Below are 57,104 nucleotides of genomic sequence, written 5' to 3' on the forward strand. Positions count from 1 at the left end.
GGGTGAGGAGACTTCCCTGGTCGCAGGCTGCTGTTTCTCTCCCGCCGCGCGATCATCGTTAACGCCGTCTTCTAGGGGCATAAAATTTGTCGGGTCTAATATGTAGACGCTGCTTAAATTCTGACTTGGAGCCTCGGTGTCATGCACACAAGGAGTATGCGCTGCTTTCTATCCGCTTTGACTTGATCTGAACCCGTCATCTTGGTTTCCATGCAGAACTGAGCCGGCGCGGAGTCAAATCTCAGTGGAAATCAACGTCTTGCCACTCTGTTGGGAGCATATAAATGCCTGATGGCTTCAGGTCCTGGTCTTTCTGGTCGTCTCCTGCGCGCCCTATTATGCTCACCGTTTGAACCGCACCGGGTTTGCCCGATGCTATTTCGTTTAAGTTATGCGGCCCAGGCTGGTGCGTCCAGCTTGGCGTAGTAGTTCGCCTCGGCTTCGACTGGCGGTATGTTGCCGTTGGGCTCCGGGAAAGCGACGGGTTGTTGAACCAGTCGATCCATTCGAGCGTGGCGAACTCCACGGCTTGGAAGTTCCGCCACGGTCCTCGCCGATGGGATCACCTCGGCCTTGTAAAGACCATTGATCATTTCGGCGAGAGCGTTGTCATAACCGTAGGCGACACTCCCGACAGACGGCTCGATGCCCGCCTCTGACAACCGCTCAGAATAGCGGATGGACACATATTGCGAGCCGCGGTCGCAATGGTGAACCAACCCGCCATAGTGAACTGGCCGCCGGTCACGAAGTGCCTGATCGAGGGCATCGAGCACGACGCCCGCTTGGGCAGTCCGGCTTGCCCGCAAACCGACGATGCGCGAGCGAAGGCATCGATCACGAACGCGACGTAAACGAAGCCCTGCCAAGTGGCCAAACACGTGAAATCAGAAGCCAGAGCATATTTGGCGCAGGCGCGAAGAGGTGGCGGCTCACCCGGTCGAGCGGGCAGGTGCGGCCTAGTCCGACACGGTAATTTTGACGGGTTTGCTATGGATGATGCTCTGTTGCTCCATTGCCCTCATAAGCGGTGCAGCGGGCGATGTCGTAGCCTTCTCGCTGCAACTGCCGCCAGACCTTGCGCACGCCATAGACCTGGAAGTTCTCATTGAACACCCGGCGTATCTCGCGGTTCTCCCGCTCAAGAGCCTTCATCTTCTCCGCTGCATCACTCGGCAAGCCAGCGCACTTGCCGCTGTCGACCTCGCTCTTCTTCACCCATTAGCTGAGCAGCCGATCTTGGCCGCGATAGACGAAACGGTAGCCCACCGCGATGGGTGTTCTGCCTCGTGATCCAGCACCATGCGGGTGGCACGTTAGCGGACTTCAGGTAAAAACTTGTTTTTTGTCTTGCTCATATCAGCTCCACTTTCTCAGAAGTTGAAGCCGCCCCAAACCCTGCGCGGTTCTAGTTAATACGGCAAAATGCTCTACCAACTGCGCCACAAAGCGAGAAACAATCTCTTCTGAATCTAATCAATGAGGCCTGAGCCTAGGCTCGTCCGCAGCAGGGAGCCCATGTTCGGATCGTAAATGTTCGGATGATTGCGGGTCTTCAACGGGGGGAAGGCCTGCAAGCCGAGCGCTTCGCCCACCCCGCGCAGCCTCCACGTAACAGGCGGCGTCCTCGTCATTTCAGCGGCTTTGCCTGCGGGTCGTCCTGTCGTTGAATGAATTCGGCGGGCAGCCGGAGCCGCCCGCCGCTCACGCGTTATCAGAAATCGAAGTTGGCAATATTGTCCTTGGTAAAGACGGTGCGTTCCGGTAGCAGGACGATGCCGTTGCCATCGGCTTCATAGTCGTAACCCTGCACCTTGTTGGCCGAAACCTCGACGGTGCCAACGCCGGGGATTTCCAGCTTGTCCCCGACCTTCATCGGGCCGTTCTTCAGGACATGATCGGCCACGAAGACCGAGATTTTTCCCTGCTGCGTCACATCCCACAAGCCGAAGCGCTGGATAGTGCCACGCTCGATATAGGGGCGCATGACGTTCGGCGTCGAGAAGCCGACGATGGTGACGCCATCGGCGCGCTTCAGATTTTCCGCAGCCTGCGCGGCGGCCGGCAGCGCGTTGGCGTCGGGTGCGATGATCGCATCGAGGTCCGGATAGGTCTGCAGGATGCTTTCGGCCGTCTGGAGCGACTTCTGTGCATCATTGTAGCCATATTGGGTGGTGACGATTTCCCAGCCCGGATGTTCCTTGGCGATCTTCGCCTTGGCGGCTTCCGCCCATGCGTTCTGGTCAGTCACCGTCGGGCTCGAATAGAAGAAGGCGACTTTGGCCTTTTCCTTAGTCACGCCTTCGGCCGCCATGTCGACCAGGAGGCCGCCGAGCTGTTCGGGTGTGCCTTGGTTGATATAGTAGCTGCGGCAATCCGGGTTGACGTCGCTATCCCAGGTCATGACAAGAACGCCGCGATCCATTGCGCGCTTCAGCGCCGGGCAAAGGCCGTCCGGCGAGACGGAGGAGACGATGATCGCGTTATAGCCCTGATTGACGAAGTTGTTGATGAATTGCACCTGCCCGGAAACGCTGGGCTCGGTGGGGCCGTCATAGGTGACCTTGACGCCCAGTTCCTCGCCAGCCTTCGTCGCGCCCGCGCCGCCTGACGTGAAGAAACCGACGCCCACCAGCTTGGGGATGAAGGCGATCTGGCTTTCAGCATTTGCCACGCCGGCGGCAAGTATAGTGCCGGCAAGAAGCGCGGCGGCGAGCACACGGGATTTCAATACGGTCTTGTTCATTCTCATTCTCCTCCTGAAGTGATTGTCGCCCGGGTTTGTTTCTTTTGCCGGGCGACGGCGATGAAATCGGCCAGTATTGCGCTTCCTTGACGCAATGCGACCGCGACAACCAGCAACCCTCCCGAAAGTGCGCTGGAAATCTGGCTGGGGACACCGGCCGCCTGCAGGCCCTGCTGCAGATAGCCGATGACGAAAGTGGCGATGAGCGTGCCAAGGATGGAGCCCTGGCCGCCATAGATGGAGGCGCCGCCGAGCACCGCCGCGGTAACGGCCGGCAGTAGCGTCGCCGAGCCGAGATCGACGCGCGCCGAGCCGAAATAAGCCGACATGACCAAACCAGCGATGGCGGCTGAGACGCCCGTAACGACATAGGTGATCGTCTGCACGCGGGCGACCTGGATACCGGCGAAGCGCGCTGCGTTTCCTGACTGGCCGCACAGGAAAACAGCACGACCAAATCGGGTGAAATGCAGTAGAACCACCAGCACCAATGCGAGGGCGAGGAACAGGGCGAGAGGTGCCGGCAGGCCGAGGAATTCGGCATAGCCGAAGGCATTGAAGGCCTCCGGGAAGTTGCCGATGCCTTCGTAACCGCCTGCGCCGACAAGACCGGAGGCGACCGTCGCCGTTCCCTGGAAGAGATACAGGCTGCCGAGTGTGACGACGAGCGGCTGAATTTTCGACAGATGTATGATGCTAGCGTTGAGAAGCCCGCAGAGCGCGCCGGAGGCCAGCGCAAGCGCGATAGCAAGCGGCAGCGGGACGCCGTAGAAGGTGGCGACGCCAAAGACGATGGCCGCAAGGCCGATCACCGAGGCAAAGGAGACATCGATGCCGCCGGCTATAATGACAAGTGTCAACGGCAGGGCGACGATGCCGATCTGCACAAAGTCCGATGTGCCGTAAATCAGGTTCGCGATGTTGAGAAAGCGCGGATTGACAAGCCCGAAGACGACGAGTTCGACGACGAGCATGGCGAGAAGGGCGGTCTCCCAGCGGAAGAACAGTTTTTTCATCGGCCTGCCTCCACGGTGAGTGCCGCCGTCGGCTCGCTGGATGGGGTGTGACTACGCTCGTGCACGGTATACCGGCGAGCACGGATGCGCCGGTCGATGATCTGGCGGATGCGACCGTCGAGCAGCAGCACCGACAGGAGGATTGCTCCGGCGATGAAGTCGTTCCAGTAAGCGGGGATTTTGAGGAAGACGAGTGCGCTGTCGATCGAGGTGATGAAGATGACGGCGGAGAAGACGCCCGCAACCGAACCGGTGCCGCCTAACAGGCTTACTCCGCCGAGCACGTTGACAGCGATGGCTTTCAGCTCGAGGCCGCTGCCGGCCTGGTTTGGAATGAAGCCGATCTGTGCGGCGAAGACGAGGCCGGCGAACGCGGCGCAGACGCCGATGGCGACAAAGGCCGTGAACTGCACAACCTTGACCGGCACACCAAGATGATGCGCGGCTGCCCTGTTGTCGCCAACGGCATAGAAGTACCGGCCGAAGCGTGTCTTGCGTAGTACGGCCCATGCGAGGACGACGAGAGCAAGCACGACCACCGTCAGTGCCGAGAAGCCAAAGCCGAGATTGGCGGCGAGTGCCTTCAAGCCTTGCGGCAAGTCCTCGATCCAACGTCCACCCGTCAGAACCAGCATGATACCGCGATAAAGGCCAAGTGTACCCAGCGTCGCGACAATAGAGGGAATGCCAAGATACGCGACCATGAGCCCATTGAAGGCGCCGGCGAGTGCTCCGGTCGCCAGGCAGAAGGCAACGGCGAGCGGTAAGCTGACGCCGGCATTTAGCGACAGGCCGAGCACGGCGGCACTGAGACCGAGGATCGAACCGCTCGAGACGTCAATGTTACGTGTCAGGATGACGATCATCGTGCCGAGCGATATGAGCATCAGCACGAGGCTGTTGGAGACGACGACGGAGGCTGTGGCGACGGAGAGATAGCCGGGCGCGGTGGCGCCGATGGCGGCATAGGCGACGGCGAGAACGGCGATGAGCGTTGCGACGCGGTTGCGCGCGATAAGGTCAAGCATGGCGGGCCTCCGAGGCGCCGAAGGCGAGGCGAGCGATGGCGTCGACCGAGATGTCATCCGTGAGTTCGCCGCCGGACTGGCCGAAGGCCATGACCTCGACGCGGTTGGCGAGTTGCTCGATCTCGTCGAAATCGGACGAGATGAGAATGATGGCGACGCCGTCGTCGGCGAGCTGGCGAATGATGTCGTAGATATCGTTGCGGGCTGCCACATCGACACCGCGTGTCGGTTCGTCGAGGATCAGCACCTTCGGCCGGGCGGACAGGCACTTCGCCAGCAACACCTTCTGCTGGTTGCCACCTGAAAGCCCGCGCGCCTCCTGGCCGGGGCCCGTGCACTTGATGCCCAGGCTGGTACGGAATGTGTCGAATACCTTTCGCTCCGCGCCGGGGCGCAGGAAGAAGGGTAGGCGGTGCACGAGATAGGACGAGACGTTCCAGAACAGCGGCGCTTCGAGGAAGAGACCGTGTTGCTGACGATCCTCCGGCAGGTAGACCAGCCCACGGTCGATGCACCGTCGCGGAGAGCGTTTCGTCAGTTCCGTACCGTCAAAGACGACGCTGCCCGCGATCTGGGGGCGAAGGCCGAAAAGCGTTTCGGCAAATTCCGTGCGTCCCGCACCAACGACGCCGGCTAGGCCGAGGATTTCGCCGGCCCTGACGTCTAGGCTGATGTTGCGGAAGCCTTCGCCGCTGAGACCCTTAACGCTGAGGCGGGGCTTGCCGATCTGCGAGATTTTGCGGCCGGTCCCGTCCCTGCCGGACGTTTCCGTGATCTGCACGCGGCTCATAGCCTCGATAACGTCGGCGTCGCTGTAGTCGTCGAGCAGGCCGGAGAGTACGATCACGCCGTCGCGCAGCACGCTGATCGTGCCGCAGATTTCGCGAATTTCACGCAGCTTATGGGAGATGAAGAAGATGCCGACGCCCTGTGCCTGCAATTTACGCACGCGCTGGAAAAGTGCGTTCGTCTCAAAGGGGGTGAGGGCGGAGGTGGGCTCGTCAAGGATCAGCACGCGCGCATCGCGCACCAGGCCGCGTAGGATCTCGACGATCTGCCGCTCGGCGATTTCGAGGCCGGCGGCCTGGGCGTCCAGGTCAAGAGACACCGAGAGTTCGGCGATAAGCTGCTCGACACGCGGACGCAGCGCCCTGGGCGAGGCGGTAAGGCCGAGGCAGATGTTTTCGAGGACACTCTGGTTGGGTAGGATATGCGCTTCCTGCGGCACCAGATAAAGGCCGAGCTCCTGGGCATAAGCCGGCGAGGCATGGGCCAGCGCCCGGCCGTTGATCTCGACCGCGCCGGAATTGGCTGGGATGACGCCGGACATGATCTTCATGAGGCTGGACTTGCCGGCGCCGTTGCCGCCGAGAAGGGCATGCACCTCTCCCGCCTTGAGGGTGAGCGAAACGCCCTTCAACACCGGTACGACGCCGTAGGACTTCCAGATGTCGGTCAGCTTCGCGACCCTCCCGGTCGCCGGGCTATACGCCATTCTGCACCTGTTCATATGTAACTTATATCAATCATGTGATCATAGCGATGCGAGGTCGTCAATATGCGCAGAACAGGCGTCAAGGTGGAAATTGCATAATATTGCGCTGCAAAATATGATTTATCCGCAAAAATCAAGGAATTGCGACGGTCAAGAATTTTTTGCCGCCCGGATGCGTTGACGTATCAAAAGTTTTTTTGCTATTCAAATGATCACAAATCGACCGAGAGGGCCGCTTGCATGGCGTCGGATAACGGGGAATGGAGCTACGCCGATACGGACGAGGAGATCCTCACCCGCATCGCCTGGTATTATTACAACGACGGGCTCACGCAGAATGAGATCGGCGAAAAGCTCAACATGTCGCGCATCAAGGTGTCGCGCCTACTCGAAAGTGGTCGCCGCTCGGGCATCATCCAGGTGCGCATCAACTCGCGCTATCAGGGCTGTCTTGCGCTGGAGCGTCAGATCAAGGAGCGCTATGGTCTTCTGGAAGCCTATGTCGTGCCGCAACTTCCTGATCAGGACCCGAGCGACCGACTCGGCCAAGCAGCCGCGCAGTTCCTTATGCAACGGTTGCAGACGGACGACCTTCTAGCGGTCGGCTGGGGTGCGACGGTCTCGAACACCATCCAACGGCTCGGCCATCTGGCCAACGAACGCAATATAGGCCTCGTCAGTCTCACCGGCGGCGTCGGCACCTATGTCGATGGCATGCGCACGGCCAATTGGGGCAGCGGCGTGCACCTGGTGCCCGCGCCGCTTGTCGTGCGCGACCCGAGTGTGGCGCGCAACCTTTCATCCGAACCTGCCGTCTCCAACCTGCTCGACATGGCGCTTAACGCTACCTATCAGCTTGTGGGTATTGGTGAGCTTTCTGCGGCCTCGACGGTGGTCCGCGCCGGCTACGTCAGTCCCGACGAGGTGGAACCGCTACGCCGCAAGGGCGCGGTCGGCGATATCCTCTGCCAGTTTTACAACGAGCGCGGCGAGCCGCTCGACCTACCTTTGCATGATCGGGTGATCGGCGTGAAGCTCGCGGCTTTGTCGCGCGCCGAAAAGGTCGTCGCGGCTGCCGGTGGGCTTCAGAAGGTGCAGGCCATACACGCGGCGCTACGGGGAAAATTCGTCGGCATCCTCATTACCGACGAGACGACGGCTGCTGGTCTCATCGAACTCAAGGACTGAATTATGAAGACTTCCTATCTGCTGGCCGTCGATGCCGGCACAGGCAGCGGCCGGGCCGTGATCTTCGATGAGAGCGGCAACCAGATCGCCAGCGCCCAGCATGAATGGTGGCACAAGACCGACCCGCGTTTCCCGGGCTCGATGGATTTCGACGTGGAGGGTAACTGGTCCTTGCTCTCGCGCGCCATCCGGCAGGCGATATCCGAAGCCGGCATTGCAAGAAGCGATATACGGGCCGTTAGCGCAACCAGCATGCGCGAAGCCTTCGTTGCCTATGATCGTGGCGGGCGGGAAATCTGGGCTTGCGCCAATGTCGATAGCCGTGCGGTCAGCGAAGTGCGGGATCTGAAACGCGACTATCCCGGGTTGGAGCACGATCTCTATGCGGAGACTGGCCAAACCTTCGCACTCGGCGCCTTGCCGCGCCTTCTTTGGTTGAAGCGCAACCTGCCGGATGTCTATGCCAACATTGATCGCATCAGCATGCTGTCGGATTGGGTCCTGGCCCGCCTTTCCGGCATCATTGCAAGCGACCCCTCAAATGCCGGAACGACCGGCCTCTACAGCCTTTCCAAGCGCGATTGGGTGCCGGAAGCGATGGCGAAGACCGGCATGCGCGGGGATATCTTTCCCGAGAGCGTCGAGCCAGGCACAGTCATCGGCCGCGTCACGGACAGGGCTGCAGAGGAAACGGGGCTTGCTCCCGGCACATGTGTCGTCATGGGTGGCGGTGACTGCCAGAGTGGCGCGGCAGCGATCGGCGTCGTCAATGAAGGCGACTGCGCAGTGCTTGGCGGTACCTTCTGGCAGCAGGTGGTAAATGTCGGCCCCGCCGTATCCGATCCGTCGATGAACCTGCGCATCAATCCGCATGTCGTCACCGGTCTCAACCAGGCAGAGGCGATCAGCTTTTTCGTCGGCATCGTCATGCGCTGGTTCCGCGACAGTTTTGGCGCGGAGGAAGTCGCTGCGGCGGGTCCGGGCGGTGATGCCTATAGGCTGCTTGAGGAGAAGTCGGCCGGGGTGCCGGTCGGCGCCTACGGTATCATCCCGGTCTTCTCCGACGTCATGCGTTATGGCAATTGGTATCACGCCGCGCCGTCGTTACTGAACCTTTCCATCGATCCGGAGAAGTCCGGCAAGGCCGCGATCTTCCGCGCATTGCAGGAAAATGCCGCTATCGTGGCAGCACGAAACCTCTCGGCGATCTTCAAGCTCTCCGGTAAAACGCCCGACAAGATTGTCTTCGCCGCGGGCGCATCGAAATCCGCCCACTGGTCACAGATCCTGTCGGACGCGACCGGGCTTCCGGTTGTCACGCCCGTCGTCAAGGAAGCGACCGCGCTTGGCTGCGCGGCGGCGGCGGCGATCGGCATCGGCCTGCGCCGGGATTTCGTCGAGGCGGCGGAAGGTTGGGTGCGCTGGGACAAGAGATTCGAGCCGAACTTCGAACACAAAGCCATCTACGACGACGCCGGCGAGCGCTGGGCACGGGCCTATGCGCTGCAGCGCCAGCTCGTCGACGAGGGCGTCACCACGGCCATGTGGAAGGCGCCGGGCCTTTGACCCCTTCAGCCGAGATTTCAACATAACAGGGATTTAGACATGCTCATCCAGATGGTCAGCATCAATGTCAAGCAGGGCCATGCCGCAGAATTTTTGGAGGCATTCCGCATAAATTACGAAGGCACCCGACAGGAGCCGGGAAACCTGAGATTTGATGTGTTGCGCGACCCGCAGGACGATCACAGTTTCACGATCTACGAGGTCTTCAAGTCCGCGGAGGCACTCGACGAGCACCGGAAGACCGCGCATTATCAGGAATGTGTGCGTCGGATCGATCCAATCCTCTCCGGCCCCCGCACGAAGACGTTCTACCATGTCGAGATGGCGGATTTTACGGACGCTTGACCACGGTCTGGCGTGACTCACGGGTTGGCCGCACGATACGGTTTGCACCGCCAGGATTTGCGGGGTGCCGTATGGTTTAAGGTTATGCGGCCCTGGTTTGTTCGTCCATTATGGCGTGGTACCGTTCTTCGGCCTTGCGGAATGTTGGCGATGGCTCGGAAGGCGTCGGTGGTTGAACGGTCGCCCCACTACAGGACGGCGAATTACACCGCTTGGAAATTCCTCACTGGCCCGCGCCGATGGGTGATCTCGGCCAGAGCGTTGTCGTAACTGTCGCCGACGCTTCCGACAGACGGCTCGATGCAAGCTTCTGCCAGTCGCTCGGAATACCTAATGGACACATATTGGATGCTACGATGCAAGTGATGCACGAGGCCGCCGCCATGAGCGGGACGCTGATCATGAATAAGTGCGCTCAACGACGAAGCTCCACTTCCTAGGAAATTGGAGCCTCCGCCAAAAACGGCCGGTTTAGTTTCTTGCATATTCGCGGGCTGCTTGAAGGAAAGCAGTGAAGGCAGCCGGAGGGTTCTTCCTTCCGGGGTAGTATAGCGCCAGCGGCGCCAGTGAGGGAGTCCAGTCCTCCAGGACACGCACAAGCCGTCCGGCTGCGATGTCTTCGCGCACGTCCGCTTCCATGACATATCCGAGGCCGACACCGTTCTGCGCGGCTATTTTGACCAGGCTGGGCTCGTCCAAGGTAATTGAACCTTGAACGTCGATCTGCATGGCTTCCCCGTCTTTCTCGAATTTCCAGCGGAGCAGCGCGTTATTGGGAAGACGCGCGCGGATGCATCGAAACCGGTAGAGGTCCGTCGGTATAGCCGGTCTTCCATGCGTTTGCAGGAATTGTGGCGACGCGACCACGGCATTGCTGCGCCTGAGGCCCAGAGGTAAGGCGATCATATCGGCAGGAACGAGATCGGCCGGCCTCAGGCCGAGGTCGAAACCGGCCGCGACGATATCGATGATCCGTCCTTCGGTGACCAGGTCGACATGCACTTGGGGATGGCGCTGCAGGAACGAAAGGATGAGCGGCTCCATCACTTCCCGAGCCGCCGTGGCGAACGCATTGATGCGCAAAGTCCCTGTCGGCACCTCCTGAAGGGACTGAGCTGCCAGCATCGCATCGTGGATGTCTGTCACCGCAGGGCCTACCCGTTCTACGAAAGTCTTTCCCGCCTCGGTTAGCGAGACGCTTCGCGTGGTCCTGTTGAACAGCCGTATGCCGAGACGTTGTTCGAGCTTGGCAATGGCGTTGCTCAAGGCCGTCGTGGATATGCCGAGATCAAGTGCGGCAGCCCTGAACGATCCGAGGCGGGCAATGCTGAGAACGGCATCAAGGTCGGCAAGAACAGAGCGCGTCATTGTCCCTCTTTTCGCAATGTCTCATCCTCATTCATCCCGCTTATCCGGTCAATAGCATTATTCTACCTTCTCGTCAGTCGATTTCAAACGGAAGCCACCAAGGCTCAGACAGGACTGGAGACACTGAATGACGATCCAACTACCCAAAGCCATCCAAACCTATTTTGAGGCGGACCGGACAGGCAGCCCAGATGCGGTCGCAGCCGCTTTCGTTGAAAGCGGTGTCGTGAAGGATAAAGGCAAGACTTATCGTGGGCGCGGGGCTATCCGTGAGTGGATGGTGGAGGCTGGTCAGCTCTACACCTACACGGTCGAACCCTTCTTTATGGGCATTGAGGGCGGCAAGACCCAGGTGACCGCCCACGTCGCCGGCACCTTTCCCGGCAGCCCGATCGATCTGCGTTTCCTTTTCGTGCTTGCGGACGACAAGGTCGCCGAACTGGAGGTCACCGTATGAGCGCGTTTCTTACCCTGGAGGGTCGGCGGGCTCTCATTACTGGCGGCACCTCTGGCGCGGGCGCTGCAACGGTCGCGCTATTCAAGGAGCTCGGTGCCCGTGTGCTCACCACTGCTCGCAATAAGCCTGCGGACGTCTCCGAAGCGGCGTTCGTTGAAGCTGACCTCACAACGGTAGAGGGCGTCCAAACAGTCGTCGCCGCCGTTCACCGGGAGCTGGGCGGATTGGATATTCTCGTAAACGTTTTGGGCGGTTCCTCGGCGCCATCGGGCGGCTTCGCGGCATTGACCGAAGAGGAGTGGGAGAAAGAGCTCAATCTCAATTTCTTTCCGGCGGTCAGGCTGGATCGCGCTCTTATTCCCGGCATGATTGCCCAAGGAAGCGGGGTTGTCATTCACGTGACATCGATCCAAAGGATTCTTCCGCTATACCAGGCGACGACAGGCTACGCGTCGGCGAAGGCGGCGCTCAACACCTACAGCAAGAGCATCTCCAAGGAGGTCTCCCCCAAGGGCGTGAGGGTGGTGCGGGTTTCTCCCGGTTGGATAGCCGACCCTGGCTCCAATGGTCTTGCCCTGCGTATCGCGGAGGAAGCCGGCATCGGCTACGACGAGGCCGTCCAGATGATCATGAACTCGCTTGGCGGCATCCCGCTGGGACGGCCGGCCAAGCCGGCAGAGGTCGCCGACCTGATTGCCTTCCTGGCCTCGGACCGGGCCTCGTCGATTACCGGAACCGAGCACGTAATCGATGGCGGGACGGTTCCAACTGCGTGACGAGATGACGGCGGTTGCAGATTATGGTTTCGGTAAAGCAGGCCACCGTAACTCAGGCGGGCGCATTCCGCCCGCCAATCTGTGAATTGATCGCGCCAGGCAGATGGCGCACGTCTGGAGTCAAGGCCTCGGCTCTCATTTACGAGATCGCCGTTTGAATCGCTTAACTCCGCATGAAGCGGCAGATGAACTGGTGGAGACGTGCGCTGGCACCGCGTCCGAACAATTGCTGTGGTAGACCTTCAGCATGGATGCGTCCCTGTTCCAGGAAGGCGATCCGGCTTTAGACATTCCCGAGCAAATGCTATCACCACGCGTCACGATCAGCATTCTCCGCCGTTCGTGAGGTAGCGTATTCTTATCCGTTGGGATCGCCTAACCGCTGTGGGATTGGCGAGAGTCGGCGGCTATAGGCATGATGGTGGTGCTGGGGGTCAACCTCATCAACAATCTCCCGGCGGGAACTGGTTTCCAGTAGTTTGGTTCAGGCGGTGGATGTGTCCGACGAAATCGCTGGCGCATTGCTGATCACCGCCGATTTCGGCGCAGTCTCTCGATCAATGGAACTTGCTACGATACCGTGGCCTAACGCGATGCGTCGCGAAAGACTGGGCTCGGCGCTAGGAGCTTTCTGAGGATCGGCGTCGTCGTGATGACCCCGGTCTTGATCCTGTCCCTTGCTGTCCTCTTCAAGCAAGGTCCAGTAGCCTGTTCAGCATCGCTTCGATATCGTCGAGGAATTCGGCCCAGGCTCCATCCTCGTCGATCCCGACAATACGCAGGAGAAACAACCCTTCGACGGCAAGAAACGCCACGCGTGCTGCCTGCGCCTCCGCGGACGCCGTTCCGATCCGGTCGAAGACGCCCTGATACCATTGTCGCGTCTCCAGCATGTTTGCCGGGTTTTGAAGATAGGTGCTCATCAGCGCCGCCATCTTGGCATTCATAGCCGGCTGCGAGGCGCGCATCGAACGGATGTAGCTGCGGATCAGATCGACGGCGCTCAATGTCTCGTCCGTATTGAGGATCGCGTCGAATTGGCTGGTCCACCGCTCGATCAGCGCGCGTACCAGTTCATCCTTCGATGCGAAGGAATATTGTACTCCGCCCTTCGATATGCCAGCGGCACGGGCCAGCGCTTCCACCGTCAGCGCCTTGGCGCCCTCGGTGCGAACGATTTCTTCAGCGATGTCCAGGAGTTGTCCGCGGGTGATTGTCGGTTTTCGGCCCATTCTTTATCCGATCTCTGGGTTTTTATATTGAAATCCATATGTATGTATTTATATCGATCGGGCAATATATTTCCGGTGAACCATGTCCGTTACCCCGCCGACCCGAGACGCTGGCTGATCCTCCTGGCAGTCATGCTCGCCTTCCTGCCGGTTGTTCTCGATATGACGATCCTGCATATCGCCGTGCCGACACTAACCCGAGCGTTGGGCGCGTCCAGCACACAGGTTCTGTGGATAATTGATATCTATCCGTTGTTGATGGCGGGCCTGCTCGTGCCGATGGGCACGCTGGCCGACCGCATCGGCCAGCGGCGGATCCTGCTCATTGGCCTGACGATTTTCGGGGTAGCATCCGTGCTTGCCGCCTTTGCGCCGAGCGCGACGATCCTGATCGCGGCACGCATGTTGTTGGCTCTCGGGGGATCGATGATTATGCCCTGCGTTCTCGGCACTATCCGCCGCGCCTTTGAGAACGAGAATGAACGGGCTATGGCCTTGGGCCTATGGGGTACGGTCGGCGCGGCCGGTGCGGCCGTCGGCCCGCTGATCGGCGGTGCGTTGCTCGAGCATTTCTGGTGGGGCTCGGTCTTCCTGATCAACGCGCCGGTGATGCTGGTTGTCGCTCCTGCGTGTTATCTGCTCCTGCCGCGCGCTGAGCTCACGAGCCCGGGAAAATGGGCGATCGGTCAGGCACTTTTGCTGATTGCCGGCATGATCTCCGTCGTCTACAGCCTCAAGGCCGGAGTCGGCGCCAAGCAGCCGCTTGCCATCGTGTTTTTGACACTGGCCCTGGGGCTGGCGATGTTGGTGCTCTTCGCGCGCAAACAGTTGCATGCGCACGAGCCGATGCTCGATCTGGCGTTGTTCTCACATCCGGCCATCGCTGCGGGAATGATTATTGCCGTGGTCGCGAGCGGCGCGTTGGCTGGCGTCGAGCTAACATTGGCGCAGGAACTGCAATATGTTCTGAGCAAGACACCATTTCAGGCAGGTGTCTTCATGATTCCGATCATGGCGGCGGCCGCAATTGGCGGACCGGTCGCGGGCTATCTGTCCAATCTCTTCGGATTGCGACTGGTGGCTAGCCTGTCATTGTTCGTTTCGGCCATTGCGCTCGGATTTCTCGCGGCAAGCGATTTTAATGAGCCAGGGCTGGCCGTACCGGTGCTGCTCGCGGTACTAGGATCAATGCTCAGCATCGGTCTGACCGCATCCTCCATCGCGATCATGGGATCCGTCGAAGCAAGCAAGGGTGGTGCTGCGGGCTCGCTTGAGGCAACGAGCTACGAACTTGGCACCGGGTTGGGCATCTCCCTGTTCGGCGTCTTCATTTCCGCAGCATACCAGCACGCTATTGCAATCCCGGAGGGTCTCGGCTCCGACGACGCGGAGCAGGCCGTTCTGTCGATCGGGGACACGTATCTGGTAAGCCATCGACTTGCTGCCGAACAAGGCGCAGCGTTGATCGACGCCGGAAAAACGGCTTTCACCGCAACCCATTCGATCTTGCTGTCTATCGCGGCTGGCTTGATCGGTGTTCTCGCCGTTGTGGTGTTCTTCATGCTGGCGAGCTATCGCGAGAGGGCGACGGTTCGCCACTAGAAGATCAGCGAAAACACCATCACGAACTTTTCAGGCATTTCGCAGAACGCGATATCATGTTGCCGGGTCATGTACCCAATGCTCATTTTCGGGCGTACCGAGCTTGTCCTTAAAGTTCGGCATTGTAACGTGTCGAGGCGGTCGCCACGATGCGTGACTTCGCCATTGCCGCCCGGTCAGGGAGCCGGCGATGGAGGCCGGCTCGGGAAGTCGATGATCTCGCCAGCGGCGCCTCGTTCAAGCCATTCCAGCACCAGCTCGTTTCAGCCGAGCAGATCAAGACGACATTTGCCGAGCTACCGCCTAGCGCCCTTCTCGCAACGTCTTGCGGAAAGCACAGGAGAGGCTGGCGACAAAACGTGGATTTCAGGAAGGCTTTCCTCATCAAAGCGATGCGACCATGTTCTTGAGACGGCCGCCCAAAGTACCTGCGGGATCTGCGAGGTCCAGCACGACACTCATATGGTTCAGGCTCGGCACCGAGAGGAGTTCCGAGGCGCTGTCCTCACTATGGAGCTGCGTGCTCAGAGCTGCAGCCTGCTTGTGGAAGGGACGTGTTTCGTCTGCGCCGAACGCGATGATCCGTTGAGGGCCGGGAAGCTGGCTTGAGGTCAGAGGCGACCACGCCGCCGCCTCCGAAGGCGTCATCCTGGCCTCGTCGCGCAGAAAGCTGCCAGGAATTTCCGAAAGATCGTAAATGCCGCTCACGAGAAGAAGACCGCTTATGGAGGGCAGGGGTGGAGCCGCCTTCTCCTCTGGGCCGATCGCTGCGAGAAAGGACGCCAAGTGCGCGCCTGCCGAATGGCCGCTGACCGTGAGCCTGCGCGCATCAGCGCCAAAATCCCCGGCATGCTTCTCGAGCCAGAGCACGGACCGCCGCACCTGGTCGACCAGCATTTCGAGGCGTTGGCCGGGCATCAGGTCATATTCAACGATGGCGGCGACGCCGCCGGCCGCAAGGACCGGCGCGGCGACGAGGCGATAGTTTTCCTTTTCACCCGACCTCCAATAGCCGCCGTGGACGAACACATGAAGCGGGGCACCCGCCTTGAGGTGCGCAGGCAGAATGACGTCCAGAACCTCCCTGTCACGCACGCCGTAGCGGATATCGGCCAAAACCTCCGCCGCCTCTGAAAGCGTCCGGCTGCGTTCTGTAAATTCGGCGGCAATAGCATCGAAATCGGGAACGAAGTCACGAATCCGGTAGAGGTCCTGGGACGTCATTGTGGTTTCCTTTACGGTCAGTAATCCACTGCGTAGTACTTTGCCTCCATGAACTCCAGTATGCCGGTAACACCGCCTTCGCGGCCGAGACCGCTCTGCTTGACGCCGCCGAAGGGGGCGGCCGGGTCCGACATGAGGCCTCTGTTGATGCCGAGCATGCCCGTCTCGAGTTGTTTTCCCACTCTCATGGCGCGCTTTAGATCCTGGCTGTAGATATAGGCGGCAAGGCCGTATTCTGTGTCGTTGGCAAGCCGGATGACGTCCGCCTCACTGCCGAACTTATAGACCGGAGCGACCGGGCCGAAGATTTCCTCGCGTGCGATTGCTGCGTCGGGCGGCACATTTTCGAGGACGGTCGGTGGGTAAAAATAGCCGTTTTCCATCAATGGTTTGCCGCCGGTCGTCGCGCGAGCGCCCAGCGCAATCGCATCTGTAACGAGTCGGTCTATCTTGCGGACCGCGTTCGTGGTGATCATGGGGCCGCATTGTGTGGCGGGGTCGTATCCCGGTCCCACTTTCAGCGCATTCATGCGTGCCGTGAGCCCTGCGACGAAGGCATCGTGTATGCCTGCCTGGACATAGAAGCGATTGGCGGCGGTGCATGCTTCGCCTGCGTTGCGCATCTTGGCAATCATCGCGCCATCTAGAGCAGCTTCCAAGTCGGCGTCGTCGAAGACCAGGAAGGGGGCGTTGCCGCCGAGTTCCATTGAGCAACTAACGACCGACTTTGCGGCTTCGGCAAGAAGTGTTCGCCCGACACCGGTGGAGCCCGTGAAAGAAAGCTTTCTCACACGCGGATCGGCAAGCATGGCGTTCGTGACCGCACCCGGCTTGCTTGTCGTAAGCACGTTGACGACGCCCGGCGGCACGCCCGCCTCCTCGCCAAGGCGGGCCATGGCGTAGGCCGTCAGCGGCGTTTCAGATGCCGGTTTGAGGATTACGGTGCAACCCGCCGCCAGCGCCGGGCCTATTTTGCGGGTGGCCATGGCGGCCGGAAAATTCCAGGGCGTGATTAGTACGGCGATGCCAATCGGCTCATGATCGACGAGAATGCGATGCGAACCGGAAGGCGTGCACCGATATTCGCCGGCTACGCGGACTGCTTCTTCCGCGTACCAGCGGAAAAACTCGGCGGCATAGGCGACTTCGCCGCGTGCGTCGGGTAGCGCCTTGCCGTTCTCAAGCGCAATCAGCGTGGCCAGCTCCTCGGCGTGCTGCGTCATGAGCTGGAACCAGCGGCGCAGAATTTCCGAACGTTGCCGGGCAGGCGTCGCCCGCCAGCTGGAGGCCGCAGCTTCTGCGGCATCAATGGCACGTATCGCGTCCTCGACGGAAGCATCCGCTACCTCGGCCAGTTTCTCCCCTGTGGACGGATTCATGACCGTTATTCCGTCTCCCTTGTGCCATTTTCCGCCTGTGTAAAGACCTTGTGCGTGCAAGGCGGGATCGGCATAACCGGTGATCGCCGCATGGAATGTCATGGTGGAAATCCTTTTCAGTTCAGGTTCGACCGGTCACCATGGTAGGCGGCGGCGACAAGGTTTTGCATGGTGTCGAGGTTCAACGGGCGCGGATTGTTCTGGATGAGGCGAGCGATGCCGATGCTCTGTTCAGCCACCCAGGTAAGCCGGCTTTCTTCAAGCCCAAGGTCCCGCAGGGTTGACGGGATGCCGATCCGAGCGAAGAGGGACGCGAGTGCAGGAATGACATCCTCGGGCCCTGACAGCCCCGCTGCTTGGGCTATCCTGGCAAGCTCATCATGGATGACGGGCGCGTTCCATGTCATGACATAGGGCATGAGGCAGGCGACGCCGAGGCCATGCGCGGTGTGGGTGAGGGCGCCGACAGGATACTGGATGGCGTGGGCGGCGGCTGTTCCCGCCACGCCGAAGGCCAACCCTGCCAGTGTCGCGCCAAGCATGACCTTTTCGCGCGCCGCACGGTCGCCGCCATTCGTACACGCTGCTTCCAAGCCCTGCCAGAGCAGCGATATGGCGCTGAGCGCGAACTGATCGGAGAGTTCGTTCTTGCCGACGAAGACCCGTTGTTGTGCAATGCCGGGAACAGGCTCACGGCGGATTGCGGTGAGGGCCTCCAGTGCATGTGTCAATGCATCGGCTCCGGCGATCGCCGTGAGTGCCGGGGGGCAGGAGAGGGTAAGCTCCGGGTCGCAGATGGAGACGGTCGGAATGAGATGCGGGCTCGAAATGCCGACCTTCAGGCTTCGTTCGGCATCGGAAAGTACGGCGACGGGCGTCACTTCCGAACCGGTCCCGGCGGTGGTGGGAATGGCGATCAACGGCATGACCGGGCCGGGTACGGCATGCTCGCCATAATAATCCTGAGGTCGCCCGTCATGTGCGAGAAGTAGGGCGACGCATTTGGCCATGTCGAGGCAAGAGCCGCCTCCGATGCCGATGACGAGGTCGGGCGCGAAGTTCCGGGCATTCTCGGCACTTTGTACGGCGGATTCGACGGGGACGTCCGGGAGGGTCGTGCTATCGACGGCAACCGCTATGTCGGCTTCTTCAAGCTGCCTGACGAGCATGAGGAAATCGGCATCGCCCGCAAGACGCGTATCCGTGATGACAAGCGCACGCCGGCCGAGACTTGCGGCGACGCTGCCGAGAGCATGTCGCTGTCCCGCGCCGAACAGTAGTTCGCGCGGCGCTCTCAATGTGCCGAAAAGGTTCATTCCGTTTTTCCTCCGATAATTCAGGCGGCTTCGAGCGCCAAAAGGTGTTCCAAAAGCGGTTTGGGCAGCTCTATTCCCGAGTGCTCCGTCGCGGCTCGGCGCTGGCGCGCGCCATCGCCCGGAACGGCCACCGGGCTTACGGGATCGGACGGGTGGGAGCCGCGCAGACGGTCGAGATAGGATGCAAGCGACCGGGTACTGCCGTCTCCCGCTGCCGCATTGATGAGAATGAGGAGGTCGCCCTTATTGGCGGCGTGGCTATCGTCGAGTGTGCCGTGCACATCGGGTGCTAGCTCCGAGCCGGCCAGCGCAGCGACCAGAAGCTCGATCGCAAGGCCCAGCCCGTATCCCTTGGCGCCGCCGAATGGGGCGATGGCACCTGTCCTGGCTGCGTTCGCATCCGTCGTCGGCCGGCCCTCTGCGTCCACGGCCCAGCCGTGCGGGATGGGCATGCCACGCATCGCATAATGGTTGATCTTGCCCATAGAGACGACGCTCGTCGCAAGATCGAGGACGAAAGGCTGATCGCCGGAAGGAATCCCGATGGCAACGGGATTGGTGCCCAGCATTGCCTGCGTTCCACCAAAGGGGTGAACGAGCGCCTCGCTGGTCGACATGACGATACCGACCAGGCCGCTTTCCGCCGCCGCTTCCGCGTAGTAGGCGAGCATGCCGATATGGTTGGCATTGTGGATCGCGGCGATAGCGATCCCTGTCTCGTCCACGACAGGACGCATAGCCTGTAAGGCCTGCATGACCACCACCGGCCCAAGCCCGCGTTCGCCATCGACGCTGAGAAATGAGCGCCTGCGCCACGTTCCGTGCCCGCGCGCCTCGCCATTGGCAAGGCCCTTATCCAGCCGTGAAAGGATGAGGGGCAGTCGCTGCAGGCCATGGGAAGGCAGGCCGCGCAATTCAGCTTCCAGAAGAAGGTCAGCCTGAAGGCGAGCATTTGCGGACGGGACGTTGCGTGCTTCGAGAAGCGCGCTTGCCAATCCGTGGAGCCGTGCCGGCGCGAGTTTCATTTTATATCCTATATCAGATCATATACGATATTGTATTTGACATGAGATATCTTATTTGCAACAAATGCCAATATGTCAAGAAGCAGCTGGAGAACGGAAGTGGCATTTGCAACGGAACGGGAAGCCCGAGGGGCCAGCCTTCGACCGAGCAGTGTGGTCGATGGCGTCTATGACAATATCTACCATCGGCTGATGTCGCTGGAGATCGCGCCCGGTGCCCGGATTCCGATCGACGTGCTCGCCCGTGAAATCGGCGTTTCTCAGACACCGATCCGCGAGGCCCTGAGCCGCCTGGAACGCGAAGGTCTCGTGCGCAAAGAGCATCTTGTCGGATACAGCGCAGCACCACAATGGACCAGGAAGCAGTTCGAGGATCTTTACGTTTTCCGCCTGCTGGTCGAGCCGGAGGCTGCCAGACTGGCCGCGCTCAACATGACCCCCGACGCGCTCCAGCAGCTTGAAAATTCCGCCGCGGACATGGGCAACGGTGCAGCCCCCGTCGATCGCAACACGCGTTATTCCCGCTTCGCGCGCGCCGATGCGCATTTCCACGATGCGATCCTCAAGATCGCGGGAAACGAGGTCATCCGCAACACGCTGTCGAACCAGCATGTTCACCTGCACATCTTCCGCCTCATGTTCCACACCCGTGTGACGCAGGAGGCACTCGAGGAGCACGAAAACCTGCTCGCGGCATTTCGATCGGGTGATCCACAGGCGGCATATGATGCCATGCGCATCCATATTGAACGTTCGCGCGACCGGCTGCTTTCGGCTTTCGAATGAACGCGGTCCTCTCTCCTCAATCCCTCGCGCCGCCGATGGATGCGGCCGCGGCTGCCCTACGGGCCGAAAATCTGGGCAAGGCTTATGGCCAGATCACCGTCCTTTCTGACGTTACCCTTGATGTACGTACCGCAGAGGTTCATGCCATCATCGGTGAAAACGGTGCCGGCAAATCGACGCTTATGAAGTTGTTATCCGGTCATGTCGCGCCGTCCGAAGGGCGGCTCTTCCTGGACGGCAAGCTTGTCGAATTCCGAAACGCGGTGGAAGCGGAGCAGGCTGGCATCGTGCTGGTGCACCAGGAAATTCTGCTGGCACCCGATCTGACCGTCGCAGAAAACTTGTTTCTGGGGCGTGAAATGGGTCGCGGTCTGATGGTCGACGATCGTGGAATGAACCGCCGGACCGCCGAACTTCTTGCGAAAGTAGGTTCAACGGCGCGGCCGCGCGATCGTGTCGGTGGGCTATCGCTTGCCCAACGCCAGCTCGTGCAGATTGCGCGTGCACTCCTTGATGATCGGAAAGTGGTTATCCTGGATGAGCCTACGGCGGTTTTGGCCAACGACGAGGTCGAGGCGCTGCTCGACATCGTGCGGATGCTACGCAATCACGGCGTGGCAGTTCTCTATATTTCTCATCGCCTCGATGAGGTGCAGGCGCTCGCCGACCGCATTACCGTGCTGCGTGACGGCCACATGATCGGCACCTGGTCGGCCGCAGGCCTCGGCCAGCGTGAAATGGCCGAGCTGATGGTCGGGCGGGAACTGGAGATGCTTTATCCCCACAAGCGACCTCCTGCTGCCGACACGCCGATCCTCTCTGTTGCGGATCTGGCGGTCGATCATGGTGAGGATCGCGTCAGCTTCGATGTCCGGCCAGGGGAGGTACTCGGTATCGGCGGCATGATCGGCGCGGGACGCACAGAACTCATCGAAGGGCTGATGGGGCTTCGCCCGTCACAGGCGCGCAATGTCGTTCTCAACGGCAGGGAGATCAGGCACCGCTCGGTCCGCACAATGATGGAAGCCGGCCTCGTCTATCTGACCGAGGATCGAAAAGGAAAGGGCCTGCTTCTGAAGGAGAAGCTTGGTCCGAACCTGACACTTCAGGCACTCGATGCCGTCAATCCGGGGTCAGTTCTAGACAAGCGGGGAGAACTTTCCCGCCTTGAGAAGGCCGTGGCGGACTATGACATCCGCGTCCGCTCTCTTCGCCTCGAAGCGGGAAAACTATCGGGGGGGAACCAGCAAAAGCTGCTGCTCGCCAAGGTTATGCTTGCCGATCCCTCAGTGGTGATCATCGATGAACCGACGCGCGGCATCGACATCGGCAACAAGAGCCAGATCTACGACTTCATCGACGCCATGGTGCGGGCAGGCAAAGCCTGCATCGTCATATCGTCGGAGATGCCGGAGTTGGTGGGGCTCGCCGACCGCGTGCTGGTGATGCGCGCCGGCAGGATCGTCGCCGAACTTCGCGGCACAGAAATCAACGAGGAAAACGTCGTCTACGCAGCCACCGTTGGCGGGCGCTCAGATGACCGGGAGGACGAACATGACCGCAGCGACCGCAACCATAACCCCCACTGACGAAGGAAGCCGCATCCGCTGGGCAGACCTTGCGCCGTTCATCGCTCTGGCCGTGATCGTTTTGCTGGGTGCGTTGGTAAATTCCAACTTCGTTGCGCCTGCAAACCTGATCAATGTCATCACGCGCAGCGCCTTCGTCGCGATCATCGCGGTCGGAGCGACTTTCGTCATTTCATCCGGTGGCCTCGACCTTTCCGTCGGCTCCATGATGGCCTTCGTCACGGGCATCATGATCATGGTGATGAACCATCTCGCGCCGGCATTCGGGACGTGGGCTCTTCCGATGGGGGCAGGCGTGGCGCTTGTCGTCGGTGCGCTGTGCGGGCTTTTCAACGGACTCATCGTAACCGTCGGGAAAATAGAACCCTTCATCGTCACGCTCGGCACGATGGGCATCTTCCGGGCCTTCATCACCTTCATGACGGACGGCGGATCGCTGCCGATCGACCGGAGCCTGCGTGAAGCCTATCGGCCGGTCTATTTCGGCAGCCTTTTCGGCATTCCCTATCCCGTCCTGATCACCTTCGTCGTGGTGATGCTGGGTGCGTTCCTGCTCTACAAGACGAAGTTCGGTCGTCGGCTAACGTCGGCAGGCTCCAATGTCGAGGTTGCCCGCTTTTCCGGCGTCAATGTCGCGGGCGTTCGCACCATTGCCTATGTCATCCAGGGTGTCTGCGTCGCCGTCGCGGCGATCTGCTACGTGCCGCGTCTCGGTGCCGCGACGCCGACAACCGGTCAGCTCTGGGAGCTGCAAGTCATCACCGCCGTCGTGATCGGCGGCACCCTTCTGCGCGGTGGACGGGGACGCATCGGCGGTACCGTGGCAGGCGCGCTCATTCTCGAGGTGATCGCGAACGTCATGGTCCTCTCGGATATGGTTTCCGAATACCTCGTCGCCGCCGTGCAGGGCGCGATCATCATCATCGCCATGCTGGCGCATCGCTTTACCGCCAACCGCTGAAAACAGCACTGACTTCAAAGGAGGAGAAAATGAAGTCTATTATGCAGAAAGCCGGTCTGTTGTTGTCGACTGCCGCACTTGTCCTGGCTCTGCCGCTCGGCAGCGCACGGGCTGAAGGGGAGAAGGTCACCATTGCCGTCTCTATTCCTGCGGCGACGCACGGATGGACGGGAGGTGTCGTCTATCATGCCGAGCAGGCCGAAAAAGAAATTGAGGCGGCATTCCCCAATATCGATGTCGTCTTGTCCACCGCTTCTTCAGCTCCCGCGCAGGTTTCCGCACTGGAGGACCTCTCGGCAAGTCGCAAGCTCGATGCGCTGGTCATACTGCCCTTCACATCGGAAGAACTGACCGGGCCGGTCGAGCAGATCAAGCAGAAGGGCACCTTTATCTCCGTGGTCGACCGTGGTCTTACGGATCCGTCGGTCCAGGATCTCTATGTGGCCGGCGATAATATCGCGGTTGGCGCAAACACGGCGCACTGGCTCGCCGACAAGCTCGGCGGCGAAGGGCAGATCGTCGTGTTGCGCGGCATTCCGACCGTGATCGACGACGAGCGCATCAAGGGCTTCTCGGATGTCATCGCCAAGACGAACATCAAGATCCTCGATATCCAGTATGCCAACTGGAACCAGGACGAAGCCTTCAAGCTGATGCAGGACTACCTTGCGAAGTATCCCAAGATCGATGCCGTCTGGGCAAACGACGACGATATGCTGCTCGGCGTCATCGAGGCCGTCGACAATGCCGGCCGCAAGGACATCAAATACGCTCTTGGCGGCAACGGCATGAAGCAGGTCATCGAGATGGTGAAGGAGAAGAACGAGCGCACGCCGATCTCGACGCCCTATCCGCCGTCGATGATCAAGTCCGCCATCTACATGACCGCGGCCCAGTTCAACGGCCAGGCGCCGGTGCGCGGTTCCTTCCTGCTCGGAGCTCCGCTGATCACGCCTGATAACGCCGATCAGTTCTACTTCCCCGATTCCCCGTTCTGACCCTTAGCGATGCCCGGCCCGTCCGGGCATCGTCCCATCATTGACAACAGGAGATATGACATGAGCGGCAAGAAGATCCTCATGCTGACCGGCGAGTTCACCGAGGAATACGAGATTTTCGTCTTCCAGCAGGGGATGGAAGCGGTGGGCCACACGGTCCACGTCATCTGCCCGGACAAGAAGGCTGGAGACCGTATCAAGACGTCGCTGCACGATTTCGAAGGCGACCAGACCTATACAGAAAAGCTCGGCCACTACGCGGACATCAACAAGACGTTCTCCGAGGTTCGGGTCGAAGAATACGACGCGGTCTATGCGGCAGGCGGCCGCGGCCCCGAATACATCCGCACCGACAAGCGCATCCAGGACATGGTTCGCCATTTCCACGAGACCGGCAAGCCGATTTTCACGATCTGCCATGGCGTGCAGATTCTTATGGCTGTCCCCGGTGTGCTCAAGGGTCGAAAGGTCGCCGGCCTCGGCGCCTGCGAGCCCGAAGTGACGGCAGTCGGCGGCACCTTTATCGACGTGAAACCGACGGAAGCTTTTGTTGACGGCAATATGGTTTCGGCCAAGGGCTGGACCGGACTTGCCGCCTTTATGCGCGAGTGCCTCAACGTGCTCGGAACGAAGATCACGCACGCCTGATCGTCGCGCAGGACATCACGATTCGCCCCCGCGTTTCGACGCGGGGGTACTCGCGGGCGCGACGAGAGCCTCATGTGGGGGGCGAGCCCCATACGCGGACCGAAGATTGGGTCGATATCGAAAAGTTCGCTGCTGTTACAAAAGCGGCCCCTAGCGACCTTCGGTAAACTGAATTTCGCTTCCGCTATCTGAGATACAGCACGCTCAAGACAATCAGTGGAACGGCAAACAGGGAGAAAGCCATGCTTCCGAAGTGCTGATATCCGATCACGCCCAAAATGCCTCCAACTGCGAAGGCGGCCACCGTTGCAAGATGGAGGCTTAAACGGCGCAGGACCGCCGTCTTTTCATTGGCTTGACCACTCGCAAGCATGGCGAGACCGACACCGATGTCGGTGGCTACGCCCGAGACATGGGTCGTTCTCACACGGCTGCCCGAAATTCTTGTCGAAGCAGCGTTTTGGATGCCCATGGTGAAGCTCAAGAGTCCTACAAGCACCGTGCCATTCGGCAGCGCCGTCGTCCCGGACAAGGTTAGTCCGACGAGCACCAGAATTGCGGCTTCAACGATCAATGTGAGGGCGTAGATGTTGCGACGTTGCCGCCGCTTGCCGACCTCGATGAGGACCGAGGCAGTGAAAGCGCCCAATATGAACATCACGACGATGGTGAGAAAGCTGATCGCCGCATCAAACTGGGAAATAGCCAACAGTTCGGACGCCATCGAGATGTTGCCGGTCATATTGGCGGAAAAGAAGTGATAGGCCATGAAGCCCGCGCTGTTAACGCTGCCTGCCACGACTGAAAGAATGGAGGCCAGCATCACGTCGATCGCGTGGGTTCTGGTGTCGCCTTCGTGAATGAGCATATGGGGATCGCGTAGCTGAAGAAATTGCAGTCGTAATGAGGGTCTTTCAACCGCCCACGATATGCCGAGCTAAGCAAAGCGTCGAGGGCGACGACACCGCGACAGCGGGGCGATGATGTCCAAGTTAACCTCATCGCCGCGATCTTATCGTCAGCACTATCCGCCGGCCAGCCTCGGCAGGAGATAGATTTCCGCTCCGGCCGGCAGTTCCTTGGACCACGTGTCGCGATAGATCGTCCCGTTGATCGCAACCGCAATCCCCCGGTCCATCAGTGGCGTGAGCCCAGGGAACCGCTCGCTCAACCTCTTGAACAGTTCCCTGATGTTTCTTGCCTCGACCTCGACTTTGCTGTTGCCCTCGGCCGCTGCGGCGAGCGCACCCCAGAGCGTCACCTCGACCATCGGGCCTCCTTATGCTTCGAGCGCCGCCAGGATACGCGGCGGCGACATGGGGATATGCTCCATGCGCACGCCCACCGCATTGGACACCGCATTGGCCACGGCCGCAAGCGGGGGGACAATGGAGGTTTCCCCGACGCCGCGCACTCCATAGGGATGGTTGGGGTTGGGAATTTCCAAAATCTGCGTGTCGATCATGGGCAGGTCCGAACAGACGGGTATGCGGTAGTCGAGGAAACCTGCATTCTGCAGTCGGCCGTCCTTGCCGTAGATGTATTCCTCGTTGAGTGCCCAACCGATGCCTTGCGCAGCACCCCCTTGGTACTGTCCCTCGACATAGGTCGGGTGCACGGCCTTGCCGGCGTCCTGCACGACGGTGTAACGCAGGACCTTCGTGGCCCCGGTTTCGGGATCGACCTCGATATCGCAGATATGGGTCGCGAAGGACACGCCAGCGCCATCGGCCACGATCTCGCTGTGACCGGCAATCGGCCCGCCGGTAGTGCCGGATGCGGCCGCGATTTCCTTCAAAGACAGATTGGGAAGGTTTCCATGCGTCTCGCCCTTGGCGACGGCATGGCCCCTTTCCCAGGTCACGTCCTCGACAGGGATGTCCCACATCTGCGCCGCGCGGGCGCGGAGAATTTTGATTGCGTTGCGGGCGGCGGAGATGGTGGCCATCGAGGACGAGAAGGTGCCGCGGCTGCCGTCGGTCATGTCGTTGTAGCCGAGGCTCGACGTATCGGCGATCACGGCTCTGACCTGCGCGTAGTCGATGCCGAGTTCCTCTGCTGCAACCAGCGAGAGCGACGCGCGCGAACCACCCACATCCACCGTGCCGACAGCCAGCGAGACCGTGCCGTCCATCCCGATATTCAGATCGGTACATGTCTGGCCGCCGAAGTTGAACCAGAAGCCGCATGCCATGCCGCGCCCCTGGTTCTTGCCGAGCGGCGCCTTCATGTGTGGATGATTTTTCACGGCCTCCAGTGTCGGGCCGATGCCGATCGGACCATAGACCGGGCCATAGGATGCCTTGGTTCCTTCCTGTGCGGCGTTCTTGATACGGAAATCCACCGCATCCATGCCGACCTTCTTAGCAAGCTCGTCGATGGCGCTTTCCACGGCAAACGCGGCCATCGGCGCGGAAGGCGCACGATAGGCCGCCGTCTTCGGCCGGTTCACCAGCACTTCGTAGCCGACGGTCCTGACATTCTCGAGCTTGTAGCAGGCGAATGCCGTCATGGCGCCGACTTCGGCCCATGATCCGGCATACGGTCCGCACGAGTAGCGGAGCGTCGCATCGGCGGCGATAATCGTTCCATCCTTGAGTGCGCCGATTTTCACGTCGATCGACGTGGCGCTGGTCGGGCCGGTTGCACGAAACACCTCGTCACGCGTCATGACCAGCTTGACCGGCCTGCCGGCCTTGCGCGACAGCGCGAGCGCGACCGGCTCGGCCCAGACATGGGTCTTGCCGCCGAAACCGCCGCCGATTTCCGAGGACGTTACGCGGAGCTTGGAGGCCTCCAGGCCGAGCAATTGCGCGCAATGCTGGCGATAGACGAAGTGGCCCTGCGTGCAGACCCAAAGATCCGCGGTGCCGTCCGAACTGACATTTGCCACGCAGGCATGAGGCTCGATATAGCCCTGATGGGTCTGCTCGGTCCTGAACGTCCGCTCGACCACGAAATCCGCCTTTGCCATGCCGGCATCGACATCGCCGTGCCCGAACTGGCTGCGCATCGAAACGTTGGATGCGCGATCCGGCTTCGGATCGACGCCCTTCGTGATGATGGTGTCGTTGATGAGCGGAGCATCCGCAGCAAATGCCTGGTCGACGTCGGTGACGTGCGGCAGGAGTTCATACTCGACGTCGATGAGCTTGAGCGCCTGCCTGGCGGTGTGTGCATCGATCGCCGCAACGGCAGCGACGGCATGCCCGTCGTAGAGCGCCTTCCTGCGCGCCATGCAGTTGTCGAGAATGTCATACATCGACGTGTCGCCGTTGGTGAGATCGGGCAGGTCTGCCGCCGTCACCACGGCCTTGACGCCGGGAAGCTGCTCGGCCTTCGACGTGTCGATCTTGCGAATGACGGCATGGGCGTGCGGGCTGCGCAGGATCCGTCCGATCAACTGGCCGGGCATGTTGAAATCGGCACCGTAGCGCGCACGCCCCGTTACCTTATCGACGCCATCGGGCCGGATGGGGCGCGTGCCGACGGAGGAGAAGCTGCGTGCCGCGTGGCTGGGATCAAAAGTCATGGTCATGCTCCTCTCATAACGCTGGCGGCGTCCTGAACGGCGCGCACGATTTTGTCGTAGCCGGTACAACGACAGAGATTTCCGGCGAGGCCGAAGCGAATTTCCTCCTCGGTCGGGTCCGGGTTCTTGGCCAGAAGATCCTTGGCGGCAATGAGAAAGCCGGGCGTACAGATGCCGCATTGCAGGGCGGCGTGCTCCAGGAATTTCTGTTGCAGCGGATGGAGCTTGTCGCCCTGCGCCATGCCCTCCACGGTGGCGATCCGGCGGCCTTCCGCCTCGGCCCCGAGCACCAGACAGGAGCAGACCAGCCGGTCGTCGAGGATGATGCTGCAGGCCCCGCAGTCGCCTGTGCCGCAGCCTTCCTTCACCCCCATGAGCCCCAGGCGTTCGCGCAGCACTTCCAGCAGCGTCTCGTCGGGGTGACAGAGGAACTCGGCCTGATCGCCATTGATTGTCGTCGAAACTGCTATGCCTGCCATCACTTTTGTCCTGCACGTTGATAAGCGGTCAGCGCGACCCGCTTGGCCAGAACGCCCGCGACTTTCTTTCGGAATTCCACGGTGCCTCGCTTGTCGTCGATAGGGCGACAGGCAGCGGAACAGGCTTCAGCAAGGCGTTCGAGCGCGCCATCGTCAACACGGGAGCCAACCAGGATATCGGCCGCCTCTTCGACCAGCAGCACCGTCGGTGCCGCGGCGCCGAGTGCGACGCGCGCCTTCTCGACGACGCCCTGATCATTGAGGGTGAGATTGACCGCAGCACTAACGACGGCGATGTCCATTTCGGTGCGTGGCGTGAACCGCTGGTAGGCGTCGCCCGAATGGCGCTGGCGCTTGTCGAGCAGAATCGCTTCGATGATCTCGCCGGGTGCGAGCGATGTTTTGCCGGGGCCGACCGGGATCGTTTCGACAGCGATGGTCCGAGACCCCGCTGGGCCTCGGACAAGAGCCCTGGCGCCGGCCGCCACCAATGCCGGTACGCTGTCAGCGGCCGGGGATGCGTTGCAAAGATTTCCAACGATCGTGCAGCGCCCCTGCACCTGCTTGGAACCAATAAGTCTGGCGCCCTCCACGACGCCGGGCCACGCGTTCCGGAGGGCTGTGTTTTCGCCCAGAACCGCGCAAGGTACCGCAGCACCGATGACGAAGCCGTCGTCGTTTTCGATGATGCGTCCCAAGGCATCTATCGCTTTGATGTCGATGATGACGTCGGGCTCGATGAACCCGCCTTTCATTCTCACCAGCAAATCGCTTCCGCCGGCCAGGATCGCGGCCTTGCCTGAGGCATTCGCCAGCAGGCCGACGGCATCCTCCAATGAACTTGGGCGAATATAGCGCAAAAGGATACTCCTCGTGATGAAGTCGGGCCGGAAGCAAATATCGCAACCCGCAATAACCGATGCCGCGACGATGTCGCAACCGCTCGCCAACGCTATTGGAAGCACCGGTTCGATACAAGCCGGGTCCTCCATTTCCGATGAGCGACCCATGTGGTTCCCCATGAAGATGGGTCGCCTTAGCCGAGTGTGTCGGCCAACTCACGCCGTGCGAGCAAGCTCGACAGCGCGCCGATACGCTGCGGTTGCCGCGGCTCTAACGAGTGTTTTCAGGGCGTCGTCTTCCGTCAGCACACGCAGCGCTGCCTCGGTGGTGCCGCCGGGGCTGGTGACCTGGCGGCGTAGTTCCGCAGGGGGTGTACTGGCCGCCATCGCCAGGGCGCCGGCGCCGAATACGGTTTCCCTTGCAAGTGCGAGAGCCGTTCGCGGCGGCAGGCCGAGTTGCGTGCCTGCCGCAGAGAGTGCCTCGATGAAGTGGAACACATAGGCGGGGCCGGAGCCGGACAGGGCCGTAGCCGCGTCGATCAGCGCCTCGTGCTCGACGCGATGCACCGCACCGCCGGCAGAGAGGAGCCTCGTCACCCGTTCGGCCTGCTGCGGGCTGACGCGCGCATTGGCGAAGATGACCGTCGACCCCTTGCCGATCGCGGCCGGTGTATTCGGCATCGCGCGCACCGCGGGCACCTCGCCAAGGCTCGCTTCCAGCGTCGCAACGGGAACGCCGGCGGCGATGCTGACGACGACGCTTTCCGTCACATGGGGCCGGTAGGCCGGCAGCACCGCCGCCATGATCTGCGGCTTTACCGCGAGGACGACAGTCGCCGGACTGAACCCCGCATGCAGCATCTCGGCCGATGCATAGGTCCTGACACCGAGCACGCGGGCTTCAGCGCGCAGCGCCTCCGCGGGCTCGACCACATGCACGTCGTTCGGATGGATGAAGCCGGCCGTCAGCCAGCCTTGCAGCATTGCCCGCCCCATATTGCCGCATCCGACCAGAAGCAGCCCGTCGTTGGTTGCGACTTCGGTTATATCAGGCGCCTTCAACCGGGATGCCGTTTGTGACCAGGTTGGCGATCGTTTTGCCCCAGCCGTTCTGTTCGGTGGCGAAGAAATCGCCGATCACATAGTTGGCGGCCAGAACCCGCACCGGGCCGAGCGGAGAGAGCGGGTCGGTGGCGAGCGCGCCGAGCGAGACTGCAGCCGAGCCCCAGCGGCAGGACGTCATCCGAAAATCCGGCGAGGTGTCGCGGGCGATCACCCGCTTGTTGAGGATCTTTCCGTCCGGCGCTGGCTGGATGTGGATGTTGAGATGCGGGGTTGTCTTCAGCGGTTCGGCCTGAGTGCCGTCGAAGGTGCAGTCGATGGTGATCAGCGGTACGCCATGGCGGACGACGCTTGCCATCGCCCCTCCCGTACGCTCGATGAGTTCGATCGTGCCAAATTTCTTCGGATAACCCCAGAGATCGCGGCCGGCCGCGATGGCTGCGTCATTGTCCTCGTATTCGAACAGGAAATAGCCGCCTTCGCGATCGCCGAAACGCACGGGGATGACGATGCCGGCATCCATGAAGGGCGCCTTGCGGCAGTTGGTGAAGTCCGAGACATAGACCAGGAACCGGTCGCCAGCGAGCGTGAACGGTGTGTTCTCTAGATATTGGCCGAGGATTGCCGGGTCGCCCTGGCAGATGGCGTGGAGACTGCGGTTGCCTGGGCATTCATAGGGTACGAAAGGATCTGGGATCAGCGGCGCCTGGAGGGGCATGTTGTTGGCATCGTGTAGCGGAATTCGGGTCATAGCTGCCTTGGGGCCTTTGGGAGAAGTTGAGGATGAATGAAAAAATGATTGCATAAATTCATCCATGTGAAATTTGTTATCCATGATTCCATGCGCGTCAAGTGATTTCGGCTGCAGCGAATACCGCGCAGGGACCGCGCACACGCTGTTGGATCTTGGAAAACCACTAGAACCCGCTCTCCGCATCCGGTTCCGCAGACACTATTGCCGTCTAATCTCGACGGTGACATGCCGATATCCGGCGGGCTTGCCGATATCGGGAGGCCGGGCTACACGAGACGAGTTCTGCAATGGCGCCTTCGTGGCGCGGCGAAGCGATTGCCATGGTGACGAGCTTGTCCTCTGATGACCCGAAAAGTGCCGACGATACCGATCCGCTGATGGTGCGATCGGTGGAAAAGGCGTTTCGGGTGCTGGAGGCCTTCGACGGCACCAACCGGAGCCTCAGCCTTGCGCAGATCGGCGCGAATGTCGGCCTCGACAAGAGTGCCGCGCAACGCTTTACCCATACGCTGAACAAACTGGGCTACCTGCAAAAGGACCCGGTGACGAAGCGTTTCGAGCTCAGCCTGCGCAGTCTCGAAATGGCGCGCCATTTCATCACCGCCAACCCGCTGGTCAACCAGGCGATGCCCTATCTCCTCCATCTCAGCCGCGAGACGGAGGAGGCGGTGAACCTCACGTTGCCCGATGGAATGGAGATCGTCTTTGCCGCCCGTTTCATGAGCCGGCACATGCTTAACACCGATGTCGTCGTCGGCACGCGCATGCCGGCCTTCTGCACGGCACCAGGCCGGGCGATCCTCTCCCGACTGCCGGCGGCGGAGGCGCTTTCGCTCATCGAGCGGTCGCCCTTGCAGGCCTTCACGCCGCAGACCGTGCACACGGTCGACGGGCTGGTCGAACGGCTCGATGCTGCGCGCAGTGCCGGTTATGCGACGACCTGGGGCGAATTCTTTCCAGGCGATCTCTCGGTCGCTGCCGCGGTGATTGATCAGTCCGGACGTCCCGTCGCGGCGGTCAATATCGGCGTGTCCAACGCGCGCTACACCCCCGAAAAGGCAGAAGAGACGTTCGCGCCTCTCGTCGTCGCCGCCGCGCGGTCTATCTCACAGGCCTCCTCCACCTTCTAACGTATTCTAAAGGCAAATCTGGAGCCTTCGTCGGCTTGCCGGCGAGGGATTTTTTATGCCGTGAAAAATCCGATTGACAATTTCATGTATCGAATTACGATACAAAGTATCACAATACAATACGATGGATCGCATGACAAATTTCGTTTTGACAGAGCAGCGCGGCTCCTGCCGCGTGATCACGCTGAACCGCCCCGAAGTCCTCAATGCGTGGCATTCCCAGATGCGCCTTGACCTCATGGCTGCGCTGGAGTCCGCTGAAGAGGACGCCGCTGTCGGTGCGATCATTTTGACCGGGGCAGGGGAGCGCGCCTTCGGAGCCGGGCAGGATCTCAACGAGACCAAGACCTTCGACCCCGACCGCGCGGAACTTTGGATCGGTGAATGGGAGCGGCTCTATGATCGGATCCGCAGCCTTTCCAAGCCGTTGATCATGGCGCTGAACGGCCTGGCAGCTGGCTCGGCTTTCCAGGTGACCTTGTTGGGCGATTTCCGTATCGGCCACGATGGCGTGAAGATGGGACAGCCGGAGATCAATTCTGGCATCGCCAGTACGACGGGCCCATGGATCATGATGGAGATGATCGGGCTTGCGCGCACCACCGATCTGACCCTTAGCGGCCGCATGATGGAGGCCGCGGAATGTGTCGCCATCGGCCTCATCAATCGGCTCGTCCCGCGCGAGGAGGTGCTGGAAGCCTCCTTAGCACTCGGCGAACAGCTTGCCGCCAAGCCGCGGCTCGCCATGAAGCTCAACAAGCAGCGCTTCCGCGAGGTTACCGAGGCCCGTTTCCGCGACGCGCTTGCGGCCGGCGTTCGCAACCAGCGCATCGCCTATGGCGATGGTGAGCCCAACCGTATGATGGAACAGTTTCTCGCCGCCAAATCCAAGGCGAAGTCCGGCTGAGCCGCACCTGCCGTCGCGTTTCAAGATCAATGACTTTTCAGGACTATAGCGTGGAAGACCAAGGTTTCATTTCTCGCCTGCCGGCTCGGGCCGCCGCGTCGCCCGACGCCATCTATGCGACGTTCGACGGCGAACCGATCACCTTTGCCGATCTGCACCGCAAGTCGGACAATGTTGCGGCCGCGCTTCGTCGCCTTGGCGTCGAGAAGGGCGATCGTGTCGCGCTGATGCTGCGCAACAGCCCCGACAGCCTCGCCGTGCTGTTTGCCATCGCCAAGTGCGGCGCCGTCTGGGTGCCGGTGAATGTGCAGCTGCGCGGCGACGGGTTGAAATACATCCTGGAGCACTGCGACCCGCGCGTCGTCTTCGCCAATCGCGATCTGTTCCCGAATATCTTGGAATGCGGTGCCGACATCTCGGCGTTCCGGCTTGTCGCGGAGGCCGGCGACACCGAGTCGCTCGACCGGCTTGCCAGCGGCGATCACGTCTTCGCCGAGCCGCTGCCGGCTGCCGATGATCTTTTTGCGCTGAACTACACCTCCGGCACGACCGGTCGTCCGAAAGGCGTCCGCGTCACCCATCGCATGCTGCGCTACGCGGCCGAAGGCGCAATGCTCTGCTCGGATGCGCGCGATGGCGATGTCTTCTTCGTCTGGGAGCCGCTTTATCATATTGGCGGTGCGCAGCTCATCCCGATTCCTTTGCTGCGCGACGTCAAGCTGTCCATGGTGCAGCGCTTCAGCGCCAGCCGCTTCTGGGATCAGGTGCGCGACTGCGGCGCGACGCAGATCCACTATCTCGGCGGTGTCTTGCAGATTCTTCTCAAGCAACCCGAGAGCGCGCGCGACCGTGACCACAAGGTTCGCGTCGCCTGGGGCGGCGGCTGCCCGCGCGACATTTGGCGCGCCTTCGAGGAGCGTTTCGGCACGCCGCTGCGCGAATGCTACGGCATGACGGAATCCTCCAGCATCACCACGTTCAATGCGGCCGGCATAGTCGGTTCGGTGGGCACGCCCGTGCCGTGGCTTTCCGTCGAGATTCTTGACGAACAGGGTACGCCCGTGGCGGCGGGCGTGCATGGCGAGATCGTCGTCCACCCGCGTCAGGCGGGCGCGGTCTTCGCCGGCTATTTCCGTAATGAGGAGGCGACTGCCAAGGCGCTGCGGCCGGATGGTTTCCACACCGGTGACCTCGGCATGATCGATGCGGACGGCAACCTCTATTTCCTCGGCCGCCTGACGGACAGCGTGCGGGTGAAGGGTGAGAACGTCTCGGCCTTCGAGGTGGAGCATGTCGCCGGCAGTCATCCGATGGTCGAAGACTGTGCGCTGATCGGCGTCAAGGCCGAGGTCGGCGAACAGGAGATCAAGCTGTTCATCAAGCCGAAGGAAGGGGCAGCGATTGATTATCCGGCCTTCTCCGATTGGCTTGCCCATCGCCTGGCGCCGTTCCAGAACCCACGCTACCTCGCCTTGGTAGAGGATTTCGAGCGCACGCCGAGCCAGCGCATCATGAAGCACCGGCTGCCAGCATCCGTCGAAGGCAGCTGGGACAGGCAGCAGCGCACCGGCCGATAAGGTCCGGTCCCGATACGCACATAACCGCATACCCCAAGGGGAGACAGTCAGAATGAAGGCCGCCGTTCTCTACACGTTCAATGAAGACCTCGTCATCGAGGATGTGCCGATCGCCAATCCCGGCGACCGCGAGGTGCTGGTGCGCATCATCGCGACGGGCGTCTGCCACAGCGATCTCAGCGCCGCAAAGGGCAAGTCGCGCCCCAAGCTGCCCATTATCCTCGGCCATGAAGCGGCTGGCATTGTCGAGCGCACCGGTTCGGCGGTGTCGAAGGTGAAGAAGGGCGACCACGTCATTCTTTCCTGGGCGCCCAATTGCGGCGAATGCTTCTATTGCCACAAGCGGCTGCCGACCATGTGCGACACCTATGGTGATGCTGCGGGCGGCAACACGCTCTGGAAGGGCGCCCGCCGTCTCGGCAGCGCGCAGAAGCCGGTCAATCATTTCACCTGCGTTTCGAGCTTTGCAGAGCTTGCGGTTGTGCCGGAAGCGGGCTGCTCCAAGATCGAACACGACATTCCCTTCGAGGTCGCGGCTCTCGTCGGCTGCGCGGTGACGACGGGCTTCGGCGCCGTGGTGAACGACGCCCGCGTCGAGCCCGGCGAGATCGTCGGCGTCATCGGCGTCGGCGGCGTTGGTATCAACGCCATCCACGCGGCGTCCGTCGCTGGGGCGGAGGCGGTCGTCGCGATCGATATCAATCCGGAAAAGGAGGCGGTCGCGCGGTCCTTCGGTGCGACCCACTTCCTCAATTCCGCGACACAGGATGTCACCGCGGAACTGAAGGCGCTCAGCCGAGGCCGGGGGCCCGACAGTATCATCGACTGCACCGGACGGCCTGCGGCGATCGCACTTGCCTATGACAGCGTTCGGCTCGGCGGTTCGGTGATTTCCGTCGGCATCGCCGCCAAGGGCGAGATGGTCTCCCTGCCAGCCTCGACCTTGCCCAATACTCAGAAGCGCATCATCGGCAGTAACTACGGTGGCGGGGTTCCGGAGCGTGATTTCGAACGCATCCTCGGGCTCTACCGTGCCGGCCGTTTCGACCTTGACCGCCAGGTCGGCGCGCGCGTGCCGCTGGAACAGATCAATGAAGCCTTCCGCTGGCTTGAGCAGGGCGTTCTTGCCCGCACGCTCGTGTGCTTCGACCGCTGACCGACGAAATCGAACGAGGCTGACCATGTATCCCGATACCCAACTCTTCATTGCCGGCGAATGGACGAACGGCTCGGGCGGCGAAACGCTGCCCGTCCTCAACCCGGCGACTGGCGGCGAAGTCGGTCGCGTCGCGAAAGCAACGACCGCAGACATGGATCGCGCGCTTGCCTCTGCCGCCGAAGCCTTCGAACTGTGGCGCAAGACGACGGCGCGCGAGCGTGCAAAACTGCTGCACGCAGCCGCCGATAATCTGCGCGCCCGTATCGAGGATATCGCGCCCGTCCTGACCATGGAGCAGGGCAAGCCGCTTGCCGAAGCCCGCTCGGAACTGCGCAATGCCGATGACGTCATCCGCTGGTTCGCGGAGGAGGCCATCCGTTCCTACGGCCGCATCATCCCGGCGCGCAAGCCCGGCGTGCAGCAGATGGTCATGAAGGAGCCGATCGGTGTCGTCGCCGCGTTCACGCCGTGGAACTATCCGGTCGCCCAGGCGATCCGCAAGATTTGTGCGGCGCTTGCCGCCGGCTGCACCGTCATCCTGAAGGCCGCCGAGGAGGCACCGGCCTCCTGTGCGGCCATGGTGCGCGCCTTTGCCGATGCTGGTTTCCCCGATGGCGCGATCAGCCTGCTCTACGGCACACCCTCGGAAATTTCCGAATATCTCATTCCGCATCCGGTGATCCGCAAAGTGTCCTTCACCGGCTCAACGCCGGTCGGCAAACATCTGACCGCGCTCGCCGGCGCCCACATGAAGCGGGTGACGATGGAGCTCGGTGGCCATGCGCCCTACATCGTCTGCGCCGACGCGGACCTTTCGTCCGCCGTTTCGATGCTGGCCGGCCACAAGTTCCACAATGCCGGTCAGGTCTGCATCGCGCCGACGCGTGTGCTGGTGGAAGAGCCCGTCTTCGACAATGTCCTCGAAGACTTCGTCACTGCGGCGAAGGCCGTGAAAATAGGAGATGGCCTCTCCGACGGTATCGACATGGGGCCGATGGCGAATGCCCGCCGCCTCGACGCGATGGACCGGTTGATCGGCGATGCCATCGCCAAGGGCGGCCGCCTGTTGACCGGCGGCAACCGCATCGGCAATGCCGGCTTCTTCTTCGAGCCGACGGTGCTGGCCGATGTGCCACTGGACGCCGCGATCATGAACGAGGAGCCGTTCGGGCCTGTCGCGGTCGTCAACCGTTTCGCGGGGGTGGATGCGGCCATTGCCGAGGCGAACCGTCTGCCGTTCGGCTTGGCCGCCTATGCCTTCACGCGGTCCCAGAAACACGCGCAGCGTTTCGCCGAAGATATCGAAACGGGCATGCTTTCGATCAACGATTACGGCCTTGCCTATGCAGAGGTTCCCTTCAACGGCGTGAAGGATTCCGGTTACGGCTCCGAGGGTGGTCCGGAGGCGCTGGAGACGTTCCAGACGATCAAGTTCGTTTCACAGACGAATTTGTGAAAATCACCAAAATGAAATCTTGACTTCATTTTTTCATTAGTGTGAACTTCATACCGAAGTGAACACACAGGAAAGACCCTCTCTGCCATGTCCCAGAACGCCTATGCCCTTCCGCAGCGCGCCCCCCTCTATCAGGCGCCGCCGTTCGATTACAAAGCCTTCAGCAAGGTCAGCGTGTTCTGCCGCGTTGATGAGGCGGCGATCCGCGCGGCTTTGCCTGAGCAATTCGACGTCCGGGGCGACGTGATCGAATTCTTCATCATGGACGTGCCGGCCGGCGGCGCGCTCGGGTCCTATGCGGAAGGCGGCATCGTTGTGCCGATGAGCTATCAGGGGCGCCCGGGCGGTCACGTGCTGTACGAGATCGTCACCAATGACGACTCCATGGCGGTCGGCCGCGAGGTCTGGGGCTATCCGAAGAAGATGGGCGACGTGGAGTGGAAGGCGAGCGATACGGCAATCACGGCCAAGCTCTCGCGCCGCGGCACCTCGCTGATCGAGATCGACTTCAAGGCTGATGGCCCTGCCTTCGAGAAGCCGGCTCTGCACCCGCGTTTCCAGACCCGTATCATTCCGTCGCCGGAAAGTGCGGACGTCGAAACGCAGATCATCGAGAACTCGCTGGGTCACTCCGAAACGCTCCGCCACGCCCTCGGCACGGCCGAGATCAAGATCGGCGGCAGCGCCAGCGATCCGTTCTCCGATTTCCAGATCCGCGAGATCGTCGGCGCGGAAATGATCGTCGCCAACTTCGTCCTCGGCTTCGGCAAGATCGTCGGCTGAAACGGGCTTAACAGGGAACCGTACACATGATGTGTGCAAAAGCGCCCGAAAAGATGTTCAGACTCGATCAAAAGCGGGTCTTCATTACCGGTGGCGGTGGAGGTATCGGCCGCGCTGCGGCGCTGATGTTCGCTGCTTTCGGGGCGCATGTAGTGGTTCTCGACCGGGATCGGGCAGCGGCGGAAGCCGTTTGCCGGGAGGTGCGGGAGGCTGGCGGTGTTGCGACGTCCTGCGCCCTCGACGTCACCGACGAGGCCGACGTCCTGGCTGTCTTCGCTGCGGCGGAGCAGGAGGCCGGCGGTCTCGACATCCTCGTCAACAATGCGGGCATCTCGATCCGCAGGCCGTCGACGGAGCTTGCGATCGAAGACTGGAACAGCGTCGTCTCGGTCAACCTGACGGGCATGTTCCTTTGCTCACGGACGGCCGCCCGCTCCTGGATCGCCCGCGGCATTCCCGGCGTGGTGATCAACACGGCTTCGATCATGAGCTATTCCGGCGGCGGCCTGCATCCGAACGTCTCCTACCAATCGACCAAGGCCGGCGTGGTGAACCTCACCCGGACGCTGGCCGTCGAATGGGCTGATCACGACATTCGCGTCAACGCGGTAGCGCCGACCTGGGTCCGGACGCCGCTGATCGATCATCTGATGGCCGACGGAGCGCAGATGGACAAGATCCGCAGCCTGACGCCGCTGAAGCGCCTGGCAGAACCTGAGGAAGTTGCCTCTGCCATGATCTTCCTGGCCGGACCGGCCTCGGCAATGACCACCGGCCACGTGCTGGCGGTGGACGGTGGTTATCTCGCGAAATGAGGAGGGTGAAGGGAAACTTCAGGTAGTCGCGCGCCTGGTCACTGTCGTGAAGAATGTATCGCATAATTTCATGCATTCGTTGCCCGGACGGGAGTTCCGTGCAACGAATCTCAACGAGCAAAAGGGGAACCAAAATGAACAGAACCCATATACTTCTTTCTGCCGCCGCACTCCTCTTCGCCTCCGGCGCCATGCCGGTGTTGGCGGACGACATCGTGCTGGGGGGCAGCGCGCCGATGTCCGGCGCACAGGCCGAGTTCGGCCAGTCGCAGATCGATGGTGCCCAGCTCTATTTCGACCAGCTCAACGAGAAGGGCGGCATAAAGGGCAACAAGGTGGTTTTCCGCCCGCTCGATGATCGCGCCGATCCGCGCCAGGGCACGCTCGTTGCCCAGCAGTTCTGCGACGACAGCGCCGTCATCGGCGTCATTGGGCACATGAACAGCGGCGTCACAATGCCGGCCCTCGATATCTACTCGGAATGCGGCATGCCGCAGGTCGTCCCCGCGACCAACCCTGAACTGATGCGCATGGGCTTCAAGACCGTTGTGCGCCCCGTCGCCAACGACTTCGTGCAGGGCGCTTTGCCGGCGAAATATGTGACGGAGAAGCTCGGCCTGAAGAATGCCGTGCTCGTGCACGACAAGACCGTCTTCGGCCAGGGCATCTCCGGCGTGTTCAAGGACAATTTCGAAGCCGGCGGCGGCAAGGTCTCCGGTACCTACGGCACAAACCCCGAGGACGTCGACTTTTCGGCGCTGATCGCTTCGATCAAGCTGGAAAACCCTGACGTCGTCTATATGGGCGCCGGCATGCCGCAGCTTGCTCTGTTCCTCAAGCAGATGCGCGAGCAGGGCCTTAAAGCGCAGTTCATCGGCCCGGATATCGGCTTTACCGTCGATTTCATCACGCAGGTCGGTGCGGCTTCCGCTGAAGGCGCGCTCATGACTTTCCAGCTTCCGCCCTACGATTCCTCGGCGGAACTGAAGGATTTTTCCGATCGCCACCAGGCCCGCTTCGGCCGCGCACCCGGTCCCTATGCCTCGCTTGGTTTTGCCAATGCGCAGGTGATGGCCGCCGCCGTTGAAAAGGCTGAAAGCCTGGACCGTGCAGGCGTTCTCGCGCAGTTGCATGGCGTCACGGTCAACACGCTGCTTGGCCCGGTCGCCTTCGACGAGAATGGTGAAAACACGACTGCGCCGATGTACCTCTACGTCGTCAAGGACGGAAAATTCGAGCTGATCAAGCAGTAATCAGCCGAACGTTTGTTCAACGGGGCCGGCGCAGTCCGTGCCGGCCCGTCGTCATAGAGGCGATCCCCTTGTTCGATTACTTTCTACAACAGCTGATCTTCGCGCTCGCCATCGGTGCTATCTACGGATTGATTGCCCTCGGTTACACGATGGTCTACGGCGTGATGCGCCTGATCAACTTCGCCCATGGCGAGTTCTTCATGCTTGGCCCGTATATCTATACGTTCCTGTTCAGCGGGCTCGTCGGTCTCGGAGGCCTAGCCCCGGTGCTGGACTCCGCCATCGCCATCGTCGCGAGCTTCGTCATCGTCGGTCTGCTTGGCGTGGCAATCGAGCGCTTCGCCTATCGGCCGTTGCGCGCCTATGGCCGCCTTGCTCCGATGTTGAGCGCGCTCGGCATGTCCATCGTGCTGCAAAGCGCGGTCCGTGTGACGGTGGGGCCGCAGCCGGTCCATTTCCCGGCCATCGTGCCGAGCACGCCGATCGACGCACTTGGCGGCATGGTCACGACGGTACAGCTCGGCATCCTCATTGCGGCTGTCTTGCTGATGGTGGGCTTGACGCTCTTCGTCAACGGCACGCGGCTCGGCATCTGGATCCGCGCGGCGTCCGAGAGCTGGACAACGTCGAGCCTGCTCGGTATCCGCGTCAACCGCGCCGTTAGCCTCGTCTTCTTCATCGGCCCAGGGCTCGGTGCGATGGCCGGTATCATGTATGCGTCCTACTACGGCATCATGCAGCCGACCATGGGCTCCGTCATCGGCCTGAAAGCCTTCACGGCTGCTATTCTTGGCGGCATCGGGTCCATTCCGGGCGCCATGCTCGGTGGTTTCCTGCTCGGTGCGATCGAAGTCTTCGGCACGGCTTTCCTGCCGATCCTCTCCTTCGGCTATATCGGCACGGAATATCGTGATGTCTTTGCCTTCGCCGTTCTCATCCTCGTTCTTCTGTTCAAGCCCGCCGGCCTGCTCGGCGAGACCGTCTCGGAAGAAACGACCGTCGCAAAGAAGGATTACTGACCCATGGGGAATTCGGTGATCGCCCGGCGGCTCGGCCTGCTTGCGGTTCTCGCGCTCTGCGTGGTTCTGCTTGCGCTGGTGCCGTATTTTCCGTCCTACTATGTCCGCGTCGTGGACAGTATTCTGATCTATATCATCCTCGCTGTCGGCTTGAATCTCGTGGTCGGTTATGCGGGTCTGCTCGATCTCGGCTTTATCGCGTTCTACGCGGTGGGCGCCTATGCCTATGCCATGCTTGCCAGCGGGCAATTCGACATCCACCTGCCGTTCATCGTCGTCCTGTTCATCGGTGCCGCGGCCGGCGCCATAGCAGGGATTCTCCTCGGTTTTCCGGTGCTGAAGCTGCGCGGCGACTATCTCGCAATCGTCACGCTCTCCTTCGGCGAGATCATTCGCATCGCCATCAACAATGCCGATGATCTGACCAACGGTCCGCAGGGCATTGCCGGCCTCGACAGGGCGAGCCTCTTCGGGCTGCCCTTGACCACGCCGGTGCATTTCTACTGGTTGCTGCTTGTGCTGGCCATCATCGTCTGCGCCGGCGTCTATTACATGGAACGCTCGATCCTCGGCAAAGCTTGGCGGGCGCTGCGCGAGGACCAGGATGTGGTGCGGGGTCTCGGTATCAACACGACGACGCTTAAGCTGCTGGCCTTCGCGCTCAGTGCGGCGATCGGCGGGGCAGGCGGGGTGATCTTCGGCGCGTTCCAGCGCTTCGTCAGCCCGGAGAGCTTCACCTTTCAGGAATCGCTGCTCGTCGTGCTGATCATCATCATCGGCGGGGTGGGCAATATCGTCGGCGTCATCGCCGGGGCGGTCGTGCTCGTGGTTCTACCGGAAATCCTGCATTTCGCCGCGCAATACCGCCTGCTGATCTACGGCGTCGTGCTCGTGACCGTCATCGTTCTTCGCCCCGGCGGCTTGGTTTCACCCCGCTTCAACCTCGGCTTCATCATTCGAAAGGTCCGGACCCTATGGCTCTCGCCCTCGAAAACGTAAGCAAGCATTTCGGCTCGCTCGTTGCGATCCGCAACCTGTCGCTGTCCTTCGACGTCGGGTCGATCTACTCGATCATCGGGCCAAACGGTGCCGGCAAGTCGACAGTCGTCAATATGATCGCCGGCTCTTACGCGGTGACATCGGGCACGATCCGGCTCGGCGAGACGGCGCTCAATCGGCTGCCCAAGCATCGCATCGCCCAACTCGGCGTGTCGCGTACCTACCAGAACCTCCGTCTTTTCGATGGCATGACGGTTCTGGAGAACCTGGAGGTCTGCTTCTTCCCGCAGTCGTGGCTGACCTTCTTGACGGGCGCGAAACGGCTGAGCAAGGCCGAACGGCTCGAAATCTGCCACGCCTGCCTCGCTGAATTTCATCTGTCGGATGTGGCGGATGTTCTGGCAGGTGACCTGCCTTACGGCCGGCAGAAGATCCTCGAACTGGCGCGCGCTTTCGTCACGCAAGCGCCGATCGTGCTGCTCGACGAGCCGGCCGCCGGTCTCAACCATACCGAAACAAAAGACATGGCGGCGATGATTGCCGGCCTGAAACGTGAAGACCGCGCGATCATCCTCGTCGAACACGACATGGACATGGTGATGTCCATTTCCGACCGGATCGACGTCTTGAACTATGGCGAGCTGCTTTGCTCCGGCACGCCGGATCTGGTTCGCACGAACGAAAGAGTGCAGGAGGCCTATCTTGGAACCACGGAAGAACTCGACGACATCCGCAAGCTTGCTCAAAGTCGCCGGGCTCAAGGCGGGCTACGGGCGAACGCAGGTATTGTTCGGCATTGATCTGGAAGTCCGTGCCGGTGAGATCGTCACGATCATCGGCGCGAACGGCGCGGGCAAGACATCGACGTTACGCTCGATTTCCGGCCTGACGCAGGTCTATTCCGGTGAGATCGAATTCAAGGGCAGACCGATCAAGGGACTGCCGCCGGAAGAGATCACCCGCCTTGGTCTCGCCCATTGCCCCGAGGGTCGCCAGATTCTTCAGCGGCTGACGGTCGAGGAGAACCTGCTGGCCGGCTACATCCCCGGTCGCGGGCGCAGCTTCGATGAGATCCGGACCCAGGTCTACGACATGTTCCCGATCCTCAAGGAGAGGCGGCATTCGCTGGCGAGCCGTATGAGTGGCGGCCAGCAGCAGATGCTGGCGATCGGCCGCTCGCTGATGGCAACGCCCGAGCTTTTGATGCTGGACGAGCCTTCGCTCGGTCTGGCGCCGAAAATCATCAACCAGATTTTCGAGATCATCATCACGCTGTCGAAATCCGGCATCAGCCTCATCGTCGTCGAGCAGAATGCGGCGGTGGCACTGGAAATCGCCGATTATGCCTATGTGATCGACGCCGGCCGCTGCTCGGTGGAGGGGGGCGCAAACAACGTGCTCAACGATCCCGATCTCAAAGCCGCCTATCTCGGCGCCTGACTGGCGATATATGGAGGAAACATGTCCAAAGCCCAGACATCCATCCTGATATCCGGCGCGGCCTCCGGAATCGGGCGGGCCACCGCGATTTGTCTGGCCAAAGAGGGGGTGGCGCTCACCCTGTTCGATCGCAACGCGTCGGCGATGGCGGAGGTGGAAAGCGCGTGCCGAAACCGGGGAGCGGCGGTCATCGCGTCGGCAGGTGACGCCTCCCTGGATACCGATGTCGCCGCTGCCGTCAGCCGGGCCGTCAAAGCACATGGCTTTCTTTCCGGTGTGGTCGCCGCAGCCGGTATCGCGCGGAAAGGTGATGTTACGACACTGACCGACGAGACCTGGGAGATCACGCTGGCTGTGAATCTTACCGGTCCCTTCCTGTTGGCACGACATGCGGTTCCGCACCTGTTGCGCAATCCGTCCTCCGCCTTTGTCGCGGTCAGTTCGGACTCGGGCGTGCGCGGCTCACGCGGTTATGCCGCCTACAGCGCATCCAAACATGGCGTGGTTGGCCTGATCCGCTGCATGGCGCTCGATCATGGACCCCAGGGCCTTCGTAGCAATGTCGTCTGCCCGAGTTTCGTCGACACGCCAATGGCGGATGGTCTCCTCAAGGAAAGCGGCGGTGGCTATGATCGGGCCTTCTACGAGCGCCGCGTGCCGCTCGGTCGCTTCGCCCGGCCGGACGAAGTGGCCGATGCCATCGACCACCTGCTGTCGCCGCAGGCGGGTTATGCCAACGGCATGGTCTATATGCTGGATGGCGGCACCACGGCGGGAACGTTTGGCTGAGGCGGTCCGGTAAATGGGGACAACCGGTCCGGCGGAGATTGCAAACCAAGGCTGGCGTTGACTCGATGAAGTGTTTGATCAATTCCATCATTCAAGTGAATTTATCAGGTTATGTTCGATGTCCAATTCCGTTTTCGAAGCCCCGACGCCCGATCATGTGGGTAAGACGCTGCGTGAGCTCCGGCGCTCTCGCCGCATTACCATTCAGCAGCTTGCAGAGGGGCTGAATCGTTCCACGGGTTATGTCAGTCAGCTCGAACGCGGCCTGTCGCAGCCGACACTGAAGGACCTCTACGCCGCCTGTACGATCTTCGGCGTGCCGATGAGCTGGTTTGTCGATCTGGAAGAGAAGCAGCCGGACGCGGAGCGCGAAAAGGATATCGTCGTTCGCAGCGGCCAACGCCGCTTCATGCTGCATCGGGGTGCACGAACGGAACTCCTGACGCCGCAGCTCGATTCCGATGTCGAATTCATGATGTCGACCTTTGAGCCCGGCCTTGAGACGGAACCCAAGAACGTGCCAACGTCGGGCGCTGAATACGGCTACATCCTCAAGGGGCGTTTGGAGCTTTGGGTGGATGAAGAAAAATTCGAGCTCGTCGAGGGCGACAGCTACCGCTTCAATCGCTCGTCGACCTACCGCTCACACAATCCCTCGAAGACCGAACCGACCATCATCATCTGGGTCGGCGTTTACAAATAGATCACGGCAGGCATAAACGCATGGCGTCGCCCCTTTTTGATCCCGCGGCATTTTCGAGCAAGGTTGCCTTCATTTCAGGCGCCGCTTCGGGTATCGGCGCTGCGACCGCCCGCAGACTAGCCGATCTCGGTGCAAAGCTCGTTCTCGTGGATCGGGATAGGATACGGCTGGACGCCTTTGCCAAAACGCTCCCATCGGAGACCGTGCTGGCGGTCGAGGTCGACGTCACGGCGATCGCCAGTGTGGAAGAGGCGATCAAGCGGGGTGTCGACACGTTCGGCGGCCTCGATCTCGCCGTCAATTCCGCCGGCATCGACCTGCCGCGCTGCGAGACCGCGTCTTATCCGGCCGAGCAATGGGACAGGATCATTGCGGTCAACCTGACCGGCGTGTTCAACGCGGTGCGGCATCAGATTCCGGCCATGCTGGCGCGTGGCGGCGGATCCATCGTCAATGTCTCTTCCATCATGGGGTTTCGCGGTTTTCCCGGACAACCGGCCTATACGGCCGCCAAACACGGTGTCATCGGCTTCACCAAGGCGGCCGCTCTGGACCATGCGGCGCACGGCATTCGCATCAACGCCGTTGCGCCGGGCTTCATCGACACGCCGTTGCTCGGCCATCTTAGCGATGAAAAGCGCAACGCTGCAGCCGCACTACACCCGATGCAGCGGGTTGGACAGGCAGACGAGATCACCAATGTCATTCTCTTCCTGCTCTCGGATGCTGCGTCTTTCGTCACGGGCGCGTGCTTTGAAGCCGATGGTGGGTATCTGGCGAAATGATTGTCATGGGCTTATTCCGGGATATGCCAAAGGCAGAGACGACACGCTTCTCTAGGATATCATAGCTCTCATTCGTGCGGGCCATACTCCGCGTCCACAGAGCGGGGAATGAACGATGGATGCCACACCATCTTTGGCGCCGGCCTTACCGCGGTGATTTGGCAGTCCGCCAAGGCTTCTTGGTTCTCGGAGATCTCAGTGACGAGAATGGCTTACGTCGGCCATTGCGCACCTCAAGCTGCCGGCTGGGGTTCTTGACAAAGGCTGACCGAGCGTATTTCAATCCATCCAATATGCGGGACAGTTATCCCGACATCTCACATGACTTCGTTTGTCGAAGGGCAGTAGCGCCCACAGCGGCCCGGTTTCCGGGGCTTCCCGCTGTGGGCTTTTCGTTTTGGTGGCTGATGCAGGAAAGCGTGAAGATCGGCATCCTCTATTCGACCTCCGGACCCTATGGGGCGATGGGGCGGGATGCGCATGCCGGCGCGGAATTCGCCTTTCACGATTATCGCGCCCGCGGAGGATCCGAGATCGAGCCTGTCTTCTTCGATCCGCGCGCCGATCTCTCGGCCTATCTGGAGGGGGCGCGCAGCCTCATCCGGGACCACGGTTGCCGCCATATCATCGGTACGATTACCTCTTCGGCGCGAAAGGAAGTCATTCCGCTCGTCGAGAAGCACGATGGCCTGCTGTGGTACATGTGCCCCTATGAGGGTTTCGAGGCGAACGAGAACGTCATCTATATCGGCGGCTGCCCCAACCAGCACCTGATCCCGCTCTTCGACTATCTCTTGCCCCGGCACGGCGCGCGGCCCTATCTCGTCGGCGCGAACTATGTTTGGGGCTGGGAGATGAACCGGCTGGCACGCGAGTTGATCCACAATGCCGGCGGCACGGTGCTCGGTGAGCGTTATCTGCCGCTGGAGGAGACCGCCGTTGCGCGCATCGTCGCCGATATCGCCGAGAAGCGGCCGAGCTTTGTGCTGAACAATCTGGTGGGGCCGTCGAGCTACGCCTTCCTTGCCGCCATGCGCGAACTGGGCGAGCGCGACCCGGCCTTTCTGCCGGAACACTGCCCGGTCGCCAGCTGCGACCTGCAGGAATGCGAACTCGGCGAAATCAGGGACGGTGCCGCTCTCGGCCAGCTTTGCGCCGCCTCCTATTTCGATACGCTGAACACACCTGATAACAAGGCCTTCAAGGCACGGCTGACCGCCTGGAGCGGCGGCGAGCGAATCGTCTCCAGCCTTTTTGCCAGCGCCTATACGGCCGTAAGCCTGTGCATCGCCGCCATCGAGGCTGCCGGTTCCGATGCGCCGGAGCGTGTGCGCACGGAAGTTCTCGCCCGCGACTGGCCGTCGCTGTTCGGTGCCATGCGGGTGGATGCGGCGACCAATCATGCCGCACTGCCCTTTCTGCTCGGCCGCATCAATGACCGGCGCGGCTTCGACGTCATCGCCTCCGCCCCGGCGCTTGCCGCCGACCCCTATTTGACGGGAGCATCCACCAAGCCTGTGCCGCGCCTGAGGGTCGTGTCATGACGACGAGGACCCCGAATTTCACCGGCTGGCGCGCCGTTATCCTCAGCGAGGCGGATGGCAACACGGATCGCCTGCGCCGCCAGCTCGGCCTGCTCGGCATAGCCGTCTCCATCCAGTGGACGCCGCTTGCGGCGTGCGACCTGCCGGATCTGGTCCTGATCGATGCCGACCGGGGCTGGGATGAGCTTCTGCCCGTTTCCGATGCCGCGCCGGCCTGCCCGGTGGTGGCGCTGCTCGGGTCGGAAGCGCCGGGCCGTATCTCCTTTGCACTGCGCCATGGTGCCGGCGCGATCATCCCAAAGCCGGTCGCGGCCTCCGCCGTCTACCCGGCGCTGGTGCTTGCCGTCTCCATCCATGCCGAGCGGATGGAAGCACAGCGTCGCATCGCCCATCTCGAAGAGCGGCTGAAGCTCAGGCCCATCGTCTTTGCCGCCATCGTTCGCCTCAAGGCCGAGCGGCATATCGATGACGAGAAGGCCTATGCCATCCTGCGTGACTGCGCCATGCGCCGCCGCATGCCCATCGAACAGCTTGCCGCCTTCTTCCTCGGTGGTTCCGAAACCCTGCGCGAGGTTGGTTGATGCGGGTCCTGAAGGAATTGTGCCGCCAGCCCGCTGCGGTTTTCGGTCTCGTCATCGTTCTCGCCGTCGTCTTCGCGGCCATCGCGGCTCCATGGCTTGCGCCCTATGCGCCCGATAACCAAATGTTCGATGGCCTGACGCTGGAGGGAGCGCCGATGCCGCCCGGCGAGCAGTTCGCGCTCGGCACGGATACGCTCGGCCGCGACCTGCTTTCGCGCCTGCTCTATGGCGCGCGCACCTCGCTGATCATCGGCCTCGTCGCCAATGGCATCGCGGTCGCCATCGGTCTCTTCGTCGGCGTGACCGCCGGCTACATGCGCGGCTGGGTCGGCGGCCTCCTCATGCGCTTTACCGACCTGATGATGGCCTTTCCGGCCCTGCTGCTCGCGATCGTGCTCGCCGCCATCCTCAAACCCAGCCTGTGGATCGTCGCCATGGTCATTGCGCTGGTCAACTGGGTGCAGGTGGCGCGCATCGTCTATACGGAGACGCGCGGTCTGGTGGAGCGCGATTTCATCATGGCCGAACGGGCGCTCGGCGCCGGCAACGCCCGCATCGTGCTGCTGCATGTCCTGCCGCATCTCCTGCCGACCGCCATCGTCTGGGGCACGCTCGGCATCGCGACGACCGTGCTGCTCGAAGCGACACTCTCCTTCCTCGGCATCGGCGTGCAGCCGCCGCAGCCGTCCTGGGGCAACATCATCTTCGAGAGCCAGAGCTATTTCCAGGCCGCTCCCTGGTTGGTCTTCTTCCCCGGCGCGGTGATCCTCCTGACGGCGCTCGCCTTCAACCTGGTGGGTGACGCGCTGCGCGACATCCTCGACCCGACGCAGCGGGGCCGCGGCTGATGGCGACGCTGCTTGCAAAACGTCTCGTGCAATCCTGCCTGATCCTGCTCGGTGTGGCCGCCATCACCTTCGTGCTGCTCTATGCGCTGCCGGCGGACCCCGCGCGCATGCTGGCCGGCCGCAGCGCGACGGCCCAGACGGTGGAGAACATCCGCCGCGAACTCGGCCTCGACCAGCCGCTGCTCAGCCAGTTCCTGCACTATCTCGGCAATCTCGTTCAGGGTGATCTTGGCCGCTCCTACGCGCAGAAGACCGAGGTCGCGACGCTGATCGCCGCGCGCCTGCCGGCGACGCTGACGCTGATGGCGGCCGGCATCTTCGTCGAGGTGCTGCTCGGCCTCACCTTCGGCATCGTCGCCGCATTGAACCGTGGCGGCGCCATCGACCGCATCGTCATGGCCTCCGCCTTCGTCGGCGTCTCGGCTCCGCAATTCGTCGTGGCCCTGCTCCTGCTCTACGTCTTTGCCGCCACGCTCGGCTGGTTTCCGATGAGCGGCTACGGCACGGTCGCCCATGTCGTCCTGCCGGCCATGACGCTCGGCATTCTCGGGGCCGGCTGGTATGCGCGCATGGCGCGCTCGGCGATGATCGACGTCCTCAACCAGGATTTCGTCCGCACCGCCCGCGCCAAGGGCCTTTCAGGCCGTCGTGTCGTGCTGCGCCATGCGCTGCCCAATGCCATCCTGCCCATCGTCGCGATGATCGGCATCGATATCGGCCAGTTCATGGGCGGCGTCGTGGTGGTCGAGGCCGTTTATGGCTGGCCCGGCATCGGGCAGCTCGCCTGGCAGGCGATCCAGCAGGTCGACATTCCCATCATCATGGGCGTCACGCTCACCTCCGCCTTCGCCATCATCGTCGGCAACCTCGTCGCCGACCTCATCGCGCCGATGATCGATCCGCGCATCCGTTCGCATTGAAACCAAAAAGGGGGACTTTAAAAATGTTCAATCGCTGGATTTTGACTACCACGACGGCGGCCGTGCTCGCCTTTTCTCCGCTGCTGGCCCATGCCGAAACGCCCGCCCAGGGCGGCGAGATCGTCGTGACCTACAAGGATGACATCACCACGCTCGACCCGCATATCGGTTACGACTGGGTCAACTGGTCGATGATCAAGAGCCTGTTTTCGCGCCTAATGGATTATGAGCCGGGCACCGCCAATCTCGTGCCATCGCTCGCCGAAAGTTTTGAAGTGGCGCCCGATGGCCTCACCTATACGTTCAAGCTGCGCAAGGGCGTGAAGTTCACCAATGGTCGCGAGATCGTCGCCGGCGACGTGAAATATTCCATCGAGCGCGCGGTCAACCCGAAGACGCAGGGCCCCGGCGCCGGCTTCTTCGGCGCCATCAAGGGCTTTGACGACCTGACGGGCGGCAAGTCGGAATTGCTCTCGGGCATCGAAACGCCGGACGACCAGACCGTCGTCTTCCACCTCTCGCGCCCGGATGCGACCTTCCTGCACGTCATGGCGATCAACTTCGCCTCCGTTGTGCCCAAGGAGGCCGTCGAGGCGGCGGCCGGCGATTTCGGCAAGAAGCCGGTCGGTTCCGGCTCGCTCATCCTCAAGGACTGGACGATCGGCCAGAAGCTCGTCTTCGAACGCAACCCCGATTATTTCGTCAAGGACGTGCCGCATGTCGACAAGGTGACGGTCGAGGTGGGCCAGGAGCCGCTGGTCGCGCTGCTGCGTTTGCAGAAGGGCGAGGTGGACATCGCCGGCGACGGCATTCCGCCGGCAAAGTTCCTAGAGATCAAGAATTCGCCTGAGGGTGCGGCGATGATCGTCGACGGCGAGCAGTTGCACACCGGCTACATCACGCTCAACACTAAGGTAAAACCCTTCGATGACGTGAAGGTGCGCCGGGCCGTCAACATGGCGATCAACAAGGAGCGCATCACGCGCATCCTGAACGGTCGCGCGACGGCCGCAAACCAGATCCTGCCGCCGCTGATGCCAGGTTACGACAAGGCCTTCACCGGCTATGCCTATGACGTGGAGAAGGCCAAGGCGCTGCTCGCCGAAGCCGGCCATCCCGATGGTTTCGAAACGGTTCTCTATTCCACCAACACCGATCCGCAGCCGCGCATCGCCCAGGCGATACAGCAGGATCTCGCCGCCATCGGCATCAAGGCCGAAGTCCGCGCGCTGGCGCAAGGCAACGTGATCGCCGCCGGCGGCACGGAAGGCGAAGCGCCGATGATCTGGTCCGGCGGCATGGGCTGGATCGCCGACTTCCCGGATCCGTCCAATTTCTACGGCCCGATCCTTGGTTGCTCGGGCGCGGTCTCGGGCGGCTGGAACTGGCCGTGGTACTGCAACGAGGCGATCGATAAGCGCGCCGGCGAGGCCGATGCCATGTCCGATCCGGCCAAGGCTGCGGAGCGCCAGGCGGCTTGGGGCAAGATCTTCACGGATGTCATGGCGGATGCGCCCTGGGTGCCCGTCATCAACGAGCGCCGCGTCGTGGCAAAGTCGCTGCGCATGGGCGGGCCTGATAATATCTACATCGATCCGACGCGTGTCATCAATTACGACGCGATCTTCGTGAAGCCCTAAGCCTTTGATATCGCTCTCCCTGCTGAGCGGGGAGAGCCTTCCAAGAACAACAAACGACGGGAGGCTTTCATGTGCGTCGCCTGCACCCATACCATCCACCGCGCGCAGCATAATTTCGGCTGGAACCGCGATTTTCCGCCGGCGCTGACCGCCAAGCCCGGCGAGACCATCTTCTTCGAATGCCTCGATTCCTCCGGCGGCCAGCTCGGCAAGGATGCGACGCTGGAAACGCTGGCTGCGCTCGATTTCGGCAAGGTGAACCCGGTTTCCGGCCCTGTCTATGTCGAGGGTGCCGAGCCCGGCGATGCGCTGAAGGTGACAATCCGCAAGTTCCACTCCTCCGGGCATGGCTGGACGGCCAATATTCCGGGCTTCGGCCTGCTTGCCGACCAGTTCAAGGACCCGGCGCTGCACATCTGGTCCTATGACACGGCCTCCATGGCACCCTCGGCCTTCGGCCCCGGCGGTCGCGTGCCGCTGAAACCTTTTACCGGCACAATCGGTGTCGCACCGGCCGAATCCGGCCTGCACTCCGTCGTGCCGCCGCGCCGCGTCGGCGGCAATATGGATATCCGCGACCTGACAGCCGGCGTGACGCTCTACCTGCCGGTCGAGGTGGAGGGGGCGCTGTTTTCCGTCGGCGATACCCACGCCGCACAGGGCGACGGCGAGGTCTGCGGCACTGCGATCGAAAGCCAGATGAATGTCGAGCTGACCCTCGACCTCGTGAAGGGCGCCAATCTCCAGACGCCGCGCTTCACCACGACCGAACCCGTGACGCGCCATCTCGACGGCGCCGGCTACGAGGTGACGACCGGCATCGGCCCGGACCTGATGACGGGCGCGCGGGAGGCACTGATGCGCATGATCGACCTGCTCGTCGCCGAACACGGCTACAGCCCCGTCGACGCCTATATGCTCTGCTCGGTCTGCGGCGATCTCCGGATCAGCGAGATCGTCGACATGCCGAACTGGGTCGTCTCCTTCTACTTCCCGAGGATCGTCTTCGCGTGACCTCCAGCAATGCCGCCCCGGTTCTCTCCGTCCGCAACCTCTGCGTCGATGCGCGCACGCCCGAAGGGCTGAAGCGCATCCTCGACGGGGTGAGTTTCGATCTCGCCGCGGGCGAGACGTTCTGCCTTGCGGGGGAATCGGGATCGGGCAAATCCGTGACCTCGCTTGCGATCATGGGGCTGCTGCCGAAGGCGTCGCTGAAGGTCTCCTCGGGTGAAATCCGGCTGGAGGATCGCAATATTCTCGGCATCCCGCACCGGGCGCTCAGAAAAATCCGCGGCGGCGAGATCGCGATGATCTTTCAGGAGCCGATGACCTCGCTGAACCCGGTCATGACCATCGGCGACCAGATGGTGGAGGCGATCCGCGAGCACCGCGAGGATATTTCCGAGGGCGCGGAGACGATCGCACGATCCATGCTCGATGCCGTGCACATGACGGAAGCGGCAAGCCGGCTGAAGCAGTTTCCGCATGAGCTTTCGGGCGGTATGCGCCAGCGTGTGATGATCGCCATGGCGCTCTCTTGCCGTCCCAAGGTGCTGATCGCCGACGAGCCGACGACGGCGCTTGATGTGACGGTGCAGGCGCAGATCCTGACCCTCATGCGGGAGCTGCGCCGCGAATTCTCCACCTCTATCCTGATGATCACCCACGATATGGGCGTCGTTGCGGAAATGGCGGACCGGGTGGCGATCATGCAGCAGGGCAGGATCGTCGAGCAGGGCGATGCGCTCGATATTTTTGCGAGTCCGACGGAGCCTTATACGCGGCAGCTGTTGGCCGCCGTGCCGCGGCTTGGCGCGCATGCCGGTACCGATGCGCCGCCGCGCCTGACGGATGCGGTCGCACCTGCCGCCGAAAAGTCGGTGCTGGTCGTCAAGGACCTCAGCGTCACCTATGGCGCGCGCGCCGGCTGGTTCAACCGGTCGCCGGCCGCGCCGGCAACGGTCAGCGGCATCTCCTTCTCCATCAAGGCGGGCGAGACGCTCGGCCTTGTCGGCGAAAGCGGCTCGGGCAAATCGACCACCGGCAAGGCGGTGCTGAATCTCATTCCCTTCGAAGGCAGCGTTGAGATCAACGGGCGGGAAACAGCTGGGCTGAAGCCCGCCGCGATGCGTCCCGTGCGCCGCGTCGCCCAGATGATCTTCCAGGACCCCTATGCCTCGCTCGATCCGCGCATGACGGTCGGCGCGGCGATTGCCGAGCCGCTCGTCATCCACAATGTCGGCAATGGCTCGGAACGGCAGGACCGGGTGGCGGCATTGCTGACCCGCGTCGGCATGCCCAGGGATGCCGTCAGCCGCTATCCGCACGAGTTTTCCGGTGGCCAGCGGCAGCGCATCTGCATCGCCCGTGCCTTGGCGCTGGAACCGAAGCTGATTGTCGCCGACGAAAGCGTGGCAGCGCTCGATGTTTCCGTACGCGCCCGCGTGCTCGACCTGATGCTGGAATTGCAGGAGCAGATGGGCCTTGCCTATCTCTTCATTTCGCACGACATGGCGGTGATAGAGAGGATGTCCCATCACGTTGCGGTCATGCGGGGCGGCCGTATCGTCGAGATGGACACGCGCCGGCAGGTGTTCGAAAACCCGGGCGACGACTATACTCGCAACCTGATGGCCGCCGTACCGATTCCTGATCCGACGCTCTACCGTGACGGGCTTCGCTTGATGTGATGCGGTTTCGCTGGGAGGTGGCTCCTGCGCGTTCGGTTCCGGTGAAACCGCATCGGGGTGTGTTGCCATGTAACAAAAATATGATTAATGTAGTCAACTTATAGGTTTTCATGTGCCGCCCGGCTCGCGGGATTGCAGTTGCGGCCGGTGGCAAGTCCCAGATTTGTAATGGAAGAAGTGATCGAAGATGGGCTTTTGGCATTCCATGTCCTGGAAAACCGAAGGCATTCGGGTCACGTCGCCGGTCCAGTGGCGGCAATATGACGGACTGGTCAGCGTTCTCTGGGAGGCGGAAAGTCAGGCGGGCGCCAGCGGCTATTATCTGGCCGACGACCCTCGCATCATGTTCTTCTTCAACGATGTATCCCCGCATGTCCGCATCTCGAACGAGAACGATGATTTTTCGCGCAATTCCCGCCCCATGGCGCGGGCGGTCTACGTTCCCGCCGGCGTGCCCCTATGGACGGGTAGCCGGAAGGCACACAGTTTCAGCCATCTCAACCTGCATCTTCACCGGGACCGGGTATTGCGCTACCTGACGCCGTCCGTTGGAGGGTCCGCGGCGCAGACGGCGTTGCGCCGCCCGGCTGAATTGCAAGATGTCGCCGCCATCGATGCTCTGGCCAAACTTCTGGCGGACGAGATCAAAAGTCCCTCCCGGCATGCGGTCTATGCGGAAAGCCTGATCGGCGGCATCGTCGCCGGGCTTCTGGATATCCCCACGGAAAGCGAAGAACGCGTCAGCGGCCGGCTGACGCAGGGGCAGATGAACAAGCTCCTCTCGCATGTCGAAGAGCTGGGGGATTATCGCATGTCCGTCGCCGATATGGCGGCGGTCGTCGGCCTCTCCGAAAGCTGGTTTGCGAATGTCTTCAAGCAGACGACGGGGCATACACCCCTGCAATGGCAGCTTGGCAAACGGGTCGAACGTTCGAAGCAACTGCTTCGTGAAAGCGCGCTTCCCGTCGCCAGCATCGCCGCACAGCTCGGTTTTTCCGATCAGGCGCATCTGACGAAGGTCTTCCGCCAGATTGTTGGGGAGACGCCGGCGGCGTGGAGGCGGACGCAGCAGCTGCGGCGTCCGTAACGTCCCGCCCATCGAAGCAACGGGCGGGACATGTCTTTCTTACCAGGTCTGACGCAGCGTTGCGAGGATGGAGCGGCCCGGATTGTAGTAGACGGCACCGGTATCCGTGCTCGCCACATGTTTTTCGTCGAACACATTGCTGACATTCAGCTGGAACGTCGTGTTCTCCTGCACCTTGTAAGTAAAGGCGGCATCGAACACGACGGCGCTGTCCGATTTCTTGGTGTTCTCGATGTTGGTGTAATAGGCACCCGAATAGCGCGCCCCGAGACCGAAGGTCATGTCGCCGCGCCCGCCTTCGCCTTCCAGCGTATAGGTGCCCCAGATCGAAGCCATGTTTTCAGGCACGCGCATCAGGCGGTGGCCGTCATTGGTACCACCGGGCTCGACGATCTCGCTGTCGATATAGCTATAGGCGGCGATGATGTTGATGTTGTTCGTCACCTCGGCCTTGGCTTCGAGTTCGAAGCCGCGATGGCGGACCTTCTCGACGGTCTGCGGAATGTAGGTCACCTGGTCGAAGACCGTGATGTTGCCCTTGGTCAGGTCGTAGACGGAAGCGGTGATCAGGGCCGGGAAGGCATCCGGTTGATACTTGATGCCGATTTCATACTGCTTTCCGGTCGTCGGATCAGCACCGACGGCCGGCGGCGCGACGGATTCGGCATAGCTGATATACGGTGCAAGCTCGTCGGTGATTTTGTAGCTCACGCCGAATTTCTTCGTGAACTCGCTGTGATCGGCGGCCTTCGTCGTGCCGGCCAACAGATCGGTCTCGCTCAGGTCGAGCCAGTCGTTGCGCAGGCCGGCACTTACGGTCAGCCTGTCGAAAAAGGTCAGATCCTGTTGCAGGTAGATAGCGGTGGTCTGCTGGTCGTTGTTCACGCTGGCATAGGGAGGGATCGCGCCGGGGCCGCCTGAATAGATCGGGTTTTCCCAGTCGATCGAGGGTGCCGACGTATAGTAGCTGTCGCTGTAGGATTTGTATTTGTTGTAGGTGCCGCCGAAAAGCGTGCGGCTCTCCACGTCGTTGAAATTCGCTTCGTACATCAGATGCGCATCGATGACGAATTGTTCGGTCGATTTCTCGTTGCCGAAGAAGTAGCGGCCGGCAACGGTCGAGCCGTCGGTCGGTGTGCTGCCGATATACGCACTGCCGAAGCCGTCATTCAGGTTGCTGTAGCGGGCATTGGAGCTGAAGCTCAGACCATTTCCGAAATCGTGATCGAACAGCACGCTGTAGCTGTTGCGGTTCGTCTCGCTGAAATAATAGTCCGGCTCGCCGAAGAATACGTCGCGGTCGAAATCCGTGCCGAGCGGGTGGCCGCCGCTGCCGGGAACGCCGTCCTTGTCGAGATGGTCGAAGACGAATGTCAGGCTGGTGGCGTCCGTCGGGCGCCAGGTGACGCCGCCCATGATGAAGTTCTCGTCATCCCGGGAGTGATCGTATTCCGTGTCGGCCCGCTGAAATTTGCCGGTCAGGCGGTAGGACAGCGTGTCGTCTTCAGTGATGTTGTCGCCGAAATCGAAGCCCAGCTCCTTGTGGGCGAAGGAGCCGCCCGTGC

Annotated in this window: 52 protein-coding genes and 2 pseudogenes (1 of these 54 running past the window's edge); 34 read left to right on the top strand and 20 right to left on the bottom strand. The window is 61.7% G+C overall.

Annotation, left to right across the window (positions count from 1 at the left end; genetic code table 11):
• Positions 1-389: 389 nt before the first annotated feature.
• The 5 genes and pseudogenes from D0Y60_RS22410 to lsrA form a co-directional block, all read right to left on the bottom strand.
• Positions 390-1,304 (bottom strand): annotated as a pseudogene (locus D0Y60_RS22410) (IS3 family transposase).
• Between the two features lie 410 nt (positions 1,305-1,714).
• The gene (gene lsrB / locus D0Y60_RS22415) at positions 1,715-2,746 is read right to left on the bottom strand and encodes an autoinducer 2 ABC transporter substrate-binding protein LsrB (protein ID WP_117372171.1); all 1,032 of its coding nucleotides are present in this window, start codon (positions 2,744-2,746) and stop codon (positions 1,715-1,717) included.
• A 2-nt stretch (positions 2,747-2,748) separates the two neighbouring features.
• On the bottom strand, positions 2,749-3,762 hold the full coding sequence (locus D0Y60_RS22420; protein ID WP_117372172.1) for an autoinducer 2 import system permease LsrD: 1,014 nt from the start codon (positions 3,760-3,762) through the stop codon (positions 2,749-2,751).
• On the bottom strand, positions 3,759-4,790 hold the full coding sequence (lsrC, locus tag D0Y60_RS22425; RefSeq protein WP_117372173.1) for an autoinducer 2 ABC transporter permease LsrC: 1,032 nt from the start codon (positions 4,788-4,790) through the stop codon (positions 3,759-3,761). The genes D0Y60_RS22420 and lsrC overlap by 4 nt, the downstream gene beginning before the upstream one ends.
• On the bottom strand, positions 4,783-6,285 hold the full coding sequence (gene lsrA / locus D0Y60_RS22430) for an autoinducer 2 ABC transporter ATP-binding protein LsrA (RefSeq protein WP_199564253.1): 1,503 nt from the start codon (positions 6,283-6,285) through the stop codon (positions 4,783-4,785). The genes lsrC and lsrA overlap by 8 nt, the downstream gene beginning before the upstream one ends.
• Before the next feature lie 240 nt (positions 6,286-6,525).
• On the opposite strand from lsrA, the gene D0Y60_RS22435 reads away from it, so the two are divergent.
• From D0Y60_RS22435 to D0Y60_RS22445, 3 genes are read left to right on the top strand one after another with little or no spacing between them, the layout of a single operon-like run.
• Positions 6,526-7,473: a sugar-binding transcriptional regulator gene (locus tag D0Y60_RS22435; RefSeq protein WP_117372175.1), complete on the top strand. Its 948-nt coding sequence runs from the start codon at positions 6,526-6,528 to the stop codon at positions 7,471-7,473.
• Between the two features lie 3 nt (positions 7,474-7,476).
• Positions 7,477-9,039 carry an autoinducer-2 kinase gene (lsrK, locus tag D0Y60_RS22440; RefSeq protein ID WP_199564254.1) on the top strand — a complete coding sequence of 521 codons (1,563 nt, stop codon included), beginning with the start codon at positions 7,477-7,479 and terminating at the stop codon, positions 9,037-9,039.
• A 39-nt stretch (positions 9,040-9,078) separates the two neighbouring features.
• Positions 9,079-9,384, top strand: coding sequence for an antibiotic biosynthesis monooxygenase (locus tag D0Y60_RS22445; RefSeq protein ID WP_117372176.1), 306 nt, complete (start codon positions 9,079-9,081; stop codon positions 9,382-9,384).
• 82 nt (positions 9,385-9,466) lie between these two features.
• Here D0Y60_RS22445 and D0Y60_RS25180 read toward each other — a convergent pair.
• Positions 9,467-9,791, bottom strand: a pseudogene (locus tag D0Y60_RS25180) (IS3 family transposase); the annotation flags it as partial.
• A gap of 64 nt (positions 9,792-9,855) precedes the next feature.
• Positions 9,856-10,752, bottom strand: coding sequence for a LysR family transcriptional regulator (locus D0Y60_RS22455; RefSeq protein WP_117372177.1), 897 nt, complete (start codon positions 10,750-10,752; stop codon positions 9,856-9,858).
• Between the two features lie 127 nt (positions 10,753-10,879).
• Between D0Y60_RS22455 and D0Y60_RS22460 the strand changes: the two genes are divergently transcribed.
• Positions 10,880-11,209 carry a nuclear transport factor 2 family protein gene (locus tag D0Y60_RS22460; RefSeq protein ID WP_117372178.1) on the top strand — a complete coding sequence of 110 codons (330 nt, stop codon included), beginning with the start codon at positions 10,880-10,882 and terminating at the stop codon, positions 11,207-11,209.
• Entirely contained in the window at positions 11,206-11,985 is a 780-nt protein-coding gene (locus tag D0Y60_RS22465; RefSeq protein ID WP_117372179.1) for an SDR family oxidoreductase, read from the top strand. The genes D0Y60_RS22460 and D0Y60_RS22465 overlap by 4 nt, the downstream gene beginning before the upstream one ends.
• Before the next feature lie 689 nt (positions 11,986-12,674).
• Here D0Y60_RS22465 and D0Y60_RS22470 read toward each other — a convergent pair.
• A complete protein-coding gene (locus D0Y60_RS22470; RefSeq protein WP_117372180.1) occupies positions 12,675-13,217 on the bottom strand; it encodes a TetR/AcrR family transcriptional regulator in 543 nt (180 codons plus the stop codon).
• Between the two features lie 75 nt (positions 13,218-13,292).
• Between D0Y60_RS22470 and D0Y60_RS22475 the strand changes: the two genes are divergently transcribed.
• Positions 13,293-14,819 (top strand): MFS transporter, encoded by a 1,527-nt coding sequence (locus D0Y60_RS22475; protein ID WP_245409276.1) that lies wholly within the window; start codon positions 13,293-13,295, stop codon positions 14,817-14,819.
• A gap of 384 nt (positions 14,820-15,203) precedes the next feature.
• On the opposite strand, the gene D0Y60_RS22480 is transcribed toward D0Y60_RS22475, so the two are convergent.
• From D0Y60_RS22480 to D0Y60_RS22495, 4 genes are read right to left on the bottom strand one after another with little or no spacing between them, the layout of a single operon-like run.
• Positions 15,204-16,043, bottom strand: a complete 840-nt coding sequence (locus D0Y60_RS22480; protein ID WP_117372182.1) for an alpha/beta hydrolase — start codon at positions 16,041-16,043, stop codon at positions 15,204-15,206.
• A 17-nt stretch (positions 16,044-16,060) separates the two neighbouring features.
• A complete protein-coding gene (locus D0Y60_RS22485; protein WP_117372183.1) occupies positions 16,061-17,524 on the bottom strand; it encodes an NAD-dependent succinate-semialdehyde dehydrogenase in 1,464 nt (487 codons plus the stop codon).
• Positions 17,525-17,538: 14 nt separating this feature from the next.
• On the bottom strand, positions 17,539-18,738 hold the full coding sequence (locus D0Y60_RS22490; RefSeq protein WP_117372184.1) for an iron-containing alcohol dehydrogenase: 1,200 nt from the start codon (positions 18,736-18,738) through the stop codon (positions 17,539-17,541).
• Positions 18,739-18,758: 20 nt separating this feature from the next.
• Positions 18,759-19,763 (bottom strand): Ldh family oxidoreductase, encoded by a 1,005-nt coding sequence (locus D0Y60_RS22495; RefSeq protein WP_117372185.1) that lies wholly within the window; start codon positions 19,761-19,763, stop codon positions 18,759-18,761.
• Between the two features lie 72 nt (positions 19,764-19,835).
• Between D0Y60_RS22495 and D0Y60_RS22500 the strand changes: the two genes are divergently transcribed.
• From D0Y60_RS22500 to D0Y60_RS22520, 5 genes are read left to right on the top strand one after another with little or no spacing between them, the layout of a single operon-like run.
• A complete protein-coding gene (locus D0Y60_RS22500) occupies positions 19,836-20,549 on the top strand; it encodes a GntR family transcriptional regulator (protein WP_199564255.1) in 714 nt (237 codons plus the stop codon).
• Complete coding sequence (locus tag D0Y60_RS22505; RefSeq protein WP_117372187.1) at positions 20,546-22,138, top strand: sugar ABC transporter ATP-binding protein; 1,593 nt, start codon at positions 20,546-20,548, stop codon at positions 22,136-22,138. Before D0Y60_RS22500 ends, D0Y60_RS22505 begins: the two co-directional genes overlap by 4 nt.
• Entirely contained in the window at positions 22,104-23,099 is a 996-nt protein-coding gene (locus D0Y60_RS22510; RefSeq protein ID WP_117372188.1) for an ABC transporter permease, read from the top strand. The genes D0Y60_RS22505 and D0Y60_RS22510 overlap by 35 nt, the downstream gene beginning before the upstream one ends.
• Before the next feature lie 29 nt (positions 23,100-23,128).
• Positions 23,129-24,097: a substrate-binding domain-containing protein gene (locus tag D0Y60_RS22515; protein ID WP_117372189.1), complete on the top strand. Its 969-nt coding sequence runs from the start codon at positions 23,129-23,131 to the stop codon at positions 24,095-24,097.
• A gap of 60 nt (positions 24,098-24,157) precedes the next feature.
• Complete coding sequence (locus D0Y60_RS22520) at positions 24,158-24,745, top strand: DJ-1/PfpI family protein (RefSeq protein ID WP_117372190.1); 588 nt, start codon at positions 24,158-24,160, stop codon at positions 24,743-24,745.
• Positions 24,746-24,929: 184 nt separating this feature from the next.
• Here the strand turns inward: D0Y60_RS22520 and D0Y60_RS22525 are convergent, their stop codons facing one another.
• The 7 genes from D0Y60_RS22525 to D0Y60_RS22555 form a co-directional block, all read right to left on the bottom strand.
• The gene (locus D0Y60_RS22525; RefSeq protein ID WP_117372191.1) at positions 24,930-25,613 is read right to left on the bottom strand and encodes a YoaK family protein; all 684 of its coding nucleotides are present in this window, start codon (positions 25,611-25,613) and stop codon (positions 24,930-24,932) included.
• A 156-nt stretch (positions 25,614-25,769) separates the two neighbouring features.
• Entirely contained in the window at positions 25,770-26,015 is a 246-nt protein-coding gene (locus D0Y60_RS22530) for a MoaD/ThiS family protein (protein WP_117372192.1), read from the bottom strand.
• Between the two features lie 9 nt (positions 26,016-26,024).
• Positions 26,025-28,277 carry a xanthine dehydrogenase family protein molybdopterin-binding subunit gene (locus D0Y60_RS22535; RefSeq protein ID WP_117372223.1) on the bottom strand — a complete coding sequence of 751 codons (2,253 nt, stop codon included), beginning with the start codon at positions 28,275-28,277 and terminating at the stop codon, positions 26,025-26,027.
• Between the two features lie 2 nt (positions 28,278-28,279).
• Positions 28,280-28,756, bottom strand: coding sequence for a (2Fe-2S)-binding protein (locus tag D0Y60_RS22540; RefSeq protein WP_117372193.1), 477 nt, complete (start codon positions 28,754-28,756; stop codon positions 28,280-28,282).
• Positions 28,756-29,616 carry a xanthine dehydrogenase family protein subunit M gene (locus D0Y60_RS22545; protein ID WP_117372194.1) on the bottom strand — a complete coding sequence of 287 codons (861 nt, stop codon included), beginning with the start codon at positions 29,614-29,616 and terminating at the stop codon, positions 28,756-28,758. The genes D0Y60_RS22540 and D0Y60_RS22545 overlap by 1 nt, the downstream gene beginning before the upstream one ends.
• 198 nt (positions 29,617-29,814) lie before the next feature.
• Complete coding sequence (gene proC / locus D0Y60_RS22550) at positions 29,815-30,645, bottom strand: pyrroline-5-carboxylate reductase (protein ID WP_281048174.1); 831 nt, start codon at positions 30,643-30,645, stop codon at positions 29,815-29,817.
• 1 nt (position 30,646) lies between these two features.
• The gene (locus D0Y60_RS22555; protein ID WP_158565537.1) at positions 30,647-31,378 is read right to left on the bottom strand and encodes an acetoacetate decarboxylase family protein; all 732 of its coding nucleotides are present in this window, start codon (positions 31,376-31,378) and stop codon (positions 30,647-30,649) included.
• A 323-nt stretch (positions 31,379-31,701) separates the two neighbouring features.
• On the opposite strand from D0Y60_RS22555, the gene D0Y60_RS22560 reads away from it, so the two are divergent.
• The 23 genes from D0Y60_RS22560 (at position 31,702) to D0Y60_RS22670 (ending at position 55,539) form a co-directional block, all read left to right on the top strand.
• Positions 31,702-32,544, top strand: coding sequence for an IclR family transcriptional regulator C-terminal domain-containing protein (locus D0Y60_RS22560; RefSeq protein ID WP_245409278.1), 843 nt, complete (start codon positions 31,702-31,704; stop codon positions 32,542-32,544).
• A gap of 133 nt (positions 32,545-32,677) precedes the next feature.
• Positions 32,678-33,451 carry an enoyl-CoA hydratase/isomerase family protein gene (locus tag D0Y60_RS22565; protein ID WP_117372225.1) on the top strand — a complete coding sequence of 258 codons (774 nt, stop codon included), beginning with the start codon at positions 32,678-32,680 and terminating at the stop codon, positions 33,449-33,451.
• A 50-nt stretch (positions 33,452-33,501) separates the two neighbouring features.
• Complete coding sequence (locus D0Y60_RS22570) at positions 33,502-35,028, top strand: AMP-binding protein (RefSeq protein ID WP_348627867.1); 1,527 nt, start codon at positions 33,502-33,504, stop codon at positions 35,026-35,028.
• A 52-nt stretch (positions 35,029-35,080) separates the two neighbouring features.
• A complete protein-coding gene (locus tag D0Y60_RS22575) occupies positions 35,081-36,184 on the top strand; it encodes a Zn-dependent alcohol dehydrogenase (protein WP_117372198.1) in 1,104 nt (367 codons plus the stop codon).
• Positions 36,185-36,209: 25 nt separating this feature from the next.
• Positions 36,210-37,643, top strand: coding sequence for an NAD-dependent succinate-semialdehyde dehydrogenase (locus tag D0Y60_RS22580; RefSeq protein WP_245409279.1), 1,434 nt, complete (start codon positions 36,210-36,212; stop codon positions 37,641-37,643).
• 87 nt (positions 37,644-37,730) lie between these two features.
• The gene (locus D0Y60_RS22585; RefSeq protein ID WP_117372200.1) at positions 37,731-38,426 is read left to right on the top strand and encodes an acetoacetate decarboxylase family protein; all 696 of its coding nucleotides are present in this window, start codon (positions 37,731-37,733) and stop codon (positions 38,424-38,426) included.
• A 53-nt stretch (positions 38,427-38,479) separates the two neighbouring features.
• Positions 38,480-39,241: an SDR family NAD(P)-dependent oxidoreductase gene (locus tag D0Y60_RS22590; RefSeq protein ID WP_117372226.1), complete on the top strand. Its 762-nt coding sequence runs from the start codon at positions 38,480-38,482 to the stop codon at positions 39,239-39,241.
• Positions 39,242-39,375: 134 nt separating this feature from the next.
• The gene (locus D0Y60_RS22595) at positions 39,376-40,494 is read left to right on the top strand and encodes a branched-chain amino acid ABC transporter substrate-binding protein (protein ID WP_158565538.1); all 1,119 of its coding nucleotides are present in this window, start codon (positions 39,376-39,378) and stop codon (positions 40,492-40,494) included.
• A gap of 68 nt (positions 40,495-40,562) precedes the next feature.
• Positions 40,563-41,513, top strand: coding sequence for a branched-chain amino acid ABC transporter permease (locus D0Y60_RS22600; RefSeq protein WP_117372202.1), 951 nt, complete (start codon positions 40,563-40,565; stop codon positions 41,511-41,513).
• A gap of 3 nt (positions 41,514-41,516) precedes the next feature.
• Entirely contained in the window at positions 41,517-42,512 is a 996-nt protein-coding gene (locus tag D0Y60_RS22605) for a branched-chain amino acid ABC transporter permease (protein WP_117372203.1), read from the top strand.
• The gene (locus tag D0Y60_RS22610) at positions 42,488-43,312 is read left to right on the top strand and encodes an ABC transporter ATP-binding protein (protein WP_117372204.1); all 825 of its coding nucleotides are present in this window, start codon (positions 42,488-42,490) and stop codon (positions 43,310-43,312) included. The genes D0Y60_RS22605 and D0Y60_RS22610 overlap by 25 nt, the downstream gene beginning before the upstream one ends.
• Positions 43,251-43,952: an ABC transporter ATP-binding protein gene (locus tag D0Y60_RS22615; protein WP_199564256.1), complete on the top strand. Its 702-nt coding sequence runs from the start codon at positions 43,251-43,253 to the stop codon at positions 43,950-43,952. Before D0Y60_RS22610 ends, D0Y60_RS22615 begins: the two co-directional genes overlap by 62 nt.
• Before the next feature lie 21 nt (positions 43,953-43,973).
• The gene (locus tag D0Y60_RS22620) at positions 43,974-44,741 is read left to right on the top strand and encodes an SDR family oxidoreductase (protein ID WP_117372206.1); all 768 of its coding nucleotides are present in this window, start codon (positions 43,974-43,976) and stop codon (positions 44,739-44,741) included.
• 118 nt (positions 44,742-44,859) lie between these two features.
• Entirely contained in the window at positions 44,860-45,444 is a 585-nt protein-coding gene (locus D0Y60_RS22625) for an XRE family transcriptional regulator (protein WP_117372207.1), read from the top strand.
• Positions 45,445-45,464: 20 nt separating this feature from the next.
• Complete coding sequence (locus D0Y60_RS22630) at positions 45,465-46,229, top strand: SDR family NAD(P)-dependent oxidoreductase (protein ID WP_117372208.1); 765 nt, start codon at positions 45,465-45,467, stop codon at positions 46,227-46,229.
• 407 nt (positions 46,230-46,636) lie between these two features.
• The gene (locus D0Y60_RS22635) at positions 46,637-47,773 is read left to right on the top strand and encodes a transporter substrate-binding protein (protein WP_117372209.1); all 1,137 of its coding nucleotides are present in this window, start codon (positions 46,637-46,639) and stop codon (positions 47,771-47,773) included.
• Positions 47,770-48,354 carry an ANTAR domain-containing protein gene (locus D0Y60_RS22640; RefSeq protein WP_117372210.1) on the top strand — a complete coding sequence of 195 codons (585 nt, stop codon included), beginning with the start codon at positions 47,770-47,772 and terminating at the stop codon, positions 48,352-48,354. Before D0Y60_RS22635 ends, D0Y60_RS22640 begins: the two co-directional genes overlap by 4 nt.
• Entirely contained in the window at positions 48,354-49,202 is an 849-nt protein-coding gene (locus tag D0Y60_RS22645; RefSeq protein ID WP_117372211.1) for an ABC transporter permease, read from the top strand. The genes D0Y60_RS22640 and D0Y60_RS22645 overlap by 1 nt, the downstream gene beginning before the upstream one ends.
• The gene (locus tag D0Y60_RS22650) at positions 49,202-50,122 is read left to right on the top strand and encodes an ABC transporter permease (protein WP_117372212.1); all 921 of its coding nucleotides are present in this window, start codon (positions 49,202-49,204) and stop codon (positions 50,120-50,122) included. Before D0Y60_RS22645 ends, D0Y60_RS22650 begins: the two co-directional genes overlap by 1 nt.
• A gap of 23 nt (positions 50,123-50,145) precedes the next feature.
• Complete coding sequence (locus D0Y60_RS22655; protein ID WP_117372213.1) at positions 50,146-51,762, top strand: ABC transporter substrate-binding protein; 1,617 nt, start codon at positions 50,146-50,148, stop codon at positions 51,760-51,762.
• A gap of 69 nt (positions 51,763-51,831) precedes the next feature.
• Entirely contained in the window at positions 51,832-52,776 is a 945-nt protein-coding gene (locus D0Y60_RS22660; RefSeq protein ID WP_117372214.1) for an acetamidase/formamidase family protein, read from the top strand.
• Positions 52,773-54,452 (top strand): ABC transporter ATP-binding protein, encoded by a 1,680-nt coding sequence (locus tag D0Y60_RS22665; protein WP_117372215.1) that lies wholly within the window; start codon positions 52,773-52,775, stop codon positions 54,450-54,452. Before D0Y60_RS22660 ends, D0Y60_RS22665 begins: the two co-directional genes overlap by 4 nt.
• Positions 54,453-54,639: 187 nt before the next feature.
• Positions 54,640-55,539 carry an AraC family transcriptional regulator gene (locus D0Y60_RS22670; protein WP_117372216.1) on the top strand — a complete coding sequence of 300 codons (900 nt, stop codon included), beginning with the start codon at positions 54,640-54,642 and terminating at the stop codon, positions 55,537-55,539.
• Positions 55,540-55,578: 39 nt separating this feature from the next.
• On the opposite strand, the gene D0Y60_RS22675 is transcribed toward D0Y60_RS22670, so the two are convergent.
• Positions 55,579-57,104, bottom strand: the 3' portion of a protein-coding gene (locus D0Y60_RS22675) for a TonB-dependent siderophore receptor (protein ID WP_199564257.1). 613 nt of this gene lie beyond the right edge of the window; 1,526 of the gene's 2,139 nt are visible here — the last part of the coding sequence; its start codon lies beyond the right edge, outside the window; its stop codon occupies positions 55,579-55,581.

Source organism: Shinella sp. WSJ-2 (genome assembly GCF_003432075.1).
Taxonomy (GTDB): domain Bacteria; phylum Pseudomonadota; class Alphaproteobacteria; order Rhizobiales; family Rhizobiaceae; genus Shinella.

Bases quoted from the DNA above. Each gene is read 5' to 3' on its own strand.
- D0Y60_RS22625 (WP_117372207.1), top strand. From the start codon at position 44,860: ATGTCCAATTCCGTTTTCGAAGCCCCGACGCCCGATCATGTGGGTAAG.
- D0Y60_RS22460 (WP_117372178.1), top strand. From the start codon at position 10,880: ATGACGATCCAACTACCCAAAGCCATCCAAACCTATTTTGAGGCGGAC.
- D0Y60_RS22580 (WP_245409279.1), top strand. From the start codon at position 36,210: ATGTATCCCGATACCCAACTCTTCATTGCCGGCGAATGGACGAACGGC.
- D0Y60_RS22505 (WP_117372187.1), top strand. From the start codon at position 20,546: ATGAACGCGGTCCTCTCTCCTCAATCCCTCGCGCCGCCGATGGATGCG.
- lsrC (WP_117372173.1), bottom strand. From the start codon at position 4,790: ATGCTTGACCTTATCGCGCGCAACCGCGTCGCAACGCTCATCGCCGTT.
- lsrB (WP_117372171.1), bottom strand. From the start codon at position 2,746: ATGAACAAGACCGTATTGAAATCCCGTGTGCTCGCCGCCGCGCTTCTT.
- D0Y60_RS22480 (WP_117372182.1), bottom strand. From the start codon at position 16,043: ATGACGTCCCAGGACCTCTACCGGATTCGTGACTTCGTTCCCGATTTC.
- D0Y60_RS22490 (WP_117372184.1), bottom strand. From the start codon at position 18,738: ATGAACCTTTTCGGCACATTGAGAGCGCCGCGCGAACTACTGTTCGGC.
- D0Y60_RS22605 (WP_117372203.1), top strand. From the start codon at position 41,517: ATGGGGAATTCGGTGATCGCCCGGCGGCTCGGCCTGCTTGCGGTTCTC.
- D0Y60_RS22560 (WP_245409278.1), top strand. From the start codon at position 31,702: ATGGCGCCTTCGTGGCGCGGCGAAGCGATTGCCATGGTGACGAGCTTG.
- D0Y60_RS22645 (WP_117372211.1), top strand. From the start codon at position 48,354: ATGCGGGTCCTGAAGGAATTGTGCCGCCAGCCCGCTGCGGTTTTCGGT.
- D0Y60_RS22540 (WP_117372193.1), bottom strand. From the start codon at position 28,756: ATGGCAGGCATAGCAGTTTCGACGACAATCAATGGCGATCAGGCCGAG.
- D0Y60_RS22495 (WP_117372185.1), bottom strand. From the start codon at position 19,763: ATGAAACTCGCGCCGGCACGGCTCCACGGATTGGCAAGCGCGCTTCTC.
- D0Y60_RS22420 (WP_117372172.1), bottom strand. From the start codon at position 3,762: ATGAAAAAACTGTTCTTCCGCTGGGAGACCGCCCTTCTCGCCATGCTC.
- D0Y60_RS22525 (WP_117372191.1), bottom strand. From the start codon at position 25,613: ATGCTCATTCACGAAGGCGACACCAGAACCCACGCGATCGACGTGATG.
- D0Y60_RS22590 (WP_117372226.1), top strand. From the start codon at position 38,480: ATGTTCAGACTCGATCAAAAGCGGGTCTTCATTACCGGTGGCGGTGGA.
- D0Y60_RS22630 (WP_117372208.1), top strand. From the start codon at position 45,465: ATGGCGTCGCCCCTTTTTGATCCCGCGGCATTTTCGAGCAAGGTTGCC.
- D0Y60_RS22635 (WP_117372209.1), top strand. From the start codon at position 46,637: ATGCAGGAAAGCGTGAAGATCGGCATCCTCTATTCGACCTCCGGACCC.
- lsrK (WP_199564254.1), top strand. From the start codon at position 7,477: ATGAAGACTTCCTATCTGCTGGCCGTCGATGCCGGCACAGGCAGCGGC.
- D0Y60_RS22640 (WP_117372210.1), top strand. From the start codon at position 47,770: ATGACGACGAGGACCCCGAATTTCACCGGCTGGCGCGCCGTTATCCTC.
- D0Y60_RS22670 (WP_117372216.1), top strand. From the start codon at position 54,640: ATGGGCTTTTGGCATTCCATGTCCTGGAAAACCGAAGGCATTCGGGTC.
- D0Y60_RS22485 (WP_117372183.1), bottom strand. From the start codon at position 17,524: ATGACATTCCATGCGGCGATCACCGGTTATGCCGATCCCGCCTTGCAC.
- D0Y60_RS22455 (WP_117372177.1), bottom strand. From the start codon at position 10,752: ATGACGCGCTCTGTTCTTGCCGACCTTGATGCCGTTCTCAGCATTGCC.
- D0Y60_RS22650 (WP_117372212.1), top strand. From the start codon at position 49,202: ATGGCGACGCTGCTTGCAAAACGTCTCGTGCAATCCTGCCTGATCCTG.
- D0Y60_RS22620 (WP_117372206.1), top strand. From the start codon at position 43,974: ATGTCCAAAGCCCAGACATCCATCCTGATATCCGGCGCGGCCTCCGGA.
- D0Y60_RS22575 (WP_117372198.1), top strand. From the start codon at position 35,081: ATGAAGGCCGCCGTTCTCTACACGTTCAATGAAGACCTCGTCATCGAG.
- D0Y60_RS22610 (WP_117372204.1), top strand. From the start codon at position 42,488: ATGGCTCTCGCCCTCGAAAACGTAAGCAAGCATTTCGGCTCGCTCGTT.
- D0Y60_RS22445 (WP_117372176.1), top strand. From the start codon at position 9,079: ATGCTCATCCAGATGGTCAGCATCAATGTCAAGCAGGGCCATGCCGCA.
- D0Y60_RS22520 (WP_117372190.1), top strand. From the start codon at position 24,158: ATGAGCGGCAAGAAGATCCTCATGCTGACCGGCGAGTTCACCGAGGAA.
- D0Y60_RS22465 (WP_117372179.1), top strand. From the start codon at position 11,206: ATGAGCGCGTTTCTTACCCTGGAGGGTCGGCGGGCTCTCATTACTGGC.
- D0Y60_RS22500 (WP_199564255.1), top strand. From the start codon at position 19,836: ATGTCAAGAAGCAGCTGGAGAACGGAAGTGGCATTTGCAACGGAACGG.
- D0Y60_RS22470 (WP_117372180.1), bottom strand. From the start codon at position 13,217: ATGGGCCGAAAACCGACAATCACCCGCGGACAACTCCTGGACATCGCT.
- D0Y60_RS22555 (WP_158565537.1), bottom strand. From the start codon at position 31,378: ATGCCCCTCCAGGCGCCGCTGATCCCAGATCCTTTCGTACCCTATGAA.
- D0Y60_RS22660 (WP_117372214.1), top strand. From the start codon at position 51,832: ATGTGCGTCGCCTGCACCCATACCATCCACCGCGCGCAGCATAATTTC.
- D0Y60_RS22585 (WP_117372200.1), top strand. From the start codon at position 37,731: ATGTCCCAGAACGCCTATGCCCTTCCGCAGCGCGCCCCCCTCTATCAG.
- D0Y60_RS22535 (WP_117372223.1), bottom strand. From the start codon at position 28,277: ATGACTTTTGATCCCAGCCACGCGGCACGCAGCTTCTCCTCCGTCGGC.
- D0Y60_RS22515 (WP_117372189.1), top strand. From the start codon at position 23,129: ATGAAGTCTATTATGCAGAAAGCCGGTCTGTTGTTGTCGACTGCCGCA.
- D0Y60_RS22435 (WP_117372175.1), top strand. From the start codon at position 6,526: ATGGCGTCGGATAACGGGGAATGGAGCTACGCCGATACGGACGAGGAG.
- D0Y60_RS22655 (WP_117372213.1), top strand. From the start codon at position 50,146: ATGTTCAATCGCTGGATTTTGACTACCACGACGGCGGCCGTGCTCGCC.
- D0Y60_RS22595 (WP_158565538.1), top strand. From the start codon at position 39,376: ATGAACAGAACCCATATACTTCTTTCTGCCGCCGCACTCCTCTTCGCC.
- lsrA (WP_199564253.1), bottom strand. From the start codon at position 6,285: ATGGCGTATAGCCCGGCGACCGGGAGGGTCGCGAAGCTGACCGACATC.
- D0Y60_RS22565 (WP_117372225.1), top strand. From the start codon at position 32,678: ATGACAAATTTCGTTTTGACAGAGCAGCGCGGCTCCTGCCGCGTGATC.
- D0Y60_RS22530 (WP_117372192.1), bottom strand. From the start codon at position 26,015: ATGGTCGAGGTGACGCTCTGGGGTGCGCTCGCCGCAGCGGCCGAGGGC.
- D0Y60_RS22510 (WP_117372188.1), top strand. From the start codon at position 22,104: ATGACCGCAGCGACCGCAACCATAACCCCCACTGACGAAGGAAGCCGC.